Source organism: Phormidium tenue FACHB-1050 (assembly GCF_014696925.1).
GTDB lineage: Bacteria > Cyanobacteriota > Cyanobacteriia > Pseudanabaenales > Pseudanabaenaceae > Pseudanabaena.
This window is the reverse complement of sequence record NZ_JACJQY010000037.1, coordinates 1-57,671: the sequence shown is the minus strand read 5'-3', so window position 1 is coordinate 57,671 and position 57,671 is coordinate 1. Positions and strand designations below refer to the sequence as shown.

Here is a 57,671-nt window from a genome sequence, read left to right as displayed (position 1 = left end):
TGATTAAGAATTTCGGCAGCTCGCAAAAATACATAATCAGTAGTTAGACTCAGCACTCGTTCTGTCCCCACTAAGGTTAAACGATTGGAGTTCAAAATATGGGCTAGGCGATCGGATAATGAACCTTGGGCGGTGTCTTGATGTTGGCTCATACTTTGCCAAGCTTGCTTTTCCTGTTGATGCTTGAACGCGCTATCAATAGCGATCGCGGCGATCGTGCAGAGCATCCGTAAAAATTCTAGAAATTCGGGCGGCATGGCATGATGACTAAAAGCCGCTAAAACCCCCACCACCCTGCCTTTGATTTCCAATGGATAGCCAGCAAAGCCACGAATATTATTAGTAATTGCCCAGTCGCGATCGCCAACCCAAGGTTCATCCGCCAAATGATTGCTTAAAAATGAAACACGATTTTGGGCAATCTTGCCCACTTTATAAGCCCCCATTGGCACTTTTGCAAACCTGCCATCAATGCGCGTATACATTCCCGAAGAGGCAACTAGTTTCAAATAATTTCGATCTGGTTCTAGCAACCATACCCGCGCAAAAGCACAATCAAACTGCTCCACGATGCCATCAGTCACTCGATGCGCGATCGCCTCTGGCTCTAGACATCCAGAAAAAGTTTCAGCAATTTCTGTTCCTCGATGCAAATCAAATAAAAGCTTGGTCGGATCGAGTACCTCAGTCATCAAACCTAACCCACAAAGATCACAAAAAGCTTTAGCCCGACAAGCTAGAACTTCCTATATCAATTGAGCCGCAGATCTATGTTTAGCTATGTATATGACGCTACGAAAACCATATAAAAAAAGAGATGTGCTTTGCACATCTCTTTTTTTAATTCGGGCTAGCACTAGAAGTAGGACTAGGTGAACTCTCAGGACTTGGTGAACTCTCAGGACTTGATGTAGTCTCAGGACTTGGCGAAGAACTTTCAGGACTTGGCGAACTAGTTGGACTAACTGTTGGCGGAGTTGACTCCTTGGGCAATGGTTTAGTTTGCACTGGAACAGTTTGAGCTGGCTTTGGTTGAGGTTTGGGAATGGGGATAAAATACAAAACCGTTGCCGCGATCGCTAAACTGACCACACCAGCGATCGCTGAAACTGCTTGACTATTTAACTGAGCCTGCGATCGGTAGTCAGAAATTTGCGTCACAAGCTTTAAATCTGGCAAAGTTGTCGGATCGCAACATAGACGATCTAGACTCTCCATCAGGTCAAAAAGCTGAATCGTATTCAGTTTGATTTGTAACTGCTTGGGATTGTGAGCATCAGCTTCATTTAGTAATACCGAAAGCAAATGCAGATGCTTTCCTTCAGGCTCGAGACGCACCTGCTTTTCAGGAATTGCCACCAAAGTATTACTTTTTAAAGCCTGAGCATAGGCTCCTACCACTTTCACTAAAGCATTGAGTAGTTCTAGACCACCCACAATTGGCTCAGAGTGATGGCTAAAGCGGCAACTAAAACTGGTCAAAATTGACATCACATCACTACCTGTGATGATCCCATCAACCAGCAAAGTACAACTTGGCAAACTATAGCTGCGTTGAATCATTAGGCGATCGCTCCATCAAACAGACTGTTCCACAGGCGAAACTCGCCAGCAACACCACTACACAACAATAACCGCGTCAGCAATTGCAACGCCAACTCACGAATTTCTTCTTTATTCAGTGGTGAAGGCGATCGCATCCGACCGATATATAAAGATGTGAAGCGATCAATATAATTTTCTAAAAAACCTTGGTTTTGTTGCAAACCTAATGCTTCGATCTTGCCCTCAATCATCTGTTGATGGGTACTTAGCAGTAAGCGCAAACCAGTATCTAACTGCTTAGCGATCGTACAGACTATTTTTACCAAAGCCTTTAACTCATCCCAACTTAAACTAGCCCGCTGATAGTTGCGGCGAAGCGGATTAGTATTACGCAGTCGCCAAAAAGCGACACGACTAGGAATCGTCTTTTGTAAGCCTAACTGCTCAATTAAGACCAGCATTACCTCAACTGCTTCTAAATCCAGCGCCTCGATCGCTAGAAGCAGATGATCAATATCCATACGGACACTGCGGGGACAACCCCGAACAAAGTCCTTAGGAACGTGTAAATCGAGGTTTACAGGAGCAGAAATATTTAACTGCATAATTCGCAGTGAAGTTGAACCTAATAGAGTTTACCCAATTGGCAGTTTACCCAGTTGAAAGGCGTTCAGCTACAAGCAATTTATCTAAGATCAACAAAGCCCGTAGCTGAGTGCTTCAACCTTAAGCTTGGCGTGAGTAGTACTCAATAACCAGCAGTTCGTTCACTTGCAATGCTACCCATTCGCGTTCGACAACGCCATTGACCTTACCAGTCATCTTCGCCTTATCAAATTCTAAATGGCTAGGAATGTTGGAAAGCCCTGGGAATTCGAGGTTACGCTCGACGATCTTTTTCGATTTTTCGTTATCTTTAACGCTAATAACTTCGCCTGGGCGCACACCATAACTAGGAATAGTTACGCTCTTACCGTTGATGGTGATATGTCCATGATTTACCAGTTGACGCGCAGCAGGAATCGTCGGGGCAAATCCCATACGGAAAACGGTATTGTCTAGACGCATTTCTAGCAATTGTAGTAATACTAAGCCTGTAGAACCCTTAACTCGTCTGGCTCGACGCACATAGCGCAGCATTTGAGTCTCGGTTAGACCGTAGTTAAAGCGTAGTTTTTGCTTTTCTTCGAGACGCACGGCATATTCAGAGCGCTTTTTGCGGTCTTGACCATGCATTCCAGGTGGATAAGCGTGCTTAGGTTGTTTGCGACTTAGACCGGGAAGCTCTCCGAGTCTTCTGACGATTCTGAGGCGCGGACCTCTATAACGGGACATAGCTCCTTCCTTATTACTGTTGAAAACTTGACAGCCTATCTAGTATATGGCAATTTTGCCAAAAAAACTGACAAAGTTATAAGGTGTTAAATTAAAATTTTTCCCGTTTTGTGGCTAATGTAGCAATCCTAAAGAGTGCGACCCTGCGGGTCGCACTCTTTAGGATTGCAAATAAAATAGGATTGCTACACTCAGGGCTGCTAGTTTGACTATTAATTACCCTAACTATTAATTACCCTGAGTATTAAATTTCATAAATTAAAAATGATCGCTCTTAAATCTCATCAAATAGCGATCGCTTCAACTAAATTCCAACGGCGATCGTATCCATATCCAAACAAGAGCTGATTGCAAACAATGAACTTTTGTGAGCCTCAATATTTATCCTTCTCTTAACCAAAATTGTATGATTCTCTTAACCCAAGCTTATAGAGCTTTCCTGTAGGCTAATTAAGGAAAAGATTAGAGTTCAAGAAAATACATATGTTTTAAGTGTCAGTAAATAGTTAGGTTCTAGGTGCTTACAAAATCTTAATTTTATCTCTGGTGAGATACTCCCCATTACCGCTTGATATTGGCATTGGGCAAGTATTTCATTGGCGATCATTAGAACATTTCTATTTCTGGGCTTGATCCTCAAAAAGCCATTAGCTACGAGAATTTAAGCATCTTCTCGGAAGTACTAAAACTAGTTAAAAAGAATTACTTGATAATTGCACCTGCAATTCTAAACGCTGGTGTCAAGTGATTCACATCTTGTCGTGCTTTGCATTTTTCTTTAATGCATTTTCTCTATAAGTATTTGTTTAATCATCATTCCCTCTTATTCCACAAGATCTATCAAGGCAACTAAAAATGGCAGCGATTAGCTTAACAACAGGAACAACTTACACTCAAAACTTTGATACTTTGGCAAGTGCTGGTACGAGTTCTACTTTGCCTGACGGCTGGGTATTTTCTGAAGCTGGAACCAATGCGAATGCAACCTACACAGCTGGAACGGGATCGGGAACGGCAGGTGATACTTACAGCTTTGGTGCTGATAGTGATCGCGCTCTTGGGGCACAAGCGTCTGGTTCATTAGTATCTACGTTTGGAGCTCAATTTGTAAATAATACTGGTGAAACGATTACCAGATTATCAATTAGCTTCACGGGTGAGCAATGGCGAAGCAGCACTAGCGCACAAAATGCACTTAACTTTTCTTATCAAATTGGTGCGACTAGCCTAACAACAGGAAATTGGACAGATGTTGATACCCTCGATTATGTAGGTGGTTTACCTGTAGCTACTAACGGTTCCTTGGATGGCAATTCCAATGCAATTGCCATCAATGGGGAGATAAGTGGACTCAATTTACCCGCAGGAGCAGAAATCTGGATTCGCTGGGTAGATTCTAATGACGCAGGTAATGATGCAGGTTTAGCGATTGACAATTTCTCAATCACACCAACTACAGGAGTAATCGTCACACCCGCTGGTGTAACAATTACTCAGTCGGGAGGTAACACCAGTGTGGTGGAAGGTGGAGCTAGCGATAGCTACACGATCGTTCTCAATAGTCAACCAACAGCAGATGTCACGATCGCGATCGGAAATACTGCCCAAACTACAACTAGCCCTACAACAATCACCTTTACACCTGCTAACTGGAATATTGCTCAAAATGTAACGGTTGCAGCCATTAATGATGCCGTTCCAGAGGGAGCGCATACAGGGAATATTACCCATACAGTTACTAGCAGTGACGCGAACTACAATGGGCTGGCGATTAGTGGCATCACCGCAAATATTACCGAACCTAATGCACCTAACTTTTTAACCAAAATTGGTGGTTATAGCAGCACTAACGGCGCTGAAATTCCTGCCTTCGATCCAGCTAGCGATCGCCTATTCGTTGTTGCAGGTTCTGTAGTAGAAATTCTCAGCTTGGCAAATCCTGCAAGTCCTACCAAAATCGGTGACTTGGCTTTGAATACTAGTGGCGATCCAGATGGTGCTACGGTAGGAGGCTTTGCACTACTTCCTAATAGTGTTGCCGTTGGTAAGGCGGGAACGGTGAGCGCGGGAATTGTCGCTGTGGCGATCGCGATTACCAATGCAACTACTGCGAACGAGAACCTTGGTGAAGTGCAATTTTTTAATGCTGCCGATGGCGCTTATCTAGGAAAAGTAAATGTGGGTTACTTACCAGATATGCTTACCTTCACACCCGATGGCACAAAGATTTTGGTTGCCAATGAAGGTCAACCCAACAATGCTTACACTTTTGATCCCGTAGGCTCTGTTAGTATCATCAATCTCGCTAATGGGGTAGCTTCCGCCACTGTACAGGAAGCTTCTTTTGTTCCCTTCAACGACCAAAAGGCTACTTTGCAAGCAGCAGGCGTTCGCATCTTTGGACCAGACCTCAGCACCGCCAATCTGACAGATACAGTGAGTGTGGCTCAGGATTTGGAACCAGAGTATATCGCTTTCTCAGGTGATGGAACCAAGGCTTGGGTGACTTTACAGGAAAACAATGCGATCGCTGTAGTTGACATTGCCACTGCGACAGTGGAATCAATTCGACCTTTGGGCGTTAAGGATCACAGTCTTAGCGGCAATGGATTTGATGCTAGCGATCGCGATTTAGGGGTTGGTAATGCAGGTAAAATCAATATCCAAAACTGGCCAGTGGTTGGACTCTATCAACCTGATGCTATTGCTTCCTATAGCTTTAACGGTCAAACTTACTACGTCACAGCCAATGAAGGTGATTCTCGCGGATATACTGGCTTCTCCGAAGAGGTAAGAGTTGGGGCTCCTGGTTATGTTCTTGACCCAACCGTTTTCCCTGATGCTGCCACACTTAAAAACAATGCCAATCTAGGACGGTTGCAAGTTACCAATGCAACGGGCGATCTAGATGGGGATGGCGATATTGATCAAATCCAAGCTTATGGCGCTCGTTCCTTCTCAATCTGGGATAGCAACGGTAATCGGGTTTATGACAGTGGCGACGATCTAGAGCAGATTACGGCTGCGGCTTTCCCAACTAGATTTAATGCCAGCAACGACAATAACAACTTCGACGATCGCAGCGACAACAAAGGTCCAGAACCAGAAGGCGTGACCGTCGGCGTGATCAATGGTCGCACCTATGCCTTTATTGGCTTAGAGCGCATTGGCGGAGTTATGGTCTATGAAGTGACCAATCCCACTCAGCCCGCTTTTGTGCAGTATCTCAATACTCGCGACTTCAGTGCGGCAGTAGCTGGTGACTCTGGACCCGAAGGGCTTACCTTTATCTCTGCAAGCGACAGTCCCAACAATCAACCTCTGCTAGTAGTTGCTAATGAAATCAGCAATACCGTGGCAGTGTATAGCGTTAACGCAGGAACTCGGATTAGTGACATTCAGGGCAGTGGACACAGATCACCTTTAGTTGGTCAGTCTGTTACGGCTGTACCAGGAATTGTCACCGCGATCGCTTCTAATGGCTTCTACTTGCAAGATCCCAATCCTGATGCCAATGATGCAACTTCTGAAGGCATTTTTGTATTTACATCTTCTGCGCCAACGGTACAAGTGGGAGATTCAATATTAGTTAACGGAACCGTAAGTGAGTTCCGTCCAGGCGGATCGGCGAATAACCTGACCATCACTCAGATTATTAGTCCAGTGATTACCAAGCTTTCTAGTGGTAATGCTTTGCCTGCTGCAACGATTCTCGGTAACGGTGGACGGGCAATTCCCAACCAGATCATCAGTAATGATGCAGCTAGTGGCAATGTGGAGAATGCTGGTACTACTTTTGATCCTGCTCAAGATGGGATTGACTTCTACGAAAGTTTAGAAGGAATGCGGGTGCAAGTGAACAATCCTGTAGCAACTTCACCCACCGCCAACTTTGGCACATCAGAAGAAATTTGGGTGTTGGCAGATAATGGCGCTAATGCAACCAGTCGCACTAGCCGAGGCGGTAGCTTGATTACCGCTAATGACTTCAATCCAGAACGGATTCAAATCGATGATCTCAACAATTCCTCGGTATTACTTCCCAATGTGAATGTCGGCGCTCAACTTAGCTCGATTACAGGTGTGGTCAGCTACGACTTCAACAACTACGAAGTGTTGGTTTCAAATGCGCCAACAGTGGTGCAGCCTTCCACTTTACAAAAAGAAGTCACCAATCTAGCAGGAAGTGCCACACAATTGACGGTAGCAACTTTCAATGTGGAAAACCTTGATCCTAGCGACACGACATTTAATGCGATCGCCAGTGCAATTGTCACCAACATGAAGTCCCCCGACATCATTAATCTGGAAGAGATTCAGGATAATAATGGAGCGACTAACAATGGCACGGTCGATGCAGATATCACTTTGCAAACTCTGATTAATGCGATCGCTGCCGCAGGTGGACCTACTTACGAATATCGCCAAATTAACCCCGTCAACAATCAGGATGGTGGGCAACTTGGAGGCAACATCCGCGTAGCTTTTCTGTTTAATCCTAATCGCGTGAATTTTGTTGAAGGCTCATTGCAACGCTTGACCGATAGCAACCTTGCTGATGGTGATGCTTTTGCTAGCAGCCGCAAACCGCTCGTAGGCAAATTTGTCTTCAATGGACAGGAAGTAACCGTCATCGGTAACCACTTCAATTCCAAAGGTGGCGATCAACCTCTATTTGGACCTAACCAACCACCGACATTAAGCAGTGAAGTACAACGCAACCAGCAAGCCACCATCGTCAAAGACTTCGTACAAGGACTGTTGGCAACAAACCCCAATGCTAATGTCGTGGTAGCAGGTGACTTGAATGATTTCGAGTTCTCTAGTCCCCTCAGCATTTTGGAAAGTGGTGGGTTGAATACTTTAGTCGAAACTCTGCCAGCTAATGAGCGCTATACCTACAACTTCCAAGGCAACGCACAAACACTGGATCACATTCTAGCTAGCAACAATCTCAGCAGCAAACTAGATGGTTTTGATGTGGTTCATATTAACTCGGAGTTTGCCGATCAAATTAGCGACCACGATCCTATTGTGGCAAGGTTTAATCTGCCAACAATCCCTGATCCTAACGCGCCTTTCAGAATGCAAATCCTCCATGCTTCCGATTTTGAAGGTGGAATTCCAGCGATCGATGATGCGGTGAGATTTTCTGCGGTTCTGAATCGCTTAAGAACTGATCCTAACTTGCCAAGTAGTATCATTCCCAATACCCTGACATTGTCCTCTGGTGACAATTACATCCCTGGTGCTTTTTTCAATGCTTCCAGTGATCTTAGTCTCAACGGAGTCGGTGGCTTAGGAACAAGTACTGCTCCAGTAATTGGTCGTGGTGACATTGGCATTCTCAATGCTTTTGGAATTCAAGCATCCGCCTTGGGTAATCACGAGTTTGATTTGGGAGTAAGGCAAGTTCGCGACGTTATCCGCACGGGCAGCGGTAATCCTGGCACAGCGTTCCCCTATCTCAGCACCAACCTGAACTTCAGTCCCGAAATTACTGCGGGCAACCTAGGTACATCAGACCTAGCTACCAATCAAACCACTGCCGAAGCCAGTACCATCAAAGGTAAATTGGCGAAGAGTACCGTAATTACCTTAGCGGGTAATGATGGAATTACAGGAAATGCTGATGATCAAAGGATCGGTATTGTCGGTGCAACAACTCCCACCTTGGCGAATATTTCCTCTAGTGGCAGTATTGGCATCTCGCCATCTAATCCGACTGATTATGATGCTCTGGCCGCCGAGATTCAATCTACTGTAAATATTCTCAAGGCTCAAGGTATTAATAAAATCATTTTGCTGTCCCATATGCAGCAGTTCAACATTGAACGCGACGAGCTTGCTCCTCGCTTACGCGATGTGGATATTATCATTGCAGGTGGATCAAACACATTGCTGTCAGATAGTAATGATGTTTTGCGATCGGGTGATACTAGCGATGGTGTTTACCCAGTTGTGAGAACGGATGCCGATGGCAATCCTGTGCTAGTCGCGAATACCGATGGAAACTACAAGTATGTGGGGCGCTTAGTCACTGAGTTTGACAGTAATGGCATTCTCAATGTCAACGCACTCAATAGCAGTATCAATGGAGCCTATGCTACGGATGAAGCGGGTGTCGATCGCGTTTATGGTACTGATGTAAATCCAAGAGATGTGGCGAATCCTAATGTTGTGGCAATCACCGATGGTATCCGCAATGTCATTGCTACTAAGGACAATTTGATTGTGGGCAAATCAAGCGTATTCCTGAATGGAACTCGCGATGATGTGCGTACTCAAGAAACCAATTTTGGGAATCTCACTGCTGATGCCAATCTCTGGCTAGCTAAGCAAATTGATCCTACCGTTGTCATTTCCCTAAAAAATGGTGGTGGCATCCGCGACAACATTGGCGTAGTTTCGGCATCTTCTGGTGCAGTCAATAGTGATGATATTCAGAAACTACCAACGCAGCCCAATCCCCTTGCGCCAAACAAACAAACTGGTGATGTCTCTCAGTTGGATGTTGAGAATTCCCTACGGTTTAATAATGGTTTGAGCTTGATCACGGTTACAGCGCAACAACTTCAGTGGGTAATCGAACATTCTGTAGCTGGGACTCGTCCTGGAAATACTCCTGGGCAGTTCCCACAGGTAGGCGGATTGAAATTTAGCTTTGACCCCACCAAAACAGCGATCGCCTTTAATAGTAGTACTGGTGAAGTCACCACCCAAGGCAGCCGAGTTCAAAATCTGGTCGTACTCAATGACGATGGATCGATTAAGGATGTAATTGTTCGCGATGGCGTATTGGTTGGCGACGCTAGCCGCACCTTCCGCATGGTGACCTTGAACTTCCTCGCAGGAACAAGCAGCACAGGTGGACTTGGTGGTGATAACTATCCATTCCCTAAGTTTGTGAGAGACAATGCCGCGATCGCTAATCGCGTAGATTTACGTGGTGAATCGATTGACCTCAATGGCAATGGCATTATCGATCCAGCTCTCGCACTAGCCGCAGGTCAATTCACTTTTGCCGCAGCAGGATCTGAGCAGGACGCATTTGCCGAATACCTCGGCGATCAGTTTAGTACTAATCCTTTCAATGCTGCGGATGTTGCCGCTAACCTTGATACACGCATCCAAAATCTCAGCGTTCGTCAAGATCAAGTATTTACATCAGTAACGAATAGCCCACCAGTACTGACAGGAACTCCTGCCATCCTTGCTGCTGGTCAAGAAGATACAACCTATGCGATCGCAGAAGCTGATCTACTCGCGGGCTATACCGACGTGAACAACAATGTTCTAGCAGTAGCTCAACTCACAGCCACGAACGGTACTCTCACCAATAATGGAAACGGTACTTACAGCTTCACTCCCGATGCAAACTTCAATGGCACGGTTAACTTGAGCTACAACGTGATTGATGGTAAGGGAGGCTCAGTAGCTGCAACCCAAACCATTGCGATCGCGGCTGTTAACGATGCTCCAGTCGGCGCAGTATCGATTTCAGATACCACTCCAACGGAAGCGCAACAGCTTGTTGCTAGCAACTTGTTTACTGATGCTGATGGTTTAGTTAATGCTGTCTATACCTATCAATGGCAACAATCAGATGTTGGCGGCGGCACAACATTCACCAACATCGTAGGCGCAACCAACAGCACCTTTACCCCCACTCAAGCTCAAGTCAATCGTCAATTGCGAGTAGTATTAAGCTACACCGATGACCAAGGCACAGTCGAAACACTTACCTCTGTTCCAACCATTGTCACAGGTGACTTCTATGTTGGTACTTCAAGTGCCAATACTTTCACAGGTACTAATGGTCAGGACATTATTTCTGGACTTGGCAACAACGATATTCTGAACGGGCTTGCTGGTGATGACACCTTCCTCTATACCGTTGGTGATGGTAGAGATATCGTTGATGGTGGTGCTGGCAACGACACCCTGAACATTCTTGGTAAAACCAATTCTGAGACCTTGAGTGTAGTCTTCAATGGAACGCCAGTTTCAATAATTGCAGGTGGTACAGTAACCGATGTTGAATCCATCACCGTCGATCTACTTGGTGGTATCGACACCCTTGATTACGGCTCAACTACAGCCAATTTGATGGTTAATCTATCCACTGGGTTAGCATCTGGCTTTACTGCGATCGCCAACATTGAGAACGTCACAGGCGGCTTTGGAAACGACATCATCACAGGCAACGATGGGGAGAACACTCTCCGTGGTGAATTTGGCGATGACATCTTAGATGGTGGTTTAGGAGGCGATCGCCTAATTGGTGGAGCAGGTAACGACACTTACGTTGTTGATAACATCAATGACAATATCTCTGATTCCTCTGGAACTGATACTGTTCTGTCTAGCATTAACTGGACTTTAGGTAACAACCTCGAAAATCTTACCCTCACTGGTAACGCTAATATTAATGGCACTGGTAACAACCTTAATAACATCCTGATTGGCAACATCGGTAACAATATCCTTGATGGGAAGAATGGCGCTGATACAATGTTCGGCGGCTTAGGTCAAGACACCTACATTGTTGATAATGTCAATGACACAGTTAATGAGTTGGCGAACGAAGGTATAGACACTATTCTTTCAAGCATCACCCGCACTTTGGAAGCCAATGTCGAAAACCTGACGCTCACAGGCAACAATACGATTAATGGAACTGGTAATGAGTTGAATAACATCATTACTGGCAACAATCGGAACAACATCCTTGATGGTGGAGTTGGTGCAGATGCGCTCATTGGTGGTCATGGCAATGACACTTACATTGTCGATAACTTGGGTGACTCGATTACGGAAGCTTTAAATCAAGGTACAGACTTGGTGAAATCCAATGTGTCTTGGACTCTAAGCGAAAACCTTGAGAACTTGACTCTAACTGGTAGCGCAAACATCAATGGTACTGGCAATAGCGTCAATAACGTTATTACAGGAAACGATGGCAACAATACTCTCAGTGGTGGATTTGGAAATGATTCCCTAGTCGGCGGATTGGGAGCAGATGTACTTGTTGGTGGGTTTGGCAATGACACCCTGTTCCTTGGGCTTAATGATGGAGCTACTGATGCCGTCGTCTACAGCCTCGGTGATGATAGCGACGTGGTGAATCAATTCCTGCGTGGAGTTGGAGGCGATTTACTTCAGTTCAATAACATTGCTGCTGTTGATGTGCGGACTGTCGGTGGTAACACTCAGTTCCGCTTAGGTGATGGTGTTACTGGTAACGGTGGATTTGCGAATGGTTCGCTCTTGCTAACCTTAAATGGAGTCACTGGATTTGCTTCTAGCAATATCAATGACAACATCTTAGCTGGTTCCATTCCTACAACCTTTAACTTCAGCTAGTCTCTTTTAGATGATCGCTAGAAACTCCTACGCTTTATAAGTTTTAAAACACCCTGTCCACAAATGGACAGGGTGTTTTATTTTTTTTGCGATCGCCACCCATCAAACTGCGATTGCAACTCACCTCAAATCAAACAGCGATCGCTGTAATCAGTGGGAGATTACTCAGCCGAATAAGCAGGGCATCATTAGGGTGTTGGAGCAGGTTGAATATGCTTTCCAGCATAGAAAACAACTACTTTCAATTGAGTTTCATCAGGAACGTAAAATACTCTATCTCCGCCAGACACTTCATATTCCCATACGCCTCTATATTTTTTGCCTTTTAACGGAAATACTCGTCCAGGCTGTCTCGTTATTGGTGCTGTCTGTAGGTCTTTGTAGCAACGTCTAATTTTCAGAATTTCGCTGAATCAGGGCTTCCCAATCTCGATTTACGCGACGATTTTTAGCTACTACTCTAGCCAAATAGTTTCTATCTTAGGTGTATTAGAAGTCTCAGGTGAATCAGGAGTTGTCAGCTTTACTTCTGGTGGTTCGATATTTTCGTTGATTTCTTCGGTGATGTTTTCTGTCATATCAAGATTGCTTGATTTGAGTAAAGGCTGCTTCTAATTCTGGATTGGCGATCGCTAAGGCGTTCTCATACCATTCATGGATAATTGCTTCTAATTCATTCCATGCCTTGTCGAAATTTTTTGTTTCTTGTAAGGCAACTGAGCGATAGGCTAAGATCACTTCGTTAATAAATTCATTCAATTCGTCTGCATCAAATGCTCCAAGCCAACCATAGGGATGCTCTGCGCCAATTTTTTGGTTTAGCAATAAACGGAAGGCGGTATTGAGAAGTTCGACAATTTCGCGGCTATGTTGGGCAGTTTTTACAAATAGAGCTACGTCTTCTCGCCGCAGTAGGGCAAAGGATTGGTCGTTGCGGGTAATGGTGATGGGATGTTCTAGGGCTTTGTCTAAGATTCTGCCTGGTTGACGGTTTAGCTCGGTGGCTGTGACTAGTTCATCAGAGTAAATGGAGTTCATAGTTTTTGGTCAACAGTTGGTTTTGAGCGTGTGGGAAAATTGTAATGATTGTTTTTGGAGAATAGCTATAGATGTACGTACTATTCTACGTTGATTTAGTTTAAAATAAAAGCTAGTTGATGGGTCAAAGATGATGGCTGAAACGTTTAATCATGGCTATGCTTTGTTGATTGGTGTTGGCGAGTCAAAATACCATCCATTATCTTTGCCTGTAACGGTTAAGGATACACAAGCAATTTATGGGGCGCTAACCGATCGAGATCTTTGTGGTTATCCTCAAGAGCAGATTCGGGTACTGAATAATGCTGAAGCTACTCGTGATGGGATTTTACAGGGTTTGAGTTGGCTGAAGGGAAAGGTGGAATCTGACGGTGAGGCTACGGCGATCGTTTATTATTCGGGGCATGGATGGGTTGATAAGTCTGATAATCGCTACTACTTGCTACAGCATGATGTGAAGCCTACTAAGTTGACTGCGTCGGCTTTATCGGCTGAAGTATTTACAACTGCGATACGCGAGATTGATGCGGAAAGGTTGTTGGTTGTGATTGATAGCTGTCATGCGGCGGGAATGGCGACTTCTAAAGATGCTGATGCTGAGTTAATGGATGAGTTTGATGGGTTTGAGCGTGTGGCATTTTCTAAGGGGTTAATTGATGATCTAAAACGGGGTAAGGGTCGGGTTGTGTTTACGTCTTCGGAAGGACATCAGGAGTCATGGATTCTCAAGGATCAATCGCTGAGTATCTATACGTTTCACTTTTTGGAGGCGTTGCAGGGGGCGGGTAATCAGGCTGGTGATCGCGTGGTACGGGTTTCCAATTTGATGAATTATTTGGGTAAGTCTGTACCTGAGACGACGAGAGAGGTTTATAATCGCGACCAAACGCCGCATTTTGATTTTGATACGGGTGATTTTGCGATCGCGTTGTTGCGGGGTGGTAAGGGTTTACCTGAGAAGGGTTGGGATGAGGTGAGGTCTAAGGTGGGGCAGAAAGTTAATAAGATTGCTGATAAGATTGTGCAGAAGGGAAAATTTATCACGAATATTAATGAGGCGCAGGGGTTACATATTGGCGATATTTATAACAAGTGATGTTTAGATAATTGCATTAATGCATAAATTGCAAGGTTGAAACTATGGACTTAGAACAATTAAATAGCATCATTGCGCGAATTCTAGAAGGCAGTCATACAGAAAAAGATATGGCTGTTTTGTCGCGGTTACTTGAGAATAATGATCATGAAATTAAAACGCAGTTCGCTAAATTCAACGTCAATATTACCGATGGGAAAGATATATATATCGGTGATCATATCTACTTATCTTGGAATAAAGATGCAGTTAATGCTTTGATTGAGGCTATCCAAAAGAATCTTGCTCAACCCATAGGAGTTCCTGAGAATCTTCCTCGAAGTGGAGTCGTTGAGTTTGTCGGTAGAAACAAAGTAATGACTCAACTTCACAAAATGTTGCAACACGATAATCGTGTTGCGATTTCAGCAATAACTGGGATGGGTGGTATTGGTAAGACAGAATTAGCACTACAATATGCCCTGAAGTACCATGAAACATACCAATCTGGCATTTGTTGGATTACTGCAAGAGGTGTAGACGTAGGGACTCAAATTGTACAATTTACGAAATTATTTTTGAATCTTCTACCACCTGAAAATTTTGAATTAATGGAACAAGTAAAATTTTGCTGGCGACAATGGAAATCAGGTGAAGTTTTGCTTATATTTGATGATGTCACAAACTACTCTGATATTCAACCTTACTTACCCCCTTCAACAGCAAATCGCTTTAAAGTAATAATTACTACTCGTCTACGTATGGGAGTTTCTGTCAATCAATTGGAACTAGATGTCTTAACTCAAGAAGCAGCAATAGAACTATTAGAGTCTTTAGTAGGAAGTGATCGAATTCAAGCATCACTAGAAGCAGCTAAACAACTTTGCGCTCATTTAGGTTGCTTACCATTAGGACTAGAGCTTGTGGGGAGATATCTGAACCGCAAATCTGATCTTTCATTAAAATTAATGCAGAAACGACTAAAAGATAAAAGATTATCAGTGAAAGCCTTATGTCAGCCAGATGCCGATATGACGGCTCCATTAAGTGTTGCGACTGCATTTGAGTTAAGTTGGGATACATTATCAGAAAGTGCTAAATCCATAGGATATCTGCTGAGTTTATTTGCTGAAACCCAAGTTTCTTGGTCACTAATAGAGTTATGTTGGATTGATAAAGATCTAGAAGAGATAGAAGAAACTCGTGACAGCGAATTATTAAATTTACATTTGCTACAAAGAACTAATTTTGAATCTTACCGATTACATCCACTAATTCGTAGCTTTATTCAGACAAAGTTAGAGCAATCTCTTCATGTTCATACGCTAAAAGAACACTTTTGTAAAACAATGGTGGAAATAGCTCAAAAAAACACTAATACTCCAACCGACAAACCTTATCTCGTACCCATAGATCTTGTCATTCCTCACTTAGAAGAAGTAGTTAATAATCTATTTACTTATCTAAATGACAAAGAGCGAATTATAGCTTACTCTAGCTTAGGCTGGTTTTACAAATTTAAAGGATTGTATATTCAGTCAGAAAAATGGTATTCCCAATGTTTACTAACCAGTCAAATTTACTTTGGAATGGATAGTCTTGATGTAGCAACAAATCTTAATAGACTAGCGTCAATTTACTCTTTGCAAGGTCGCTACAAAGATGCAGAAGAACTTCATAAGCGCTCACTTAAACTTCGTCAGTATTGGTGGGGAGATGAACACCAGACAGTAGCTGAAAGTCTTAGCGATTTAGCAGAACTTTATCGGGATCAGGGACGGTATGATGAATCAGAACCTCTACAAAAAACTGCATTGACCATTTTTGAGAAGCAGTTAGGTTCTGACCATTCTGACGTAGCTAAAAGTCTTAATAATCTTGGACTACTTTATAAAAAACAAGGTCGGTATATCGAAGCTGAAGCGCTTTATCAAAGTTCGCTGACTATTTTGGAGAAACATTTAGGAAGTGAGCATCCTGATTTAGCAATATATCTTGACAATTTAGCTGTACTTTATGTCGCACAAGAACTCTATAGCAAAGCAGAACCTATTTATCAAAGAGCTTTAACTATTTTTGAAAAACAATTAGGTTCTGAACACCCAGACTTAGCAATATGCCTTGATAATTTTGCTCATTGTTGTCGTCTTCAGAAAAGATATGATGAAGCAGAGATATTACATAAAAGGGCTTTAACTGTTTTTGAAAAGCAATTAGGTTCTGATCATCCTGAATTTGCATCCTGCCTTAAAAATATCGCAAACCTCTACCGAGATCAAAAGCGCTACAGTGAAGCAGAGCTAAATTTTCATAAAGCCTTAGATATATTTAAAAAGACATTAGGGGAAGAACATCCGAGGGTAGGTCAATGCTTAGATAATTTAGCAATAATGTACGAGATGAAAGGTTATAATCAAATTGCTCAAAAATTTTATGCAGAAGCCTTGAATATTCTAGAAAAAGGATTAGGAAGTAAACATTCTTGGACAATAAAATGTAAAGAGAGATTGGAAAAATTGCATATTATTCCTTAACTTCAATTTAGTATATTCATAATAAAGAGCAATGAAATATTATTGTTATTTCAAAAGTGAGGAAATTGCTATTAATCAAATTGCTAAAATAAATATCAAAAATGGTCATTAGTTTAGTGTGAAATAGATTTTGAATATCCATTTCGTGATGATAAAAAAGATACAAATACATCGATCACAATCTACCTAACCATTGGCTAAACATAATTCATTAGTCTTGGATCAAATGCAAGGAGGAAAATATGCTTGCCATATCTCACGAACCTAGAATGTCCATAAAAGAATATCTTGAATGGGAAACCCAGCAAGATCTCCGCCATGAATATATCAACGGTGAAGTATTCGCCATGACAGGCGGCACACTCGCCCATAACGACATCACCCTCAACCTCTACAGATCCCTATATCCCCAAGTTCGATCGCGTGGCTGTCGCATCAACGTCGCCGATGTCAAAGTGCAAGTTACAACCAATAGCCCCTATTACTATCCTGATGTTGTCGTCAGTTGCGATCCTCAAGATCTTAACGCCCGTAAATTTATCCAAAGTCCGACCATAATTGCCGAAGTTCTCTCCCCTGGAACCAGTGCCAGAGATCGCGGCGAGAAATTTACCAACTATCTCTCCATCCCCAGCTTACAAGAATATCTACTCATCAATTCCGACAAGATATCAGTAGAGCGCTACGCACGCGGCGAAGGCAGAATGTGGCTGTACTACCCCTATATTGCTGGCGATACGATTACCCTATCAAGTCTTGAATTTGAGTTTGCGATCGAGCTTCTCTATGAAGGGATTGCATTTTAACTAGAATAACTGAGAGCTTGCACCATTCCTAAAGGCTTAAAGTAGGAATAGGTTTGAGAACATCTGCAAGAACAATCACTGCCGTCAGCAGTCAGGGTCTTTGAAAAATAAAACTTCTCAAGTACTTTTATCTGACAAATTTAAGTTTTTCGGTATTTGTGACAAAGAAATCTGTGAATAAGCTCATGACTGTGCGATCGCGGATTTTGATATTTGCAGTTAGAGACATTCCCGACTGCAAATTGATTCTGCGTCCATTCGTCTCTAGGTATTGCTTCTCAAGCTGCACCTTTGCAGGAAATCGATAGGTTGGATTATTTTGGTCAGGTGGCAAAGCATCGGAACCAATCGAGATTAACTTTCCTTTCACATCACCAAACTCGGTGAAAGGGAAAGAGTCAATTCTGACATCTACAGCCATTCCTTCTTTAACAAAACCAATGTCTTGATTGCCAATAAACACCTTCACCACGAGCATCTCATCTGGCACAATTTTTAAGACAACTTCACCAGCATTCGGGTTTGCTACATATCCCAGCCCTGCTTTTAGGTCAAATACTGTGCCAGATGCTGGTGCGCGGAGTTCTTGGTTTTTGAGGATCACTTCTGCTTGCTGGATTTGACCTTCTATTTCTGCTAGTCTCTTAGTATTGTCCACTAGAGCTTTGGTAAATTGACTATCGATTTCAGCAATACGTTTTGTATTATCGGCAATTTGGCTAGTCAATTCCTTGCGGGTAATGTCAAAGGTATTATTCAGTCGCGCTTGTCCCTCAGCGATCGCTGACTGAATTCGCTGCTCTTCCAGTGACAACTGCTGAATTTCCGACTCCAAAGCGATTACCTGTTGTTGTTGTTTAAGGTATTGGACACGGGAAATCGCTCCTTCTTTAACAGCAGTTTCTAGATCGACAAGAATTTTGGTATCGATCGCCAAGGCATTTGCTTTACTAGCGCGGTTAATCCGAGTTTGATTTAATTGTTCGAGCGATTGAGCAATATTTGCTTCAGCAGCTTGCGATCGCGAGTCTAGTTCTGCTCTTGAAGCGATGAGACGATCCTGCTGATCACCTGTTAAATTTGCACCACTCCCATTAACCTGCATCCGATACAGTTGCATTTCTGTCATTAAGGCTTCGCGATTTCGAGCTAGGGCAAAAAATTCTACAGGGACAGCACTCACTGTTGCTCCATCAATTTCCGAAGTTTTCCCATTAAGGACTTCTCGATAAAACTGATTTTCTTGCTGGAGATTTTTGCGTAATTTTTGCAATGATTCAAGCTGAGACTTCGCTACAGTTTCATCAATCCGCAATAGTACCTCGCCTTCTTTGACCTTCTGTCCATCTTTAATCAATACTTCCTTAAGTACACCATTAGCAGGAATACGTACTTCCTTAACTGCTCCCTGTGGTTCGAGTTTGCCCTGAGCAGGGATTGATTCTTCAATTTTTGCCACGGAAGCCCAAATAATTGCCACCGTCACTGAGCCAACTAATGTCCATAAAATTGCTGGAATCCATTTCGGTGACTGACTCAAGGCTAAGGGTTGATCGAAATTACTTTTTTTGACGATCGCGCTACTAGGTTTCTCCAGACCATCATTAGAGACTATATCTTCGGGAGATATCTTGGTTAATTTTGGAGTTGGTTGATTACCGTTATTATTTGTCATGATCTTTTTACCTTTATTTTATCGTTAGTCTCAATGCGCTAAAACCTATAATGGCGGCGCTTTGCGTCGCCATTCACTTCTGGGTTTTAAGAATCACCTGCTGCTTCTTGTTGGCGATATAAACAGAAATAGCGATCTTGCAAAGCCATTAACTCTAAATGAGTTCCCTGTTCAGCAACCCTTCCTTTATCCATCAACAAAATCAAGTCAGCACTATGGATCGTAGCAAGGCGATGGGTAATAAAGAAAACCGTGCGTCCGCGAAACTCCTCTGCAAGATTTAGACAGACTTGACGCTCAGTATTGTAATCAAGAGCGCTAGTCGCTTCATCAAGAATCAGTAATTGCGGCTTTTGCAGAATAGTACGGGCGATCGCAATCCTTTGTCTTTGTCCACCAGAAAGAGAAGCTCCCCGCTCACCGACTCGTGACTCATAACCTTGCGGCAGTTGCATAATGAAATCATGGGCGCAAGCAGTTTGTGCGGCAGCCACAATCTCATCGGGCGTAGCATCAGGATTGGTCAACGCAATGTTTTGCTGCACCGTGCCATCAAATAGCAAGGTATCTTGCAAAACGACACCTATCTGTCGCCGCAATGAATAAAGCTCTACTTTGCCAATATCGTACTCATCGATAAAAATTCGGCCAGCCTCAGGTTCATAGAGCCGCGACATTAACTTAGTCAGAGTGCTTTTACCCGCTCCACTAGTACCAACAACGCCAACAAATTGACCATTAGGAACATCTAAATTGACGTTATTTAGCTGCAAAGGTCCATTGGGATTAAAACGGAAATTGACATTCTCATAGCGCACTGCTCCTTTAATTGCAGGCATTGGAATATTGCGCCGACCTGCTTCTTCCTGCTCTTGAGGATGATTAATAATATCGCTGAGGCGTTCCAATGAAAGGGCGGTTTCTTGGAAGTTTTGCCAAAGTTGAATCAAACGCAAAAGGGGCGATGTCGTATAACCCGCAATAATCCGAAACGCGATTAGCTGTCCTAGAGATAGTTTGCCATCCAGTACCAAAAAAGCGCCAACCCATAGCAGCAATAGATTAGAGAACTGATTTAAAAACTGACTCATGGAACCCGCAGTTGTGGAAGTTACTACGGTCTTAAATCCATCGGAAACATAGCGAGCATAACGACGTTGCCATTCCCACCGTGACTGCAACTCGATACTTTGCGCCTTAACAGTCTGAATACCTGAAACAACTTCCACTAAATAGGACTGAGTTGCAGCATTACGTTCAGCTTTACTGCGAAGCTGTGTCCTGACGATGGGGGCAACGATAAAGGTTAGCAGTGCAAACAATGGTACGGTTCCCAAAGCTACAAGAGTTAGCAACCAGCTATAGCAAATCATCACCACGATATAGACGAAGGAAAATACCGCATCAAGGACAACGGTAAGGGCTGTTCCTGTCAAAAATTGACGAATATTTTCCAGTTCGCCGATACGGCTGGATAGTTCCCCCACCGATCGCTTCTCAAAATAGCGCAAAGGTAATCTGACCAGATGATCAATGGTTTCGGAACCGAGGGTTAAGTCAATGCGATTAGTTGTATTTACAAATAAGTAGGTTCGCAGTGCGGTAATTAAGGCTTCAAAGAAAGCGATCGTTAAGAGCAGGATGCCTAGAATATTTAAGGATGGCAGGGAGTTTTGCAGAATTACTTTATCAATAATTACTTGGGTGATCAGAGGATTTGCCAATCCCAATAACTGCACAAAGAAGGAGGCAACCAAAACGGTAATTAAAGGATTGCGATAACGCTTGAGGGAAGGCAAAAACCAAGATAGACCAAATTTTTGCTGGGGAGTATCCTTAGTCGGTTGAATTAGCAGAATCTGTCCCGATTCGCCCCAAAGATCGGCAAATTGAGCAGTTTTCTTAATGACTATTCCCTGTTCAGGAATGCCTAGTACCTGTTCGCGATCGCTAGTTTTGTAAAGTACCGCAAAGGTATCTTGCCAAGGTAATAAAGCTGGTGTGGGAACCTGACTAATCGCACTCGCAGGAATCGTTACCAACTGTCCATTGAGTCCCATTAGCTCAGCGATCATGCCGCATAACTGCAAAGAGATGCTTTGAGAACGATCATATTGATTGACGATCGCCCGTTTGATCACATGACGATTAAAGGGCATACTCCAATATTTAGCTAACATCTCAAAACAAGCTACTGAAGCATCAATAGGGCCACGCCCGTAGATATATGGATAGTCTTGAGGCTTATGATCGCCGCGATCGCTAACAGTCGGCAAATCAGGAGCATAGGGAATATCGAAGGCGGTAGGATGGGCTGGTAATTCGGTTACTATTTCCGTAGCAACGGCAAAATCATCGCGCAAGCCAATTAAACGCAAATAGCTAGACTCTGGAATCTCAAAAACAGTGCGATTTGGTTCAACTCTTGTTCCCAAAGGAATTGTGATATTTTGTCCACCGCTAACGAGCCATACAAAATCAGGATCAAGCGGCGGAATTGAATTTTTCCCCTCAGGTAAAGTCAGAACTCGCGCATCTTGCCATGCATTACGAGCCTGCTCTATAAAATCTTTAGGGGACTGAGCACGGCGATCCATCTCGATCGCAAATAGATCAAATACTTCTGCTGGTGAAACTTGGGAGATAAAAGCCTTCTTAAGAGGAGGAAAGCGATCGCAAAGTTGTAAAAAATCTGTTGCTTCTAAGGATAAAAAAGTACTTTCAACAGAAGCGATCGCTGTTTCGCAAGGCAAATCACGGATCAAACTCGCCCATCCGATTACCGCGCCAGTTTTGAGGGTTTCTAAGGTCCTAGGTGATGTCGCCTTTGGTATTTGAGCCAATAGCCTTGCTTGCCCTTCCCATAGAAATAATACTTGCGCTGGCATAGTCTCTCGACGCAGTATCAACTGTCCCATCCGATAGCGCAATGGCTGAAGGCGATCGCTTATTTCTTTGACAATCAAGAGATCAAGATTTTGGAATAAGGGGATACGCTCAATGAGATCTTGGATAGCATTACTGTTGGCAAACATAGTCGTTAACTTATAAGGAGCTTAGAGAGCAAAAGCAAGGTTGTAAAAACAATGATTTTCACAGAGAACCATAAGGATGTTTAATCATCATCAGGATTTTTTCGGCGAATTTTCCTCTTGTAAAAGCTCTTCAAACAGTTGATTGAGAAGCAACTGAGTTGTCTGATCATCAAACTGAGCAGGCACAAATTTTTCTAGTCGTAAAATCACAAACCATTCTTCTAACGCAAAAGGTGGATGGACTTGCAGGGGAAGGCTATGGCGCAATTTTTCCGCAATTACAGGAGGCAGTTTATTAAGCAATAATGGTCCAATCATGCCACCTGTTTGCGCTTCTACACCCTGAGAATATTGAGATGCAACCTCTGCAAAAGTCTGTTCACCATCTTGAATCCGAAAGAATAGTTCTTGCAAAAGCTCAGGGTTTTTATGGCGAATTAGCGAATAGATCACCCGATCTAAGCTGGTTCTACGATTTAGGAAAGTTGATTCGAGACGATTTGCCCAAGTCTGATGCTTAAATTTTTCGACCTTAAACTCGCGTAGAGCGATCGCCTTTAGTTGCTCGTCAGTAAGACTATAAGCCTGACAATAATTTTGAATGGCTTCTTGCGAAACTAATTTATAGCGTTGCTGAAATTGTTGCAAAGCCAGATTAATTTCTTCGGGTTCAAGGGTAATAGCAGCGATCGCACGGTCGATCGCAAGTTCTCGCTTAAAATTTGGTAACAAGCGATAGATCGCTAAAAGCTCGCCAAAATTCCCTTCCTCAATTTTGAGATTATCAATTGTCAAGCAACTCACCATGATTGTCAGGGAAAATTATCATTTAAAAAATTGCTATATGATCCAAGAGTGAAAATAACATTAAACTATGAATCTATATCTCACGACAAGTGGATCTTGCCTTAACGCAACAATTCAGATTTTGAAACCGAATTTAGCGGGCTTTTAGTTTGCAAACATACTTTTTTACATAGCCTTTCTCACTTCCAAGATTTCTCTATTTCGTCAATTGTGCAACAGCGTCTATATTCTTTGCAAACTGGAATCGAGGGATTCTGAAGATTGACGATAGAAGAATCAAAACAGAGAATCTCTGCGAAATCGGCAAGATCTTGCTCGTTTAACCTTGGTATGCGCCCATACACGTCCTCACGGCTAGGATAGACACCAGCAAAGCCACCTTCAGCAATAGACTCATTTTCAGTAGTGGATCTTAATACCTCAGGAAATATTATTGTGGGCTGAGACTCAAATGAACCAATATCGACTCGATCACCAAAAATACGGGGTAAGCCGCGTTGATCGGTAGCAGCTACACCTGCGTTGCTGCCTGCATTTATAGCTGGGCTACCAGAAACGAGAGCAAAGGTCTGGGTGGGACCGCCATTGTTGGCAAGCGTAGTACTAATCACCGTACTAGCCGCGCCAATCGGCGTAATCGGCGTAACGCCACCAACCGTACCGCTAATTCCACTTACACCATTTACGCCGACAATGTTTGGTCCAGTAAAAGTGAGAGTGCCACCACCGACACCCGTGTTGATTTCTTGTCCGTTAGCAGAATTATTTCCAATGATGATGCTGTTGGCGATCGACATCGTGCCGATAGAGTTGTAAATCGCACCACCGAATCCAGCCGAATTACCAAAAAAGGTACTGTTATTGACCGTATAAGTACCGCCTAGATTGTTCAGTGCACCACCGTTTAATCCAGCCGAATTGCCAAAAAAGGTGCTGTTCGAGATATTGATCGTATTCCCTAATTCGTTGCGAAGAGCGCCACCAAGTCCTGCCGTATTGTTGCCCGTGAAGGTACTGTTGGACAGATTTAGCGTCGATCCTCCCGTGACTAGAATGCCACCTCCAAGTACTGGATCGTTTCCATTAATAACGGTCAAGTTATTCATATTGACAGTGCTGCCACCCGCAATTGTGAAGACTCGGACGGCATTGTTACCGCTAACGGTCGAGCTAGGCAAACTTGCGCCATTTAGTGTCAGGTTTTTTTCAATCGTAACCGTGTTTGCCAAAGTGTAGGTTGCCGCTGCGAGATTTACGGTCGCACCAGCCACCGCGACATCGACTCCATTTTGCACCCTACCACCTGCTCCCACATTCACCGTAGTCGCAGTACCTGTGAGCGGAATTCCCGCTCTTAATGTAATTGGAGCGTTCAGGTTGGCTGTGGGTGCGCTTAGGATCAAGGCTCCTGTGAAATTTGGGGTTGCGGTATCGATCGCCGCATCGACTGTAATCGCATTCGAGGCGACCAAGTTGACATTTGCCCCATTGAGGGCTGCCACGATCGTCGCGCTGTTGATCGTACTAGCCCCAGGGTTTGCATTGGCAGCAGCAACGGTTGCATCGATTCCACCGCTTGCTACAACTGTAATCGTCGTCGGATCGAGTAACCAAGTGCCCGTTTCGCCTTGGAACGCCGAAGTATTTACCCTTGCGGTATTGCCAACCACAAGATCATTTTTTCCAGAGGTTTCAATCAGTCCGCCATTACCGATCTGAGTCCCCCCTTTTGCTGTAATTGTGCCATCAAAGATCGTCCTACCATCCGACCACACGATCGCCAAGCCACCGTTTCCATTCATCAAAGCATCAACGTTAATGACACTATTTGCATCTACGGTCGTAGTTTGTGCTTTGGGAGTTGTGCCAGTTCCTTTATAGTTGCCACCAATCAATACCGTGCCGCCTCCATTGAGTCCAGAGGCGTTGAGATTTGCACTAGCCAAGTTGATGCGATCGCCTAAAACCTGAATGTTACCGCCCTGATCGCCAGACACATTCAAAGTTCCCGATGCGATCGCATCACCAGCTTTTGTTGGTGTTATAATTCCCGAACCTGTTAGCAGTTTGGGCAAATCCACAGCCGTGAGAGGCGGATTCGCACCCAATTCTTGTTGTGCTGCGATCGGCAGCTCTAAACTCAAAATGCCACCTTCAGGTGTGATTCTCACATATTTTCCATCAGGCACGGCGACGATATTAATCTTGCCGTTAGGTGTGGTAATTGTGCCCGTGTTGACAACAATTCCACCTACAAGCGTAATGCTTTGTCCCTGTGGAACCGACAGATTTCCTTGATTCAGAATTACACCAGTTCTTTCCGTCCCAGTTTCCGTCCCAGAAAGTGAATCGATGGAATTCGTAAAAGCAAAAGCACTGGGTGAACCTGTGAGATTTTTTAGGTCGTTGGCACTGGTATTAATGCCAAACCAGCCGTTCCCAACTTGGATTCCTGGTGCTGTCGTAGCGGTAAAAGCTGCTGGGACGTTTAAACTGGCGTTGGCTCCAAAGATTATGCCTGCGGGATTCATGATGTAGAGATTGGAATTTCCTCCCGTGAGTTGAATTAGCCCGTTAATTACGGAAGGGTTGCCACCAACTACGCGGCTGAGAATGTTTTGAATATTTGGTTGGCTGAGGAAATTGGCGATTTGTCCCTGATTCAGTCCAAACTGTTGGAAGCTGTGGAAAAGATTTTCGCCTGCTTGAGTTCCACCTGTAATGTCGAAGCGTTGTCCATTTTGCAGTACGACGGTATTCGTTCCATCTGTGGCTGTTGTAATTGGTTGAGCGGAGAGAGAATCTGCGAAGAATGGTATGGATAGAAGCGCGATTCCTTGCAGGATGCATCTCGCCGCAACAGTTTTTTTATAACATTCAAAGACTAATTTCATCGTAAAACCCACTCTGAATCACCTATTCTGATTTTAGTTTAAGTTCAGTAATTTTGCAAATCTAAATTTTTTATTGAATAATTCAAAATCCCTAAAGTCACTCTGGCAAAAGCAGAAGACTATCCCGAACGTCTTTTCGCTTTTCTCAAAAACAAAAATTCTTCTCAATCCACGCTGATATAGCTATCAGCAGTCAGCTTTTCAAGAACCCTTTCTCCGAAAAGTATTCACCCATATGTAGATGCCCTAATCTGCTTGGCGATTACTATACTTCACTTCTCTAGAAAAGCATATTCCGCACGATCGCACCGATATCGATTTGAGCAAATTACTCTCTTCGTCGTATAGAGGAAAAGCGATCGCTCTTTCCGACAAAGAAAAAAGCGATCGCCTTTAATATTCAACATCGACTAGGGAAACAGATGAAGCTAGTTAATGTAGATTCACCTGTTTTGCGATAGAAGTGGATATCTAAGCAAAGACACTATTTGGTGTGATTGTGCCTAGTCCGGGGAGTGCGCCTTGGTATCCAGTGATATTAATAAACAGATCGTTATTAGTATTGAATCCAGCAGTACCATCGTTAATAATGAGGTAAGTTCCAACTCCAAGCGCACTTGCTGCTGTGGTGCTTACAATGGCAGCACTGTTGGCTGCCAATGCTTGGTTCCCTGCAAGCAAACCGTTAGCATCGTTAAAGACTGACTGAGCAAGAAGCTGCAAGGTCGATGCAGTGCTATTGTCAGCCGCACGACTAAAGCTAAGGGGAGCAGAAGTGGCATTTCCTCCACCTGTGAGCAAATCAATTCTATCAGTACCAAAAGTAAAGTCGGTAATTCTATCGAATCCGAGGTTCACCTGAGACTGACCAAACTGAAAGACGAAAGTATCAACACCCAAACCGCCTGTAAGTCTGTCAGCACCCAGACCGCCGTTTATCGTGTCGTTTCCGCCCGCGCCGTCGATTGTGTCGTCGGCACCACCACTATTCAACACGTTGGCATTGAGATCGCCAAACAGGCTGTCGATGCCACCATTACTGGTCACGTTCTCAATGTTGGCGATCGCAGGCAACCCAGATGCGCTTGAGATGAACCCAGATGCAGTTCCAGTAGATAGATTGACTGTGACACCGCCTGGCGCATTGTAGGTCAGGGTATCACCAGCACCAGCACCCAGATCAGCAGTTATAAACTCGACGTTGGTAACTGTTCCGCCTTCAAAGTTGGTGATTGAGGTTCCGTTGAATGTTACGGTGAGGTTTTGGTTGCCGCCGTTGGAAGTGAGCACCAGCGTATCGCTGTCGGCATCACCATTTACCGTGTCGGTTCCGTCCGCATCGACCGTATAGCGAATTGTGTCGTTGCCTGTGCCACCGATGACAGAGTCATTGCCAGTACCACCGATGAGGGTGTCAGCGCCATTGCCACCCGTCAAGGTATCGTTGCCACCAGCACCGTTGAGGGTGACAGCACCGCTGAAACCAGATGCGTTAATGGTGTTGTTGCCACCACCGCCTGTCAAAGTAGCCAGTTCGATGGAAGTTAGCGTGTCAGTACCGTTGCCCGTTAGGGTAGTGTCGGACAAGACAAAGTTAACATTCCCTGAATCTATTAATGTGTCAGTGCCATCACCTCCATTAATCGTGACTGTACCGCCGAAACCAGATACGTTAAAGGTATTGTTGCCAGAACCACCAGTCAAGATAGCCTGTTCGATACTGATTAGGGTATCAGTACCGTTGCCTGTCAGTTGGTTATTAGTCAGGACAAAGTTGAAATCGCCAGATTCTACGACTGTGTCAGTGCCAATACCGCCATTAATCGTGTCATTACCAGCACCACCGCTGATGATGTCGTTGTTGCCACCACCGCTCAGGACGTTGTTGTTAGCATCGCCCGTAATGTTGTCGGCTCCGCCGTTACCCGTCACGTTCTCGATGTTAGCGACCGAGGTGAATCCCGACGCAGTTCCATTAGCGAGATCAACCGTAACTCCTACTGGCACTCCAGAGATAGTGACGTAGGTCAAAGTATCGATGCCATCGCCCAGATCTACGGTTACAGACTCAACGTTGGACACAGAGCCACCTTCAACCGCATTGAGGGCAGTTCCGTCGAATGTCACGGCAAGGTTTTCGTTGAGAGTGCCAGCGCGTCCAGTGAGTACCAGCGTATCGTTGTCGGCACCACCATCGATCGTGTCGGTACGATCAGCATCGACCGTATAGCGGATTGTGTCGTTGCCAGCACCACCGTTTACAATGTCGTTGCCAGCGCCACCAACCAATATGTCGTTGCCAGCGCCACCGTTCAGGTTGTCAACACCAGCACCACCGTTCAAGGTGTCATTGCCATCGCCGCCGTTGAGCGTGTCGTTGCCATCCTGACCGAACAGGGTGTCGTTGCGAGTGCCACCGTTGAGCGTGTCGTTGCCAGCATTGCCATACATGATGTTGTCAAAGTTGGTCGCTGGATTTACGGTGAGTGCATCAGCGCCTCCGCCATTACCACCAGTTCTGATCTCAAAGGTTTCAATGCGGAAAGCGCCTGTTGTTGTATTTGTAGATCTGATGTTAAGTGTGTAGATCTGATTTCCAACCATATTGGCTGTGGCAGTAACAACACCTGTCTGACTTACCGCAAAGCCAGCGCTGCTACCCGCAACCAACAACGAGTAGTCAAATCCCGTGGTCGTATTGGCATCCGTCGTACTCAGGGTTGCGATCGTCGTACCTGCAAGCGGAAATGCATTTCCTGCTGCTGGAGTGACACCATTAAACTGAATGTCGGTTGGCGCTACAACATCAAGACGGATGGTCACATCGGCGAACTGGAGCTGCTCGATGTTCTTGATCAGATCGGTGTCGTCAGAGACTATCCTAGCAACGCCCGTTAGCGGATCAACAACAGGAGGACGGGTGACACCATTGTCGAGATCGCGGACATAGATGAAACCATCACCATTGACATCAGTTGCCCGACCGAGCGTATTAAAGCCCTCAATTTCATATTCTGCGAAGTTGCCTTGGAAGACGGCGGTGTCGATGTTTTTGTTAAGACCCGTGAGGTCGGTATTGTCGGTCAAGATCTCACGGACGATGGTCATCTGACCAGGATTGATGGTTCGGTTTAGCAGCAACGATGTGAGCGATGCACCGCCAAAGGCTGGACTGCTGTAATTTGGGCTGCCGTCTGAGTTGGTGTTAAAGACCTTGCCAGCATATTGCCCCATAACGGTAGTATCATTGCTCATCGAATCAGCCGAGTAGATCGTGCCGTTGATGTCGATTTTAATCCGCACGTTCAACCAAGCATCGCCATCAATGATGTCGAAACCACCACGTCCCTTGATGATATCGTTGCCGTCGCCACCCATAAGGATATTGCCATCGCGGAAGAATGTGTCGCCAGCGCCAGTACCAGCCACGGTGTTGAGCGTAACTGCTGCGCCGCCAAACCAAGTTCTGAAGCCAGTGATCCGATCAACACCCTCATTGGTTAGCAAGTTGTTGAACAATACATCGATCGCCCCAGCAGGAGCATTAGCCAACGGCAAAGTGCTGAAGAACAGTTGGTCTGCGGTGACGGGATCGAAAGCGATGGGAGATGCACCTGCAACATGACCGCGATCGTCGCCAAACAGTTCGTCATTATTCCTCCAACCTGATAATGCTTCCACGTTATCAAAGCGATCGCGTAAGACATCGTTCGGAGTGCCGAGAGCAGCGAGATTGAAATTCAGGTCGAACTTAATGGGCGAGTTGTCGTACTTAGCAATGCCCCAGTCAAAGCCGAACATCCCTTCATAGCGGTAGACACTCGCGCCAGAACCCATGATATCGTCGCCTGATTCTGCGTCGTAGTCGGTTTCGTCGCCCTGACCGAATAACACATCATGACCGAGGATCGGGCTGTTGAAGAACAGTTCCGAGTTGTCACCCGCCAGTGTGTCGAAGCCAGCTCCGCCTTCGATCCAGTCGCTGCCCTCATTGCCTAGCAGAAAGTCGCCGCCAGTACCACCAAGGACGAAGTCGTCGTCAGCACCTGCGAAGACTTCGCTACCATCCTGACCTAGTACGATATAGTCGGTACCTTGGTCACCAAATATCAGATCCAAGCCACGGGAACTGGTGATGACATCGTTGCCCTGTTCACCACGCAACATATCATCCCCAAATGGATCTTCGATAATGTCGTCGCCTTCGCCGCCGAAGACGTTGTCAGCACCAGCGCCACCATTGATGTAGTCATTGCCACCATCGCCCCATAGGGTATCGTCACCCTTGTCGCTGTATAGTTTGTCGTTACCTTCAGTACCGCCGATCACAACATGTTCGCCACCAGTAAACCTTAGAGTACCGCCGAAATCGTGGTTTCCATCGACGATGCTGCTGCCTGTGTAGTCGCGCTGAACTTTGGGATTAAAGAGAGTGCCTCCAAGCGGATCCTTGCCAGCGGCAGTCCCGTTATAGTCTTCCTGTGCAATGCCCCGATCTAGCTCGAGGATATAGTCTGGTGTGACGAACAGAAATCCATTTAAATGGGTCGCATACTTGTCGCCGAGCGCGGTGTTGCGCATCACCATGTCGGCGAAGGTATTTGGCTCTAGCTGGTTGAGCAAGTTCATGCCCTGAGTACGGCTCAGATAGTAGAAACGATCGCCGTTTTGCAGGTTCTCCATCTGGGATTCAAACACAAAGTTGAAGGTACTACCCAACATGCCGCCGAATTCGGGATTCGCTTCGGCAAGCCCGCCGATCCAGAAATCGACCAGATTGAGTCCACCCAAATCGCCACCAGCATAAGCGCCTGTGGCGTTCAGGAAGTCGAGGCGATCAGTTATGTCCGAAGGTGTAATACCGTCAGCCTCTGTACCGAAGACGAGTTCCTCTGCTGCCGCCCGTTTGCCAGCAACGGTTGATTGTGAGGTGATGCTCGTATGTGTACCGTAAGCCGCGATGAAGTTGATAACCGAGAGCTGGTTTTTGATGTTCAAGGAAAAATCAACCCAGCTGGTGTAGGGCTTGAGGTCAGCTAAGCCAGTGCCTTCGTAGAGTTGCCTGCGGGTTTCATTGAGCGAGGGAACGCCAGTTTCACGACCACGGGCAATGTTGAGCGCACCAAGGTCGAGCGGCAGTCCCAAGAGATTGCTGCGCAAGTCGTCCACGATGAACTCGTCGATCCCGCTGCCTACGTCACGGGTCAAGCCTCGGACTAGGTTGGCGTTGATGGTTGCTATATCCGCTCCGCTGGCGATGTAGGCCTGTGGGTTAAGAAACGCTGCCAGCAATGTCTTCTGATCAGGTTCTCCGTTGACGGTCGTCAGGTCGTTCTCTAAGCGATCAACTGTGCCAGTTAGCATCGAATGTCCGAAGCGATACACCGTGTGGGCAAACTCCGCCACGATTGATGGGTCGATGTCGGGGCTGTTGTTGAAGACGAAAGGATCGATCATCGGCTGAATGCGGCGTGCGAATTCTTCAAACACTAAATGCTGGTATTGCATTTCATTGGTGAATCGAGCTGCCTGAAACAGGCGTTCGCCATCCCATTCCAAAGCCGCAATATCACTGGGTGCGGTCGGAACTGCCGTAACGTCAATTCGCAACCACTCATTTAGGAAATCCAGATCGTTCGACGCAAGAATGGTTGCTTTATTTGCTTCGACAAGACGATTGTGCTCGGAGTGGAAGATGGAGTGAACTGCGGTCAGCGCAATGTTCTCGTTGCCGCGTCCGTCACCCGTGATGAAATGTGAGTTCAACATTTCATCGTCGTAGGTCGTAGCATCGTTATCGTCGCCGACACCAGGATCTGTGTCCGCAGTTTGTGGGACTAGATCTCCTGAACTGTTTCTATAGAATCCAGGTACTGCATGGTGGGCAATGTCATCGAGGAATGCGTGGTTAGTGCGAACTGTGTTGGCAGGCAGAACCAAGCCTGCTGCTGTTCCCTCAACAAAGCCAGTGGTAGTGGCTACTTGAGCATAGCCATTGGCTCCTGGAATGAATTTACCGTATTGATCAGTCAGTAGCAGTGGCACGTTGTGGACATCGAAATCACTGAGGATGATGCCCAAATAGGTCTTAGCATTCGCCTTGACTTCACCCCAGTTAGAGACCGAACCTGCAAGCGAACCATCAAGTACTTTACCAGTTGCGATCGTTACGGGTGCGTTGGTTATCTGATCAGGGACTCTCTTGTATTCGCGCAGGAACACTTGATGCGAGGCATGAGAGGTGTAGGTTTGGTTCTGGTCGATCCATGAGGTTGTCTTGTTCTCGTGCTGCGGAACACCATCCACAATCGTTGTTGTCGCGCGGGTCAGCGCCATGAATCGGAGCTGCGGCGGGAGATCGTCGGCGGTGTTAAAGAGCCCATCTTTGCCTGCAACCAGGGGATCGTCCTCCTGTAGTGGAATATATACTGTGCCGTTGCCGCCTTTGGTAACGAGATCGAGCCCGTGGTCGAAGAATTGACCGAAGATGGTCATCCAAGAGTTGAAACCAGACGATAACCCGATGTCGGGGGACTGGTTGGGGATTGTTTGGAGGTCGGCATTGGTAATAGCAAGGTAATTACCAGTTCCTGCCCGAAGATCGCCTGGCTTGACTGGAATCATGCCGGGATGATCTGCTTCAAACTGAGCGAGGGACAACGGGTTATTAAAGTAAGCATCGATCGCGGCTGGGTTGTTGACAGACATGTCCGAGATCAAATTGGAAATAATGCGCGGATCGGCATCAGCAACACTAGCTGGATTGACTTCAGGTGGGTTTGTACTACTAAGGCGGGGATCGTAGTTATTATTTGTGATGACTGGCGCATTTGGAACTCCAAACGACATCTGGTCGCCATCAGCATCATTAACGAACACTGGATCGGTCAAGCGAGGAAATAGCGTGTCTGCCGCACCGATCGTGCTCCGCCCTGGGATGAGGCTGTTGAAGGTGCCATCGACGGTGCGTAGACCAGCAGGCAACTGCGCTGCATTGGCGGCGGAAATACCATACGCATCCATGATCGACTGAAGAATTGTCTTAGTTTCCGACACTGACTGGTAGCCGATGGAGCTATCCTCAGCGATCTTGATTTGAAACAGGATTTTTTCGAGGTCTGCTTTGTTGACGATAAAACTAGATGCCATAACGTTAAACCCTTAACTGCAATAAATTTGCTGAAGATTGATGGAGATAGAGGTCGAGCAAAGTACTGTCTATTCTCAATAAGTAAAACCCTATAAAATTCATCGTAATTCCAAAGAAATCAGCAATAAAAGTTAAAGAAAATGGAATTACGGAGAGTATTTTTAACAGTAATCCTGAAGAGAATGGAAGTATCACAATAGATTTTCCAAGAGCAAGGCAATAGCAACTAGGCACAATTAATTTCAAATATAAATCCGTAAACCATGTTCATATGAGGGGGCAAATTTACAGATTTGAGTGATTTATTTTGCAAAATTAATTACACACTAGGTTTAGCGAATGAACGTATTAATGCTGAATTTGCTGAGAAATTCAACCGTTAAAAGTTACCAATAAGTTAGTAAAAAGTTATCAGAAAATTACTTGAAAGTTAGTAAAAAGTTACAAATAAGTTACTTGAAAGTTAGTAAAAAGTTACTTGAAAGTTACTTGAAAGTTATCAGCAAATTATTAATAGATGTTGTTTTACTGAGCTTCTAAACAGACAAAAGCAAGTCGTACATCGCTTTGTATATGCTTATCCTGCAAGTTATCTCTTTTTTTTAACATCTAATATTTTCTTGAATAGCTATAGAGTTAAGTATATGTAATATCAATGAAAAACAACCTTTCAAAAGGGCTATTTTTTATATAGATAAATCGTGATGATAATTATTAGTGATTACTTATGCAAGTTTATTTTTTATGTTTATATATTTGTAAATTTTTTCTTTACTAAGTGACTATTTAAAATTAAATATAAAATTTTCAAAATTTATATTACACATACAATAAATTTTATAAACTTTCATTTTGTTTTGTAATTATGTGGAGTTAATTATTACTAGGTATTACTTACTAGTTAAGTGTAAATGCTATCTTTCTACTACGAAATCTAAATGATGTGTAGATTTAAGGATGAAATAAAGTTTCATCTGAATTTATAGAATGCGATCGCATTTATTAAAGAGATCTCAATTGATTTCTTCCCATCAAAAAAGGGCATACCCACTGGGTATGCCCTTAGTATTGCGGAAAAGTCTGGAAAGGGTTTTAAGGATAAACGACATCTCCAAGGATTTGCGGAGTCCGTAGCGCAGTCGTACTATAGCAATGTAAGAGATAGCTCGGACAAAAATCAAAACCCAAAAGATGAGTGGCGGCGCGAAGCGCCGCCACTCATCTTTTGGGTTTAATGTCCTAAGCAAAACTTACATTGCTATACCTACCATACGTCGCATCTTGAAACTCTCCAGAGTTTTTGCACCACGCCTTTTTTGATGGAAATAAATCTAGTTGCCGTACAACTGATTATCAAAATTGTTCATCGCTTGATAGTTGTAAATGTTGGGTGGAGATGGATAAGACAAAGCCCCCTTATAATTGGCATATGATTGCGGTCCGCGAGCAATTTGGGGATAAACGCCAAACGTGGGAGATTGGGATGCTGAAGTTAAGTTAGTGGGATTGCTCTGCTTGCATAAATGCATGAGATCGACCACTTTACCTTTGGAAGTCACCATATAGCACAACGAGTCCGAAGCCTCAGAATGACTAACATTTGATGGTCTAGACTCAGCACCATCGGTTGTTTTCAAAGCAACCATCAGCACCAATAGCGTAAAAATCGAGATAGCAATTAGCTTCCCGAAATTACTAATCCTTTTTAGTGAGTCAATTATATTTGTTCTCATTTTTTTATTTCCACATCAGAGTTGACACATTTATTCATAGTTCTCATTAACTACGTGGAACCCTCACCACCATCACCCTATCCCTTGATGGGAGAGAGGGAGCAAGACTAATTTCTTATTCCCATCTACACTTTAGGGAGAAGGACTAGGAATGAGGGAATTGGAAGCTTCCACGTAACATCAGTCATTAAGAAAATTGATTTTGATCTACGATAAAATTTGGTTGCTCATCACAATTACTGAGCAATTTTGTCTTAATATCTTCAGCAGTCTGAATTGTATTTTGATACTCAACTTGAAGCTTTTGATAGTTTGCAAAGTCTTCTTGATTGAGAAATTCTTCGGGCTGAGACTCTAACAACAGTGATGCAGTTTGATAGTCTTCGATCGCACCTTTGACATCACCTAAAATCTGCCGAATTTTACTGCGATCAATAAAGGCATCTACATAGGTGTGATTGCTAGTACGGATTGCATTCTGTAAATCATTAAGCGCCAAGACATAGCTTTTGATATTGCGATAGGCAACACTGCGGTTGTAGTGTCCTCTTGGTTCACCTGGATAGACAGAAATCGCTCGCGTGAAATCGCGGATCGCAAGATCATATTCCTTCAGCGCTAAGTGAGCCTCACCTCGACTGTTGTACAAATGCGAGAAGCCTGGACGATAGCGTAATGCAGAGGAATAAGCAGCGATCGCATCTGTAAAATTGCCAGCCTCAACGTAAACATCGCCCAGATAGCGAAACGCATCTTCATCAGTAGGATCGATTTTGGTCGCCTCAATTAAATCGGCGATCGCACCCTGAAGATCGAGCTGATAAGCCTTGCTCAATCCTTGATTAAGAAGTTGTTCCGCATCGATCCGCCGTTGGGAGATCGGATAGGGATATTCAAAATTAGGCACACGCTTATGTCCTTCTCCATGACCATGACCACTAGCGATCGCGGATGATGGCATCACCACAAACATCGTAAAGAGCAAAGTCAGCACGATGGTTCCAGCCTTGGCAATTTGGACTAATCTTTGGGAAAACATCATATGGCAAACTTCCAAACGGAAAATCATTTCTGGTGGCTTTAGTTTTACGGTTACAGCCGCATTTAGAGTGGTGGAACGCTAGAGTTATATGGCTTTGCAGGAGCAGTTGTTACGGGATCTGGACCACCCTGACCAACTTCAAAAGCCCGCATCATATCGTGATCTTCATGAACCAAGTTGTGACAGTGCATCATATACTTGCCATTATGGGGACCAAACTGAGCGACAACCTCGATATCCGCTCCTTCATCCAAGTAAAATACGTCCTTCCAACCCATTTCATAGGGTTGCACTTTACGTCGCTTGTTGCGACTTAAGATCAGCATATCGACGAGGTGGACATGAATTGGGTGATGCCATCCACCACCGCCATTCACAAATTTCCATATCTCCACGTCACCTACTCTAGGGTTTGCCTCAAGCCCTCCATTCGCCCAAGTGCGACCATTAACCGTCCATTGGTCCTGAAGGTTATCCTTTCCGAACACAAACTCGCGACGACGAACAACACGAGATAATAATTCCTGACGTTTGCGATTAAAATCGAAACCATCATTACGCAGTAAGATTGGTAAAGGTGGGTTATGAGACACGGCTCCACCACTTACATCAAACCGCATGATTTTCCGCGTACTGGCAAAGGGGCTATCGTTCTCCACTGCGTTGCTGAGAAGCTCAATTTGAGTACCTGCTGGGTAACTGGCAAAATCAATCACCAGCTCATAGCGTTCGCCAACACCAATCATGAGAGTAGGCGTTTGCACTGGAGATGGCAACAGCCCAGCATCAGAAGCAATTACAGTCAAAGGTTGACCGTTGCTCAGTCTCAATGTATAGGATCTAGAAATCCCCGTATTTAAAAAACGAAACCGATACTTAGTACGTTTGACTGCCATGCGCGGCCAAGGCACACCATTGACTAAAACGATATCTCCAAAAACATCTTTTTCGCCGCTATCCGCGTAAACAATCCTGCCATTGCGAGCCAAAAGTTTATCTGACAAGACAATTGGAACATCAAATTCACCTTTGGGAATATTGGGATTTTCGTTGGGATCGGCGACAATATAATTGCCTGCTAGTCCCATGTAAGCATTTACTGCTGTCCGATGTACGCCATGATCGTGATACCACAATGTCGCAGCGCGGTTGTTTGGAAAGATATAATCCTTGTATTGTCCAGGATTAGTAATATCATCAGCCCATCCATCGTATTGAGGGAGAGAGGCACTGCCATGCAAATGAACTGATGTATGAATTTTCCGATTTTGGCTATCTGTACCAAGATTATTAATGAAGCGAACGACAGACTGGCGACCTAGTTGCTGATAGATCAATGGACCTGGCACCATGCCACTGTAGCCCCAAATTTCGGTTTGAATATTTGGTAAAATCTCAGCGGAGCCTTTCTGCATCCTGATTTCGTAGTAGTCCGTGTTGCTATCACTACGAACTGGTAGAAGCGGAGACTGGTAGCGAAAGTCACGAGCATAAAACGGTGGTAGACTACGTGACCTATACGAACTATCATCAGAAAAAACTTGGGCATAACCAAGATTGCTGAACGCTGCTGAGGCGATCGCTGTACCACCAGCACCGAGTCCGAGACGCATTGCTGTACGTCTGCTAATTTTAGACATAGTAATCCAATCCTTTAAGAACTAAAAATTTCTTCTGACTTGCCAGAAATATCGAAAAATATTCCAAAAACTACTCCAATGAATTAAATCAGGGTGTTTTTTAGCAAGTCTTTGGGGGGCAACTCGACACGAACTGAATATTGTCAGAAAAATCTAGAAGTAAAGACTTAGGGGATCTGGTGTCTTGGCTTTAATAGCTCTTTATGACGCAACACTTAACTTTTTCTGGAATGGCAAGTAAATCAAGAAACTAGGGAACTTGTTCTAACCTCTACCTTTCGTCTTGCCATAGCCAATAAAACTCACATAGTTCCTTAAAAATAATTTGGGAAATAATTTGGGAACATTTACTGTCTAGTGAATGTCTAAGTGAGTAACTAATAATGCAGGACTAAACCTGCATTACTTTTTATTGGCATTAAAAAATATTATTAATATGTGAAATATCGTAATATGAATCATTTTTGGCTACACCAGCTAAAAGTTATGCAAAAGTTATGCAAAAGTTATGCAAAAGTTATGCAAAAGTTACTCTTATATTTTGGAGATACTATCCCACCCGCTCAGCATTCATGTGTTTATGATTCAGCCGCTTAAGGGGCTTACAAAAAATAATCGATCCCAAAAAATATCGGAAGACAGAGCCTTCCGATATTTTCGTGATGTTATAGCTGTCGCCAGTCTTGTTAGGATACAAACCCAAGAAGCGCCACCACTCGCTTCTTGAGTTTTGATTTGTCCTAATACAACGTGAGTTTGGTTTGCTTCTCTAGGGTTAAGTGATATTGTGTAAGTATTCGTTCAGTAAGTAGTAACCGAGAGGGATTTGTTTGACTCAGTCAATTAATCTACCCAAGCTAGACGACTTTTTGCAAGAGCTGGCAACCATACAGCAGCAAGGCTCAAAGCGAATAGCATTTTTAGGCTCCCGCCATGTGCCATTAACTCACCAACTGCTGATCGAACTGCTCAGCTATGCCTTGGCTTTATCTGGCAACAGTATTATTACCTCTGGTGCAACAGGTACAAATTTTGCTGCGATTCGGGGAGCTTTACGTGCTGACCCCAATTTGTTGACCGTAATTTTGCCGCAAAGTCTCGATAGACAGCCTTATGAATCTCGCGAACAGCTAGAAAATGTGATTCATTTAATTGAGCATGGTGAGAATGACACCCTATCCTTGGCTGAAGCAAGTATCCGATGCAACCAAGAAATTATTTCTAAGTGTCAGCAACTTATTTGCTTTGCGTTTCATGGCAGCGAGACTTTATTACAAACTTGTCAGGATGCTGAAGAGCAACGCAAGGTTGTCACATTGTTTTATTTTGATTAAATAACAGAAAGAGCGCTTCGCGCTCTTTCTGTTTATAAGTAGTTTATAACCGAAAATTATGAGTAAGACTATCAAGGGTAAAGTGTTTGTATTAGATGACAATATCGATACTGACCAAATTATTCCTGCGGAATATCTCACACTTGTACCATCTAAGCCCGATGAGTATGAGAAGTTAGGAAGCTATGCGATGATCGGGCTACCCGATCGCTATGATCGCTTTATTGCTGAAGGTGAGAGCAAAACAGTTTATTCGATCATTGTGGCTGGTGAAAATTTTGGCTGCGGATCTTCAAGGGAACATGCTCCGATCGCTCTTGGTGCAGCAGGGCTAGATGCTGTAGTAGCTCAGTCCTATGCCAGAATTTTCTTCCGTAACTGTACGGCGACAGGTGAGCTATATCCTTGGGAGTCAGTTGAGCGCTTAGTCGATCTCTTTAAGACTGGTGAAGAAGCGACGATTGACTTTGATAATGATGTCATTATTAATGAGACCACTGGTCAAACCTATGTGTTGAAATCCCTCGGTGATGTACGCCCTGTAATTGATGCTGGTGGTTTATTTGATTATGCTCGCCAGACGGGCATGATTCCTACTCGCGTGTAAAAACTATGTCCTATCACATTCGCATTCACGATCGCCAAAACGATAAGCTCTATGAAGCTGATATCGAAGGCGATCGCTATATTCTTGAATCCTTGGAATTGCAAGGGATAGATTTACCTTTTTCTTGTTTGAATGGTGCTTGTACAGCTTGCGCGATGCGGGTCAAGTCAGGGAAAATCGACCAACATGAAGTGATTGGTTTATCCAAGACATTGCAGGATGAAGGGTATGCACTAATTTGTTCGGGTTACGCACAGTCAGACTTAGACCTAGAAACCCAAGATGAAGATGAGGTCTATCGGCTCCAGTTTGGTAACTTTTTTGCCAAGCGCAAGCGCCACTGGTTTCAGTTTGGTATTCCGATTGATCATGACTAAACAGTATAAAGGGCGCTTCGCGCCCTTTATGTTTTGAATTATGCCGCACAGCCTATGAATTCTAAAGCAGGAAAAAAAGACGCAATCGCTAAATCTCCGTCGCGATCGCTGATTTTGGTTGTGTTATTAGTTGCCTTTTTGACGATCTCTAATATAGCGATCGCCTTTATGCAACCCAAGGAACAGATCAATGGCGAAACCTGGATTATCAATCGAGTGGTTAGTGGTCAGACAGTCGAGGCTACAGTTGTGAGCAATCCAAATATGACTGTGCAGCGAGTGCGATTACTTGGAATGAGTGCACCACTAAAAGAGCAATCTCCTTGGGGCGATCGCGCTCGTCAGCGGCTATCGGATCTCATTAAAGAGCAGAAGGTAATTTTAGAGTTTGATGTCAAGCAAAAAGATAACTCCGATCGCCTGCTTGCCTATATTTGGAAAGATAATTTATTAGTTAATCAATATTTAGTGGCTGAAGGATTGGCGATCGCTGAATCCTATTCGCCCAATGTCAAGTATGACGCAAGGATCAGCCGCGCTCAAACTAAAGCAAGATTGCAAGAGCTAGGAATTTGGGACACCCAAAATCCTTTACGCCTTAGTCCTAGAGACTTTCGCCGCCAATTAAGTAATTAAAAGGCGGTGCTTCGCACCGCCTTTTGTCTTTAACCAATTCTTTTGTAGCGCGGCTTCGCCGCGCTACAAAAGAATTAATATTATTCATCGCTGGTAGCTAGACTGTAATTTGTGCCAGTAAAGTCAGCTCCATTCACGTTGGCATTTTTGAAGATGGTATTGTTAATATCTGCCCTGCGTAAGTTCGCATGGACTAACACAGCGTTAGTAAAGTTAGCACCCTTTAAATTGGTGTCATTGAGAATGGCATCGGTCAGAAAAGCTTGGGTGAGATTGGCTGTTTCCAGTTTTGCACCCGTAAGATCAGCACCTTCCAAGTTAGCATTGGTGAGATTAGCCCCGCTTAAGTTTGCTCCCACGAGAGATGCGCCGATTAAGTGCGATTGGCTCAAATCAGTACCCGCTAGATTTGCGTTAGTTAAATCGCAACCTGCACATTGTTTGGTTTGGAGTAGTTGTTGAACTTGAACAGGGTCATAGGCTTCTAAAGGCATCGCCCAACCAATTCCAATCACAGCCAAAATTGCAACTAATTTAGTTTTCATTGTGCCCTCCTCATATACGAGGAATGCTATACATCTATTATCGCTGCAATTTATTTCGTATTCGTTCTGCTATGTATGTTGTCACTATTCTTAACCGATGATGGAATCGATAAAACAACCTGTGGGTTTAATTGTAATTTTAGGAGCAACTGCTACGGGGAAAACTAGTCTGGCGATCGCACTTGCCAAGCACCTAAATGCACCAATTCTGAGTGCCGATTCGCGCCAAGTTTATCGTCATTTGAACATTGGTACAGCGAAACCAACTATAGAAGAACGACAAGGTGTTCCCCATTACTTGATTGATATTATCGAACCCGATCAAACTTTGACGTTGGCGGATTATCAAGATCAGGCGCAAACTTTAATCGCGAGGTTCCATGCTCAGGGAATTACGCCGATTTTAGTCGGTGGCTCAGGTTTGTATATTAAGGCAATTACCGCAGGACTAAAAATTCCTAGAGTCGCGCCTCAGCCTGAACTGCGATCGCAATTTGAGGAACTAGGACAAACCTATTGCTATCAGATTTTGCAACAGGTTGATCCTGTGGGAGCTACCAAAATTCATGCTAACGATCAAATTAGAACTTTACGATCGCTAGAGGTTTTCTATGTAACAGGAAAGCCGCTCTCAGAACAACAATACGAGCAACCACCGAGCTATCCGATTGTACAGATTGGCTTGGAATGTGAAGATCTGGATGCTTATCGCAAGTTAGTTAGCGATCGCACTGAACAGATGCTCCTAAATGGTTGGCTAGATGAAATTCGTGATTTGCAAAAGTGTTATGGAAAGGATTTACCGCTTTTAAAAACTTTAGGCTATGGTGAGATGTCTGACTATTTAGATAATAAAACCGATCTAGAAACTGCAAAACTACTCACAGTTACCCATACCTGCCAATTTGCCAAACGACAGCGTACATGGTTTCGCGGTTCGGGTAATGGGAATTTACCAATTCATTGGTTGCGATCAGGAAGTAGTTGGGAAGAGGCGATCGCACTGTTATAAAAAAAGCCCTGCAATGCAGGGCTTTTTTTATTATTTGATTTTGTCCATAATCGAGAAAATCGGTAAGTACATCCCGACAATAATCGAACCGACCATGCCACCTAAGACAACGATCATCAGAGGTTCCATCAAACTTGTGAGAGCCTTTACCGCTTCTTCAACTTCATTCTCATAAAAGTCAGCGACCTTCATAAGCATCTTGTCAATTTCACCAGTTTCTTCACCGATACTGACCATTTGCAAAGCCATTACAGGAAATACTTCTGTCTTTTCCATTGCAGGTGCAATTTGACCACCTTCTCTCACAGCATTTCGCGCTGAGTCGATCGCATTAGAAATCACCAAATTACCTGCGGTTTCCGCCGTAATTTCCAGTGAAGCCAAAATTGGTACACCTGCACGGGAGAGTGAACCAAAAGTCCGAGCAAATCGAGCAACGGCAGTTTTCACGACAAGATCGCCAAACAAAGGCAACTTCAAGAAAACGCCATCAAGGTAGAGTTTGCCAGCAGGAGTTGCATAAACACGGTTGTAAACAAAACCAAGAGCAAAAATAGTAATGGGAATAATCGCTACCGATGGACTCTTTAAAAAGTTACTGATATTTACCAATATTTGTGTAAATGCGGGTAATTCACCACCTAAGCTCTTGAATACGCCATCAAATACGGGAATGATGAAAATACACATCGCTAAGAAGATTAAAACCGCGATCGATGTAACCACAATTGGATAGGTCATCGCTGATTTGATTTGGTTATTTAAGCGTGCCGAATCTTCGAGTAATGTGGCTAGACGGGCTAAAACATCATCTAACACACCACCAGTTTCACCCGCTTGCACCATTGCACAGTACAACTTATCGAATACCTTTGGGTGCTTACGCAGTGCGTCCGAGAAATTAGTACCTTGCTGCACATCGTCCAGAACTTCGGTGAGGGCAATTTTGAGTCTAGGGTTAGCACATTGATCGCACATTACCCCTAAACCACGCACCATTGATACACCAGCGTTAACCAAGGTTGCTAATTGTCGCGAGAACAAAGCTAAGTCCTTGACGGTCACTTTTTTCATCGTGAAGCCAGCAAAATCAAAGCCGCCTTTCACTTCTTTGATATCTTGAACAACAAAGCCTTTTTGCTTCCAAGTTTCACGAGCTTCTTTGACTGTTACAGCAACCATTGTCTGCTGTACCGACCTGCCTTGGGAGTCTTTGAGCGTTCCCTTAAACTTTGCCATTATTGCACCTCATTTGATAGGAATCATGGATTGAAAACTATGGGTTAACCACTGATTGATCGCGATTTGATCATATCTGGCGATCGCAAATCTCCAGCAGCTTTTCGCTTCATTACAGGAGCAGGGTTTGGTCCAACTACACGTAATAATTCTTCAGGACGCGAAGTCTTAGACATTGCTGCTTCAAACGTAATGTCGCCATCCATATATAACTTTGCCAATACCGACTCAAGAGTTTGCATTGATTCTTTACCACCTGTTTGGATAAAGCCATACATTTGTGCAGTTTTACCTTCACGGATAAGGTTAGAAATCGCAGGCGTTACCACCATAATTTCCTGAGCCATCACTCGCCCAAACTGCCCTGGTTGTGGATTATGACGTGAGACAAGAGTTTGACTCAACACGGCTACGAGTGAGTTAGAAAGCTGTACTCGAATTTGTCCTTGTTGCTCTGGTGGAAATACATCCACCATGCGATCTACGGTTTGGGATGCAGAACTAGTATGCAATGTGCCAAATACAAGATGCCCTGTTTCGGCAGCAGATACAGCTAACTGAATCGTTTCTAAGTCACGCATTTCTCCTACGAGAATTACATCTGGATCTTCCCGTAAAGCCGCTTTTAACGCATTTGCAAAGGTTTTAGTATCTTCCCCAACTTGACGCTGGTGGATCACACTTTTTACGGATTCATAGACAAATTCAATCGGATCTTCAACCGTGAGAATATGTTCGGCACGAGTTTTGTTGATCGTTTGGATCATCGCAGCTAAGGTCGTGGTTTTACCCGAACCCGTAGGTCCTGTAACTAGCACTAGTCCACGCGGCTTTTCACTCAGTTCACGCACAATCGGCGGCAAGTTGAGATCATCCATATCAGGAATTTTGGAAGAAAGCGCCCGTAGACAAGCAGCATAGGTTCCCCGATCTTTGTAAACATTCACCCGAAATCTGGCAAGTCCCTTAACCCCATAGGAGCAGTCTAACTCCCAGTTTTGTTCGAGAGCTTTACGCTGATTGTTATTCAGCATCGCAAAAATCAAACGCTGAGTTTCTTCTGGGGTAAGTGGATCGCGATCGGTACGGGTGAGGTGACCATTAATGCGAATGTAAGGCGGAAGTCCTGCGGAAATGTGGAGGTCAGAACCTTTGCGTTCTACCACCTCTTCCATCAAGTCTTCAATGATGTAGTCCATTACCATAGCGGGCTATTCTCCTGTATCTAATCTTAATTAAGTGCATGATTCCCTATATAGCCAATAAAAACTGCGCTTCGCGCAGTTTTTATTTTAGAAAGTTCGTGGCGTTGTGCAGTATGGGCATTCAACTGTTTCGGGTGTGAGCATAGCATCACAGTTGTCACATTCCAGCCCTTTACCACGTCGGGCGCGTTCTTCTGCTTCACGTCCTTTGTCTGTATATACAACTCGCAGCACTTCGTCTAGAGTCGTTGCTCCTTGTCTTACCAAGTCAAAGGCGTATGCCATCAGAGTTTTCATGCCCTCTTGTACAGCAATTTCTTTGATGACTTCGGTAGTCGCACCTTTGTTGATGGCACTTTGCAAGCGTTCAGTCATTTTCATGATCTCATAGACACCTGCTCGTCCTTTGTACCCAGAACCACTACATTTTGGACATACTCTTTGTCCAGGTAGCATGGCTTCACGGTTGACGATGTTGGCTCGATAGAAGGTTTTTTCAAGATCGCTGCTTGGTAAACCGAAGCGATCGAGTTCTTCTTGACTAGGGTTATAGGGGATGCGGCAGTTGTCACAAACTCGACGCAGTAGGCGTTGGGCAAGAACACCAATAATCGCTGTACTTGCCATAAATGGTTCCACGCCCATTTCCTCTAAACGGGCAATACTACTAGGCGCATCGTTGGTGTGTAGTGTCGTGAGAACTAAGTGTCCCGTTAGCGCAGCCTCGATCGCCGTTTTCGCTGTTTCCGCATCTCGTGTTTCACCAACTAGGATGACATCAGGGTCTTGACGGAGAAATGCTCGTAGAATGCTGGCAAAGGTCATTCCTTTTTCGCGGAGAACTTGACATTGGGTCAAACCAGGCAAGTTATATTCAACAGGATCTTCAGCAGTACTGATATTGACCCCAGGATCGTTACATTCGGCTAGGGTCGAATATAGGGTAGTGGTTTTGCCAGAACCTGTAGGACCAGTTACGAGAATTAATCCATAGGGTCGTCTCGCGAAACTTTGCATCAGTTCCAAGCTTTCAGGATCGCTGATCAGTTTGTTGAGTCCGAGTTGGGTATTAGAGTTGTCAAGAATTCGGAGACATACTTTTTCACCATTTTGAGTAGGGCAAGTATTCACACGGAAGTCTACCCGCCGACCTTGGAAGTTGCGTTTGAGTTTGCCATCCTGAGGAACGCGCTTTTCAGCAATGTTCAAGTTAGAGATAATCTTGAAGCGCGAAATTACGGCATTGACAATATTTTTGGGTAAGCGTTTATTCTCACTGAGAAAGAAATATTCACGCAGTACGCCATCCTTACGCAGACGAATGCAAAGATCTTTTTCTTGAGGTTCAATGTGAATGTCGGAACATCCTTCTTTGAGAGCTTTAACAAGGATTTTATCGACGAGGCTGATAATTGGGGCGGAGTTTTCGCCGCCAACCATGAGTTCATCGCCTTGATCACTGTCAGAGATATCTTCGCCAAAAACGTCATCCTTAACTTGGAGATCTTCATCGCTGATTGCGCCTTCAGCCTTGGCACTTTTGTTGACTTGAAATTGGACAATATTGTCAAAGGTGCGATGAAAATCTTCACGGGAGATCACACGCCGAACGATTGTGATGTTTTTAAGTAGGCGAGCAATTTCATTTTGGACTTTGTAGCTATCGGGAGAGACTACAGCGATCGTAATGCTATTTTCAGTCTTAACTAGCGGTAAAACTTCGCAGTCCCGACAAGTGGAAATTGGGATAATGTTGGAGTCAAGTAAGGTGCTAAGGGTAGGAATATCAAACTTGTCAATTTCGACATCGGGATCGATTGGTTCAATCCCGTAAAGAACCCGCAGTTCAAAAAGTTGTTGGCGCTTGTAATAGCGGGTAATGTCTGGAGCCAGTTGCTGCCCCAGAATTTGCTCTAGGACGCTGAGGAATGGAATATTTTGTTCTTGGCTATCTTTGACAGCGCGATCGAACTGGTCGGAGGTGGCGTGTCCTGCCTGAATCAGTTTGCTCTCGAAGGGAGTTCGACCTCCCCGTTTTGCCAGAGCTTTAGTTTTATTTCTGCTTGCGGCGGTGGTTGGCGCTTGATCTGATGTATTCATAGCCCAAGATTTCCTAAGAGTTCATTACCCAAGTGAGATTAGATCTTTACGATCGCCAATATGCGGCGCGATCGCAAAGCAATATAAGGCGATCATAGCTGTTTGCATAACTATATTGGGCAAAAATAGCACAAGTGTTTCATAGTTTTACAAAATAAGCTAAAAATTTGGGCGATCGCCCATAGCCATGTAATACCAAAACACAAAATGGCATAGCCATTTTGTGTTTTTAAAACTCTTACTGGGTTTGGTTTTCAATTCACAAAAGTGTTGCCACACTTTCGTGAATTGGTATAAGTTTTGCTTGGGGTCAAAAAGATGAGTGGCGGCGTGAAGCGCCGCCACTCATCTTTTTGGTTTTATAGCGCTTTGCGCTATTTCCCGTTCTTAGTGAGGACTTGCCATCGGACTTTGGGATTTTGAGCAAGCAGTTGAGAGATAGCGATCGCCCCTTTTTTGTTTAAGTGGCTGGGGTCTGAAAAAAGGTCGGATTGATTGATAATCGCTTGGGAAAGATCAAGATAGGTAAAGCCTTCACGTAAGGCGAGTTCTTGCATTCGACCATTGAAAATAGCTTCATATTGAGTACGAATTTGATCGAGATAGGTGGCATGTAAGGGCATATTCACGACCAAAAGCTCAATATTATTGCGGCGACAAAAATCAACTACATTGGCAAAAGCCTCGAATTGGGAGCCATTGGTCTCAAAGTTGCGATAGTCCAGATCGTAATCCCCAGGAACTTGGGGGAATTTTTGAAAATAGGTGTTGGGATCGAAGGTGACATCAAATGCAACAAAGCCTTTGGGGTCAAGGGCTGTAACGGTGCTGGGCATGGTCGCCGCAATCAGGGCTTCGCTATTGCTGAGCATATGCGTATTTCGATCAAATTTCTGGACTAACGAAGTCCGAATTTCTTGCCGTTTGGAAAAGGTCGTAAAAAGAAGATCAAAGGATGTAGCGATCGGATTTGGTGCTGTGGTAGCAGCGATCGCACTTTGATTAGCTATAGGATCAAGATTCCGCTCTTTATCTTTGAGAGTTTCCTGCAATTGCTTATAGCCAACCGAAGCCGTAATTTCCTCATAGGTAAGATCATTGCGACTACTATTAAAAGCTCTCAATCCATCAGCCCAAATAATTAAACGCGGTCTTTGAGATTGTGAGAGTATTTGCGTAATTTGCAAGTTCACCACCTTAGCGGTTGCGCCATCAATACCGAGATTAAAGACGCTGACATTTTTGTAGCCTTTGTTGCTCAGCGTTTTTTCTAAGGTTTTTGGTTCGATGCCCCGCAAAGCTCTCGAACTACCCACAATTAAAACTTCGGGCGATCGCTTATTAGTAGTCTGCCAATCAAGGAGGGCTAATTTCTCATTGAATAAAGCAATATTAAAATTAGGAGCAGGTTTATTGGTAAACCCTTTTTCGGAAGAAGTTTCGGGTTGGTTTACTGACTCATCAATTTTGGAATCAGCAATGATCAGTTTGGCTGACTGATCGGACTGAGCATAATTACTCAGCGTCCGATCAGCCACAATTGTTGTACCAATACCGATCGCCAAACTTGCCATACAAGCAGATAAAGAGAGCATTTTCGGTTCAGTTTGCCCTAGCCATTTCAATCCAAAAATGGCTTGTCCGACCGCAAGTATTTTCGTCCCTGCATAGCCGCTTAGTTTCTGCCAAGCATTAGCTTCCTCTACATCTTCACTAATAAACTCAATACTTTGCTCTTGTTCATTCTCTATCGCTGATAGTTCGTCATCATTAGAGTTCTGCAAACCGATCGCTAGCAAGTCAATTTCAAACGACCAACTCGGTTTTTTCTCACCGATAACGCGGCTGGACACTGTTACTGATTGAAAATATTCTGATGCACTCACGGCTCGCAAAGTATTTAACATAGGCAGCGCGATCTCTGCTTGCAAAATCGCAGTGCGCGTCTCACACAGTAAATTGAGACAGTTATTTTGGAGCAGCAACTTCAGCTTAGTTTGAGCAAGTTTTGGTGCTAGTTGCTGATCTTGACGGAAGTTGGTCAATAATGCGGCGATAATTTCAGCAGCAATGAGTGCCGATGGGGCGATCGGTAAATCTAGTCCTAACGCCCATGCATTGCCATGCAATTTCAGGCGATGGATTCCTTCAGCATATAAAACTGAACTGTCTAAATCCTGTGTGCTTGGGGCGATCGCTTCAATTATCTTGGTTGCACAGTTGACTTCTCGATCTTGACTATAGAGATATAAGCAATCCCCTTTTTGTTTGGTATGGGAAAGTTTGATTCCTGCTAATTCCTCAGTCAAAATACTTGGTGAAGATTCCAGCACCAAAGTAGGCTTGCTAGTAGGCGCACTCAAGCGATGATTAGGCAAACGAGAGGTTTGATTCGCATCCGTACCTGCATCTGTACTCGAATCTTGGCTTGGTGTTAATAGTGGATTTGCATCTAAGGATGATGTTATTTCCATTGGCTATTTGAAGAGGTCAGCAGGATAAAAAATTTGCTACAAGGTTAGCACGGCGAATTCACAACCAGACAAAAAGTTGTTTTACAAGGCAATATACGGCGCAAAGCGGATTATGTTGCCTATTCATCTAAATGTTCAGAAACGGAGCGATAAAGATCTAAAACATGGTGGTCGAGGAGTTGGTAATAGACTTTGCGCTTACTTTTGCGATAGCTAACTAAACGCATGGTGCGTAAAACTCGCAACTGATGAGATACAGCCGACTCACTCATGCCCACTACTGCCGCGAGATCGTGAACACATAATTCCTGCTTGGATAAAACTGAGAGAATCCGCAAACGATTAGGATCGCTCAACATTCCAAAAAATTCCGCCATACTTTGCGCTTTCTCAACTGGCAAAATCGCATTAACTAAATCCTGTAATGCTTCAGGAGCGATCGCATGGAGATCGCAAGTCGGCAAGTGATCAAAAGAAAGTGCAGAAGAATTTAGCATTGTTACATTTTACAAAAAAGCGATCGCTTTTGTAATTCGCCTTGATATATGAACGTATATTCATATATAATAAATTCAATCGAATAGGATTAAACATATGACAACTCTCACAGAAACTAAATGCGCTTGCCCTAAATGTAGTTGCATGGTCTCCCTAGACACAGCGATCATGGCAAATGGCAAACCCTATTGCAGCAAAGCATGTGCCGATGGACATCCTGAAGGATCGGCAGGTTGTAAAAAATCTGGTTGCGGCTGCGGTTAGATTTTATCGACATAGAAAACTGGGTGCAAAGCACCCAGTTTTCTAGATAATGGCGGCGCAAAGCGCCGCACCACTAATTCTTGCTTAGACAAAGAGTATATAAAAAGGAGCAAGTGGGCTTTACCTACTTGCTTCTTTTTGGCTTTTGGTTACAGAATAGAAGCAATCATTCGCTTCACCAAAATTCAAGATGCTGAATTTAAACGAAATTATGTCGCTGGCTCGCCCGATCGCTTGGGGGGCAGGGGATATTCTGATGAAGTACTATCAGGAGCCTCAAGACTTAGAAATTATGTTTAAGGGGGGCGAAGAGGGCAATGTGACTTCCGCAGATTTGGCGGCTAATGATTTCATCTTGAGTCAGTTAAAGCAATCATTTGGTACTGACAACTTTGCCTATCTCAGCGAAGAAACTGAAGATAATATTGATCGCCTTGAGCATGAATGGGTGTGGATCATTGATCCGATGGATGGCACGAGTGACTTTATTCGGCGGACTAATGAGTTTGCGGTGCATATTGGCTTGACCTATCGCCAACGTCCTGTCCTAGGACTCGTGGCTACTCCTGCTCAGGATCGTCTTTTTCAAGGCATGTTAGGCAATGGGGCATATATCGAGACTAGAGATGGTTTACAGCAACGTATCCAAGTTTCTAATAAAGTCGATCTCAATCAAATGGTGGTAGTGGCAAGTCGTAGCCATCGCAATTATCAACTAGAAAGTATTCTCCAACAATTACCTAAGGCTGCCGAAATTGCGGTTGGTAGCATTGGCGGTAAATTTGCGGCGATCGCCTCAGGTAATGCGGATGTCTATATCTCTGTTTCAGGGAAGTCTGCGCCTAAGGATTGGGACTATTGCGCTCCTGAAATTATTCTGACTGAGGCTGGTGGACAACTTACCCATTCTGATTTGTCATTGCTGTCTTACAACAATCTCGAATTGCGCCAGTGGGGAACGATCGTGGCGAGTAACGGGCATTGTCATCATGAAATTTGTCAGATTAGCCAAGATGCGATCGCGCCGATCAAAAAGTAGGATTAACATTGTATAGCAAAAAAAGAGTTAGCTAGTACAAACCAAAACCCAAGAATCGAGTGGCGGCGCGAAGCGCCGCCACTCGATTCTTGGGTTTTATGTCCTTGGCAAAACTTACTTTGCTATACACGCTACTTTTTGTCGCAATTATTCAGTAAAGTTAACACACTTAGAAATTTAAGGAACAATGGGCTTAAGCCCATTGTCTGAGTTGATTATGAAATTACAAGTAATTTTGATTGGTGCTGCTGTAGTCGTTGGCGTAATGGCTGTTAGCAATCCTAGTAAAGAGCGTTACATCGATTATGCAACCGAGCAATTTTCGGAAACAGGTAAAACCTCAATTTGTGCTGGAGATAATATTCCGATCGCGGCTCAGCAGTCCTGCAAATTTGTGATCTCTCAAGGTAAAGGGGTAATCAAGTCATTGGTTGAGAACTCGACTAAGCAGCAAAATTTTGTAGTACTCAGTCTTTACGAAACTGATATGCCTAACAAAAAAGTAACCACAGTTGGAGCCTTTGGCAATTTCTTCATGTTCAAATAAAAAAAGCGGTGCAATGCACCGCTTTTTTTATGGATTTTGCTGATCGAATTTCTCTAAGGTTTTCCAGACTGATTTCAAAAGTTGATCTAGCCCCTTTTTGGAAGCCGCCGAAATGGCGAGAATCGGTAGATCGAACTGTGAGGCGATCGCCTCCACATCTTCAGGCAACATAGCATCAATTTTATTCAGAGCCAGAATTTGTGGTTTATCAGCTAAGCCATGACCATAGGCATCTAGCTCTTCTTGAATGGTGTGATAAGCCGCTAGGGGATCATCTTGAGTGACATCAATCAAATGAATTAATAGTTTTGTGCGTTCCACATGGCGCAAAAAGTCATGCCCCAAGCCAATACCCTCAGATGCACCTTCGATTAATCCTGGAATATCCGCAAATACAATCCCATCACCTGACGGCTTAGAAACGACACCCAAATTGGGGACAAGCGTGGTGAAGGGATAATCAGCAATTTTGGGACGAGCTGCCGATACAACAGAGATCAATGTCGATTTACCCGCATTTGGTAAGCCAATGATCCCGACTTCGGCAATTAATTTTAGTTCTAAATAAAGATTAAGTTCTTCCCCAGGTAATCCAGGTAAAGCATAGTCAGGGGCGCGATTTTGATTGCTCAAAAAGTATTTATTGCCCAATCCGCCTTTGCCGCCTTTTGCCACAAACAAAGTTTGATCGACCTCGGTGAGATCGCCTAAAACCTCACCTGTTTCTTCATTCATCACCACTGTACCGACAGGGACTTTGATCACGCGATCGCTACCCTTGCGACCCGTCATATTGCTAGGACCACCACGTTCACCATCTTCAGCCTTAAAAATATTCTCGAAGCGAAAGTCTAGAAGGGTTTGCAGATCGGTTGTTGCTTGTAAGATCACCGAGCCACCATTGCCACCATTACCACCCGCAGGGCCACCCGCAGGCACATATTTCTCGCGGCGAAATGCAACTAGCCCATCGCCACCATTACCAGACTTGACATGTATCGTAACTCGATCAATAAAATGCATTGCTAACTCAATTACTTGCTCTGTGTAACCAAGACAATCCACTTAACTTGCAGGATTATCTTCACTGGTTTTATCTCTATTATGCAGTGATTGCGGTAGTAATAAAACTAGATGTGGCGATCGCTAGTTCTTCAAATCTATTGGACTCTATCTCATGATTTACGAAAGTGAATTGTAATCGGATACTTTTCACGATAGAACACCAATTCAGCGATCGCCTAAATCAAATCCAAAATACAACCGCGATCGCTTGGCTACTTTAAAAATTACTGATGTGCGTAAAATCTACTTGAATTGGGTGAGATTTTGCCGTGATATAATTGGTAAAATCCGACTTTGATATTGACAAGAAGGAAGTTTATCATTGGTTGGGGAGATGACTGTTTTAAAATATATTGATATTGGATGAAAAAGTTTATATGCGATCGCTTGTCACTGAAATAATTAATGGCGAATCCTATAGCTATTATCCGCTAGGGCAGTATGTTGTTCGGGCTATGGGAGTTTGTGGCGATCGCCCAACTTTTAAGTACACTCGGATTGAGATTGCGGGTGTGATGGAGCGATTAGCTAAGGGTGAGAATGTTGAAAATATTGTGCTTGGTTTTCGGGGAAGGGTTTCCCGTGAGGCGATCGCGGAGGCGATTCAAGTTGTGACAACTCATTTTATTGAGAGTCTTCCTATTTTGAGCGCAGCATGATTGTCCTTGATGAACAGCTTTTAGGAGCGAATCTGGAACAGGCGATCGGCAAATGGTATCAGGGTAATGTTTGCTTTATTACGGATTTACGCCCTAATTCGATTATCAAAGATGAAGCGATCCCTATGTTGTTGCGAAAAGAGGCGCAGCCTACCTTTATCACTATCAATGAGCGGGATTTTTGGCGAAAGGTAGCAATAAGTGAATATTTTTGTATAGTCTGCTTTAATTTGCCAGATTCGCGAGCTTCAGAAATCTCTCTTCTACTCAGAAATCTCTTGCGTCACCCTGAGTTTAATATAAAAGCAAAGCGGATGGGAAAGATGATAAGGATTGCTGGTAGTCATGTTAGCTATTATTCTGCTAGCGATAGAGTGATACAAGAATTTACTTTACAGATTCAGTAACAATTTCACGCCTAAATCAAATCCAAAATCCACTCGCGATCTAGCCTATTTGTATTCTCCATAATGAATTTTTGCACGAATCACTTATTCTTGCCTTGCTATTTCGATTTGTTGCAGAATATTAGGAGGTTGCATAATCATCGCGGTTTCCATAAGTGATTCCCATTCTTCTTGGGCAATCAAAATATAGCTGCGATTTTCTCTAACTATTCCTACACCTTCAGATTCTTTTGTAGCCCGATCGCATAGTTCATCAAGGTTCTTTTTGGCATAATCAACAGTAACTTGATACATATATTTTATTTGCCTAAATTAGAGCCAACAATAACTAAGTGCTCAAATCAAAACCAAAATGCATTCGCGATCGCATAGCTACTTTAAAAATTACGGAGATTTTTCCTGTCAAGCTGCAATGAAGTCAGATTTTTTGATTATGCGTGGTGTTGGCAAGGGTTTGTGACGAGCCGTGTAGTCTTCGATTAGTAATTCCAAAACTTCCAAAGCATTTTCTAGGGCTTTAGCATAGGTGTCGCCGTGAGTATGGGCATAAGGACCAAATTCGGGTAGGTGAGCGACAAATTTGCTGTCTTCTTCTGACCATTGGATAGAAATGCTGTAGTTATGAGTCATGGTTGTCCTCCTTCATTTTGTTGGTCAATATCTCGCAGTGCGTTTCTTACGTCTTTTTCTTGGTAGCGATCGGCATCGTTGCCGTCTTTGCCTGATAGGGTAAGGCTATATTCTAGTTTAGGATGACTCCAGACGGTGTGGCTACCTTTACCAGAACGATAGGTGAAGCCAGCTTTTAAAAGCATTGCTTTTAGTTCTCTAATTTTTTTAGCCATCAGACATCATTTATTGAAGCATTTGCATTATTTTATCAGGATTATTTTTAATCATTTGTTCTAAAGCAGCAGCATTTAAACCTGTAATCGCTTGCAACTTCAGCATGATCAACGCACTCATTACACTCTGCATATAGGGATGATTTTCGCCAACGGTTGACATCAAAATTGCTAAAGCATCTTGATACAGAGGTTCTGCTTCTTCATATCTGCCTTGCAAATAGTACAGCAATGCGAGGTTGTTGAGACTGATCGCGACATGGGGATGGCGATCGCCAACAGTTCTTGCCTCAACTGCAAAGCTGCTAGATAGTACATTTCTGCTTCTTCATATCTGCCTTGCCATATAGTCTACGTTTACCAAATATGCGGATCAAAACGTCCAGACACCAAGTTAAGTTTTTCTAAGTCATTCCATAACCAGCCATAAACAATATGTGTAACAGGAAATTTTGGCGTAAAAAGATTTGAGCTTTTATAATGATAATGAGAGAATAAAATATTAGTATCCTCCTTAGTAATTGGACTTTTTGAGGCTAATTGATCTCTATTTTCTCTGGCATTGTTCAATAAAATACTAATCTCATTTTCAGTCATTGGAGCTTTTGCTAGATTAAATATTACACGATTTGAATTTCCTTCTTTTAAGGGTATCCAGTACCAATCAAGAGAATACCTCCCATCTGGAGAAGTTATAACAACACCTTCTATCGTGATAGGAAACATATTTAGGGTTTGAAGGTATCTGGTAAAATTGCCAAACCATCTTTCTACAATATCTTGATATGCAGATAAGGATTCTTGATAAACAGTAGTTACAAAATTCAATATCTCTTGTGGATCTTGACTATATCTACTATTCCAAGGATAAACAAACTCATCTACATCATTTAATGTTAGGCTTTCAAAGACAATTTGAAGACAAGTGCGTTCGTAGCTACTAACTGCACTACTCCATTGAGAATCTATGCTAAGGCATCTTTTGATCTCAATAACTGGTATTGCTCTAGGAAAATAATTAAGTGGATATTTACCAGAGAGAAAATATGCAGCATACCAGCCAGATTCCTTTATTAAAGCAGAGTTGTTAGTAGGTAATGAGCAATCATTCCCAATGATCTTAGACAGTTTTTCGCTTAACTTTTTATATTCTGACACTAGCGGAATATTAAAGTTCTTATTCCCAGAAGATGTAGTAAAAGAAGTGAATCCCTTTTCTTCAAATAGGATATTAAATAACTTTTGGCTGTGAAGAATGAAAATTTCTTCTGGAAGTTCAAAGTATTCGTCGTATTCCTCGCCATAATAGTCTGCATATAAAATGTTTTTGGACTCTGTAGCTTCATCTGAGTTGTATATGTATGATCCTATCTTGGGCAAAGATCCGTCAGGGCTTGTAATTCCAATCATCTGCGCTAAAACACCAAAACCCTCATACCATGACCTCCTAGATTCTCTAATTAATCTTGCATAGTCTATTGATTTTATAGAGTTATCAAAAAAGGGATTAAATTTCTCAAGTTCGGAAACAACAAGTGATTTTGCTAATACAACATCATATTTGATTATTCCAAGAACTAAGTAATAAATATTCTGTTTTGTTATCGAATCGGAAATCACAAGTTTATAACGAAAAAACTCGCGCACCAAAGGATGTAATGCAAAACGAGTTCGCTCCTGATCGATCGCCTTGATTAGATACAAATTATTAAGCTGCTTTCTCCCCTCATGCAGATCCCCCTCATCGATCAATTGCGCTGTTACCTCTTCCACCAAACCCCAAACCATATACGCAGGAGCAAACAACCCCAACAACATCGCCACCTTGACCGTACTCGCGCTCAACTCCTGCCAACTCAACTCAAACGCCGCAATCACTCCCCTCGTCGCATTAATTTCTTCTGTCTCTTGCAAATCTAACGACTCATCGGCAATAGTCAAGCGTTGTTGATAATCCCTCAGCGACAGATCCTCATCAAGTTGCAAATATCGTCCCGCCAACTCCACACCCAAGGGAAGATAACCCAAATATTCACAAATTGCTTTAGCGGCAATCTCCTCACGATCCACCCGCGATTTGCCTAACAACTTCCTCAACAATTCCAAAGCCTCAGCCTCAGAAATCACATCCAAAGGAATATCCGCAAACTGCGAACTCAACTTACGCTTGCGGGTCGTCACCAAAACCTGAAAGCGTTCTGCCAACGGTCTAGCTTGCTTAGGAATACTCGCCAGATCGGTGACATCATCAAAAATTACCAACACCTTCCCCTCAGTCGGTATCCAGTTTTGCCAATACCATTCCGCTTGCGCCTCAACGGTTTGGGACTGCATCACTTCAGGCAAATCCAGATAGCGACTCGCCATAGTCACCACCGACTGCGCCAAACCCACACCCCGCAACAAAAACCAATACCGCGCCGCATATTCCTGTCGATAGCGTTTGGCATATTGCAAAGCCAGTTCGCTTTTGCCCAGTCCGCCCATCCCCTCCACCGCACAGACACTCACCCCTTGCCCCCCTTGCAACTTGGCATGAATTTCCTCAAGTTCTTTCACCCGTCCCACAAAGTTCGGCGAAGCGATCGGCACATTATCAGGAATCGGCGGATTTACTTTTGACGCTGCAAAATTGAACGTATTATTCTGCGTATTACTCGACCCGTCTTGACCGATGTTAATTTCGGGATTGCTCACAACTCACCTCTTGCGAATTAGCAATCAAACTCGCCACAGAAATATGAGTTAAATAAAACTCCTCACCTTCAGAATCGCGCAAAGCATCTACATAAGCATCAATCCCACGTGGTTTTGGCAACTCATCGACATCCGCAAGATGCAAAACCAAAGCCGATCGCATTAATTTTGTCGTATCTTCTAAAGTCTCTCCCGTAGCGATACAACCCGCCACATCAGGCGAATATGCTGAAAACCCAGTGTCACTTTTTTCCAAGACGATGAGATATTGGTCAATCAAATCACATACTTTTGTGGTCATAGAGTGAAATTGTTATTCTGAGTATTATTTTGACCTAACTGCTTAGGAATGAAAAACAAATAACTTGTGCAAATTAGGATAATCTCAGACAAAGAAAGAAAAGGAATAATTTTGGGTTATTACAGCGAAGAACTTGAGACAGAGA

The 57,671-nt window shown here is 43.9% G+C and carries 40 protein-coding genes and 1 pseudogene (1 of these 41 running past the window's edge); 14 read left to right on the top strand and 27 right to left on the bottom strand.

The genetic code is table 11. The features are described 5' to 3' along the window. The 4 genes from H6G05_RS18940 to rpsD form a co-directional block, all read right to left on the bottom strand. Window positions 1-692, bottom strand: partial view of a LuxR C-terminal-related transcriptional regulator gene (locus H6G05_RS18940; RefSeq protein WP_190580340.1) — the 5' portion only. The gene continues 409 nt to the left of window position 1, outside the view; only the first 692 of its 1,101 coding nucleotides appear in the window; it begins with the start codon at window positions 690-692; its stop codon lies off the left edge, out of view. A gap of 148 nt (window positions 693-840) precedes the next feature. Further along, entirely contained in the window at window positions 841-1,563 is a 723-nt protein-coding gene (locus tag H6G05_RS18935) for a DUF4335 domain-containing protein (RefSeq protein ID WP_190580338.1), read from the bottom strand. Further along, window positions 1,563-2,150, bottom strand: a complete 588-nt coding sequence (locus H6G05_RS18930) for a DUF3038 domain-containing protein (RefSeq protein WP_094528872.1) — start codon at window positions 2,148-2,150, stop codon at window positions 1,563-1,565. The genes H6G05_RS18935 and H6G05_RS18930 overlap by 1 nt, the downstream gene beginning before the upstream one ends. Window positions 2,151-2,271: 121 nt before the next feature. After that, a complete protein-coding gene (gene rpsD, locus H6G05_RS18925) occupies window positions 2,272-2,880 on the bottom strand; it encodes a 30S ribosomal protein S4 (RefSeq protein WP_094528875.1) in 609 nt (202 codons plus the stop codon). A gap of 855 nt (window positions 2,881-3,735) precedes the next feature. Here rpsD and H6G05_RS25435 point away from each other — a divergent pair. Next, complete coding sequence (locus H6G05_RS25435; protein WP_190580336.1) at window positions 3,736-12,246, top strand: choice-of-anchor I family protein; 8,511 nt, start codon at window positions 3,736-3,738, stop codon at window positions 12,244-12,246. A gap of 455 nt (window positions 12,247-12,701) precedes the next feature. Here the strand turns inward: H6G05_RS25435 and H6G05_RS25655 are convergent, their stop codons facing one another. Beyond that, on the bottom strand, window positions 12,702-12,824 hold the full coding sequence (locus H6G05_RS25655) for a hypothetical protein (protein WP_277874771.1): 123 nt from the start codon (window positions 12,822-12,824) through the stop codon (window positions 12,702-12,704). A gap of 1 nt (window position 12,825) precedes the next feature. Next, window positions 12,826-13,284, bottom strand: a complete 459-nt coding sequence (locus tag H6G05_RS18910; protein ID WP_190580334.1) for a hypothetical protein — start codon at window positions 13,282-13,284, stop codon at window positions 12,826-12,828. A 130-nt stretch (window positions 13,285-13,414) separates the two neighbouring features. Here H6G05_RS18910 and H6G05_RS18905 point away from each other — a divergent pair, with 130 nt between their 5' ends. From H6G05_RS18905 to H6G05_RS18895, 3 genes are all read left to right on the top strand, one after another. After that, on the top strand, window positions 13,415-14,380 hold the full coding sequence (locus H6G05_RS18905) for a caspase family protein (protein ID WP_242025640.1): 966 nt from the start codon (window positions 13,415-13,417) through the stop codon (window positions 14,378-14,380). Window positions 14,381-14,424: 44 nt separating this feature from the next. Beyond that, window positions 14,425-16,893: a tetratricopeptide repeat protein gene (locus tag H6G05_RS18900; protein ID WP_190580332.1), complete on the top strand. Its 2,469-nt coding sequence runs from the start codon at window positions 14,425-14,427 to the stop codon at window positions 16,891-16,893. Between the two features lie 242 nt (window positions 16,894-17,135). Beyond that, a complete protein-coding gene (locus tag H6G05_RS18895; RefSeq protein WP_190580330.1) occupies window positions 17,136-17,699 on the top strand; it encodes a Uma2 family endonuclease in 564 nt (187 codons plus the stop codon). Between the two features lie 127 nt (window positions 17,700-17,826). Here H6G05_RS18895 and H6G05_RS18890 read toward each other — a convergent pair whose 3' ends face one another. The 8 genes from H6G05_RS18890 to H6G05_RS18855 all read right to left on the bottom strand — a co-directional run bounded on the left by H6G05_RS18890 (window position 17,827) and on the right by H6G05_RS18855 (window position 37,675). Next, on the bottom strand, window positions 17,827-19,374 hold the full coding sequence (locus H6G05_RS18890) for an HlyD family efflux transporter periplasmic adaptor subunit (protein WP_190580328.1): 1,548 nt from the start codon (window positions 19,372-19,374) through the stop codon (window positions 17,827-17,829). 86 nt (window positions 19,375-19,460) lie between these two features. Further along, window positions 19,461-22,409 (bottom strand): peptidase domain-containing ABC transporter, encoded by a 2,949-nt coding sequence (locus H6G05_RS18885; protein ID WP_190580326.1) that lies wholly within the window; start codon window positions 22,407-22,409, stop codon window positions 19,461-19,463. A gap of 90 nt (window positions 22,410-22,499) precedes the next feature. Then, complete coding sequence (locus H6G05_RS18880; protein ID WP_242025638.1) at window positions 22,500-23,204, bottom strand: peptidylprolyl isomerase; 705 nt, start codon at window positions 23,202-23,204, stop codon at window positions 22,500-22,502. Between the two features lie 191 nt (window positions 23,205-23,395). Then, window positions 23,396-26,110, bottom strand: a complete 2,715-nt coding sequence (locus H6G05_RS18875) for a two-partner secretion domain-containing protein (protein ID WP_190580322.1) — start codon at window positions 26,108-26,110, stop codon at window positions 23,396-23,398. Between the two features lie 471 nt (window positions 26,111-26,581). Next, window positions 26,582-33,259 carry a peroxidase family protein gene (locus H6G05_RS18870; RefSeq protein ID WP_190580320.1) on the bottom strand — a complete coding sequence of 2,226 codons (6,678 nt, stop codon included), beginning with the start codon at window positions 33,257-33,259 and terminating at the stop codon, window positions 26,582-26,584. 1,332 nt (window positions 33,260-34,591) lie between these two features. Then, window positions 34,592-34,993, bottom strand: coding sequence for a hypothetical protein (locus H6G05_RS18865; protein WP_190580318.1), 402 nt, complete (start codon window positions 34,991-34,993; stop codon window positions 34,592-34,594). Window positions 34,994-35,180: 187 nt separating this feature from the next. Next, window positions 35,181-36,035, bottom strand: a complete 855-nt coding sequence (locus H6G05_RS18860; RefSeq protein WP_190580316.1) for a tetratricopeptide repeat protein — start codon at window positions 36,033-36,035, stop codon at window positions 35,181-35,183. 62 nt (window positions 36,036-36,097) lie between these two features. Next, a complete protein-coding gene (locus tag H6G05_RS18855; protein ID WP_190580314.1) occupies window positions 36,098-37,675 on the bottom strand; it encodes a multicopper oxidase family protein in 1,578 nt (525 codons plus the stop codon). A gap of 830 nt (window positions 37,676-38,505) precedes the next feature. Between H6G05_RS18855 and H6G05_RS18850 the strand changes: the two genes are divergently transcribed. From H6G05_RS18850 to H6G05_RS18835, 4 genes are read left to right on the top strand one after another with little or no spacing between them, the layout of a single operon-like run. Further along, entirely contained in the window at window positions 38,506-39,009 is a 504-nt protein-coding gene (locus tag H6G05_RS18850) for a DNA recombination-mediator protein A (protein ID WP_094528665.1), read from the top strand. 58 nt (window positions 39,010-39,067) lie between these two features. Then, on the top strand, window positions 39,068-39,616 hold the full coding sequence (locus tag H6G05_RS18845) for a LeuD/DmdB family oxidoreductase small subunit (protein ID WP_190580312.1): 549 nt from the start codon (window positions 39,068-39,070) through the stop codon (window positions 39,614-39,616). Window positions 39,617-39,621: 5 nt separating this feature from the next. Further along, window positions 39,622-39,993, top strand: a complete 372-nt coding sequence (locus H6G05_RS18840; RefSeq protein ID WP_190580310.1) for a 2Fe-2S iron-sulfur cluster-binding protein — start codon at window positions 39,622-39,624, stop codon at window positions 39,991-39,993. Between the two features lie 54 nt (window positions 39,994-40,047). After that, window positions 40,048-40,629, top strand: coding sequence for a thermonuclease family protein (locus H6G05_RS18835; protein WP_190580308.1), 582 nt, complete (start codon window positions 40,048-40,050; stop codon window positions 40,627-40,629). 80 nt (window positions 40,630-40,709) lie between these two features. Here H6G05_RS18835 and H6G05_RS18830 read toward each other — a convergent pair whose 3' ends face one another. After that, on the bottom strand, window positions 40,710-41,174 hold the full coding sequence (locus H6G05_RS18830) for a pentapeptide repeat-containing protein (RefSeq protein ID WP_190580306.1): 465 nt from the start codon (window positions 41,172-41,174) through the stop codon (window positions 40,710-40,712). A gap of 97 nt (window positions 41,175-41,271) precedes the next feature. On the opposite strand from H6G05_RS18830, the gene miaA reads away from it, so the two are divergent. Continuing rightward, the gene (gene miaA, locus H6G05_RS18825) at window positions 41,272-42,186 is read left to right on the top strand and encodes a tRNA (adenosine(37)-N6)-dimethylallyltransferase MiaA (protein WP_242025636.1); all 915 of its coding nucleotides are present in this window, start codon (window positions 41,272-41,274) and stop codon (window positions 42,184-42,186) included. 30 nt (window positions 42,187-42,216) lie between these two features. On the opposite strand, the gene H6G05_RS18820 is transcribed toward miaA, so the two are convergent. From H6G05_RS18820 to H6G05_RS18800, 5 genes are all read right to left on the bottom strand, one after another. Then, window positions 42,217-43,425 (bottom strand): type II secretion system F family protein, encoded by a 1,209-nt coding sequence (locus H6G05_RS18820; RefSeq protein WP_190580305.1) that lies wholly within the window; start codon window positions 43,423-43,425, stop codon window positions 42,217-42,219. A 44-nt stretch (window positions 43,426-43,469) separates the two neighbouring features. Further along, window positions 43,470-44,624: a type IV pilus twitching motility protein PilT gene (locus H6G05_RS18815; protein WP_190580346.1), complete on the bottom strand. Its 1,155-nt coding sequence runs from the start codon at window positions 44,622-44,624 to the stop codon at window positions 43,470-43,472. 93 nt (window positions 44,625-44,717) lie between these two features. Further along, a complete protein-coding gene (locus tag H6G05_RS18810; protein WP_190580303.1) occupies window positions 44,718-46,730 on the bottom strand; it encodes a GspE/PulE family protein in 2,013 nt (670 codons plus the stop codon). A 374-nt stretch (window positions 46,731-47,104) separates the two neighbouring features. Next, window positions 47,105-49,204, bottom strand: coding sequence for a D-alanyl-lipoteichoic acid biosynthesis protein DltD (locus tag H6G05_RS18805; protein ID WP_190580301.1), 2,100 nt, complete (start codon window positions 49,202-49,204; stop codon window positions 47,105-47,107). 119 nt (window positions 49,205-49,323) lie between these two features. Then, a complete protein-coding gene (locus H6G05_RS18800; protein ID WP_190580299.1) occupies window positions 49,324-49,701 on the bottom strand; it encodes an ArsR/SmtB family transcription factor in 378 nt (125 codons plus the stop codon). Window positions 49,702-49,798: 97 nt separating this feature from the next. On the opposite strand from H6G05_RS18800, the gene H6G05_RS18795 reads away from it, so the two are divergent. From H6G05_RS18795 to H6G05_RS18785, 3 genes are all read left to right on the top strand, one after another. Then, window positions 49,799-49,966: a metallothionein gene (locus H6G05_RS18795; protein WP_190580297.1), complete on the top strand. Its 168-nt coding sequence runs from the start codon at window positions 49,799-49,801 to the stop codon at window positions 49,964-49,966. Window positions 49,967-50,156: 190 nt separating this feature from the next. After that, window positions 50,157-51,005: a 3'(2'),5'-bisphosphate nucleotidase CysQ family protein gene (locus H6G05_RS18790; protein ID WP_190580295.1), complete on the top strand. Its 849-nt coding sequence runs from the start codon at window positions 50,157-50,159 to the stop codon at window positions 51,003-51,005. Between the two features lie 217 nt (window positions 51,006-51,222). Next, entirely contained in the window at window positions 51,223-51,552 is a 330-nt protein-coding gene (locus H6G05_RS18785) for a DUF4359 domain-containing protein (protein WP_190580293.1), read from the top strand. A 27-nt stretch (window positions 51,553-51,579) separates the two neighbouring features. Here the strand turns inward: H6G05_RS18785 and obgE are convergent, their stop codons facing one another. Next, window positions 51,580-52,575: a GTPase ObgE gene (gene obgE / locus H6G05_RS18780; protein WP_190580291.1), complete on the bottom strand. Its 996-nt coding sequence runs from the start codon at window positions 52,573-52,575 to the stop codon at window positions 51,580-51,582. Window positions 52,576-52,976: 401 nt separating this feature from the next. Between obgE and H6G05_RS18775 the strand changes: the two genes are divergently transcribed. Next, on the top strand, window positions 52,977-53,276 hold the full coding sequence (locus H6G05_RS18775) for a DUF433 domain-containing protein (protein WP_199310645.1): 300 nt from the start codon (window positions 52,977-52,979) through the stop codon (window positions 53,274-53,276). After that, entirely contained in the window at window positions 53,273-53,683 is a 411-nt protein-coding gene (locus H6G05_RS18770; RefSeq protein WP_190580289.1) for a hypothetical protein, read from the top strand. The genes H6G05_RS18775 and H6G05_RS18770 overlap by 4 nt, the downstream gene beginning before the upstream one ends. Window positions 53,684-53,767: 84 nt before the next feature. On the opposite strand, the gene H6G05_RS18765 is transcribed toward H6G05_RS18770, so the two are convergent. From H6G05_RS18765 to H6G05_RS18740, 6 genes and pseudogenes are all read right to left on the bottom strand, one after another. Further along, on the bottom strand, window positions 53,768-53,977 hold the full coding sequence (locus H6G05_RS18765) for a type II toxin-antitoxin system Phd/YefM family antitoxin (RefSeq protein WP_190580287.1): 210 nt from the start codon (window positions 53,975-53,977) through the stop codon (window positions 53,768-53,770). 108 nt (window positions 53,978-54,085) lie between these two features. After that, window positions 54,086-54,313 (bottom strand): type II toxin-antitoxin system HicB family antitoxin, encoded by a 228-nt coding sequence (locus H6G05_RS18760; protein WP_190580285.1) that lies wholly within the window; start codon window positions 54,311-54,313, stop codon window positions 54,086-54,088. After that, complete coding sequence (locus H6G05_RS18755; RefSeq protein WP_190580283.1) at window positions 54,310-54,528, bottom strand: type II toxin-antitoxin system HicA family toxin; 219 nt, start codon at window positions 54,526-54,528, stop codon at window positions 54,310-54,312. The genes H6G05_RS18760 and H6G05_RS18755 overlap by 4 nt, the downstream gene beginning before the upstream one ends. Window positions 54,529-54,538: 10 nt before the next feature. Then, a pseudogene (locus H6G05_RS18750) lies at window positions 54,539-54,829 on the bottom strand (tetratricopeptide repeat protein); the annotation flags it as partial. Window positions 54,830-54,885: 56 nt separating this feature from the next. Next, on the bottom strand, window positions 54,886-57,225 hold the full coding sequence (locus tag H6G05_RS18745; protein WP_190580281.1) for an NB-ARC domain-containing protein: 2,340 nt from the start codon (window positions 57,223-57,225) through the stop codon (window positions 54,886-54,888). After that, window positions 57,206-57,526, bottom strand: coding sequence for a type II toxin-antitoxin system HicB family antitoxin (locus H6G05_RS18740; protein ID WP_199310643.1), 321 nt, complete (start codon window positions 57,524-57,526; stop codon window positions 57,206-57,208). Before H6G05_RS18740 ends, H6G05_RS18745 begins: the two co-directional genes overlap by 20 nt. Window positions 57,527-57,671 lie beyond the last annotated feature (145 nt).

What these genes read in the sequence shown, in the direction of transcription:
- H6G05_RS18895 (WP_190580330.1), top strand. Translation starts at nt 17,136, where the DNA reads ATGCTTGCCATATCTCACGAACCTAGAATGTCCATAAAAGAATATCTT.
- H6G05_RS18770 (WP_190580289.1), top strand. Translation starts at nt 53,273, where the DNA reads ATGATTGTCCTTGATGAACAGCTTTTAGGAGCGAATCTGGAACAGGCG.
- H6G05_RS18890 (WP_190580328.1), bottom strand. Translation starts at nt 19,374, where the DNA reads ATGACAAATAATAACGGTAATCAACCAACTCCAAAATTAACCAAGATA.
- H6G05_RS18935 (WP_190580338.1), bottom strand. Translation starts at nt 1,563, where the DNA reads ATGATTCAACGCAGCTATAGTTTGCCAAGTTGTACTTTGCTGGTTGAT.
- H6G05_RS18785 (WP_190580293.1), top strand. Translation starts at nt 51,223, where the DNA reads ATGAAATTACAAGTAATTTTGATTGGTGCTGCTGTAGTCGTTGGCGTA.
- H6G05_RS18800 (WP_190580299.1), bottom strand. Translation starts at nt 49,701, where the DNA reads ATGCTAAATTCTTCTGCACTTTCTTTTGATCACTTGCCGACTTGCGAT.
- H6G05_RS18760 (WP_190580285.1), bottom strand. Translation starts at nt 54,313, where the DNA reads ATGACTCATAACTACAGCATTTCTATCCAATGGTCAGAAGAAGACAGC.
- H6G05_RS25655 (WP_277874771.1), bottom strand. Translation starts at nt 12,824, where the DNA reads ATGACAGAAAACATCACCGAAGAAATCAACGAAAATATCGAACCACCA.
- H6G05_RS18840 (WP_190580310.1), top strand. Translation starts at nt 39,622, where the DNA reads ATGTCCTATCACATTCGCATTCACGATCGCCAAAACGATAAGCTCTAT.
- H6G05_RS18790 (WP_190580295.1), top strand. Translation starts at nt 50,157, where the DNA reads ATGCTGAATTTAAACGAAATTATGTCGCTGGCTCGCCCGATCGCTTGG.
- H6G05_RS18930 (WP_094528872.1), bottom strand. Translation starts at nt 2,150, where the DNA reads ATGCAGTTAAATATTTCTGCTCCTGTAAACCTCGATTTACACGTTCCT.
- H6G05_RS18740 (WP_199310643.1), bottom strand. Translation starts at nt 57,526, where the DNA reads ATGACCACAAAAGTATGTGATTTGATTGACCAATATCTCATCGTCTTG.
- H6G05_RS18820 (WP_190580305.1), bottom strand. Translation starts at nt 43,425, where the DNA reads ATGGCAAAGTTTAAGGGAACGCTCAAAGACTCCCAAGGCAGGTCGGTA.
- H6G05_RS18875 (WP_190580322.1), bottom strand. Translation starts at nt 26,110, where the DNA reads ATGAAATTAGTCTTTGAATGTTATAAAAAAACTGTTGCGGCGAGATGC.
- H6G05_RS18900 (WP_190580332.1), top strand. Translation starts at nt 14,425, where the DNA reads ATGGACTTAGAACAATTAAATAGCATCATTGCGCGAATTCTAGAAGGC.
- H6G05_RS18835 (WP_190580308.1), top strand. Translation starts at nt 40,048, where the DNA reads ATGAATTCTAAAGCAGGAAAAAAAGACGCAATCGCTAAATCTCCGTCG.
- H6G05_RS18855 (WP_190580314.1), bottom strand. Translation starts at nt 37,675, where the DNA reads ATGTCTAAAATTAGCAGACGTACAGCAATGCGTCTCGGACTCGGTGCT.
- H6G05_RS25435 (WP_190580336.1), top strand. Translation starts at nt 3,736, where the DNA reads ATGGCAGCGATTAGCTTAACAACAGGAACAACTTACACTCAAAACTTT.
- H6G05_RS18870 (WP_190580320.1), bottom strand. Translation starts at nt 33,259, where the DNA reads ATGGCATCTAGTTTTATCGTCAACAAAGCAGACCTCGAAAAAATCCTG.
- H6G05_RS18905 (WP_242025640.1), top strand. Translation starts at nt 13,415, where the DNA reads ATGATGGCTGAAACGTTTAATCATGGCTATGCTTTGTTGATTGGTGTT.
- H6G05_RS18765 (WP_190580287.1), bottom strand. Translation starts at nt 53,977, where the DNA reads ATGTATCAAGTTACTGTTGATTATGCCAAAAAGAACCTTGATGAACTA.
- miaA (WP_242025636.1), top strand. Translation starts at nt 41,272, where the DNA reads ATGATGGAATCGATAAAACAACCTGTGGGTTTAATTGTAATTTTAGGA.
- H6G05_RS18795 (WP_190580297.1), top strand. Translation starts at nt 49,799, where the DNA reads ATGACAACTCTCACAGAAACTAAATGCGCTTGCCCTAAATGTAGTTGC.
- rpsD (WP_094528875.1), bottom strand. Translation starts at nt 2,880, where the DNA reads ATGTCCCGTTATAGAGGTCCGCGCCTCAGAATCGTCAGAAGACTCGGA.
- H6G05_RS18755 (WP_190580283.1), bottom strand. Translation starts at nt 54,528, where the DNA reads ATGGCTAAAAAAATTAGAGAACTAAAAGCAATGCTTTTAAAAGCTGGC.
- H6G05_RS18810 (WP_190580303.1), bottom strand. Translation starts at nt 46,730, where the DNA reads ATGAATACATCAGATCAAGCGCCAACCACCGCCGCAAGCAGAAATAAA.
- H6G05_RS18805 (WP_190580301.1), bottom strand. Translation starts at nt 49,204, where the DNA reads ATGGAAATAACATCATCCTTAGATGCAAATCCACTATTAACACCAAGC.
- H6G05_RS18885 (WP_190580326.1), bottom strand. Translation starts at nt 22,409, where the DNA reads ATGTTTGCCAACAGTAATGCTATCCAAGATCTCATTGAGCGTATCCCC.
- H6G05_RS18830 (WP_190580306.1), bottom strand. Translation starts at nt 41,174, where the DNA reads ATGAAAACTAAATTAGTTGCAATTTTGGCTGTGATTGGAATTGGTTGG.
- obgE (WP_190580291.1), bottom strand. Translation starts at nt 52,575, where the DNA reads ATGCATTTTATTGATCGAGTTACGATACATGTCAAGTCTGGTAATGGT.
- H6G05_RS18860 (WP_190580316.1), bottom strand. Translation starts at nt 36,035, where the DNA reads ATGATGTTTTCCCAAAGATTAGTCCAAATTGCCAAGGCTGGAACCATC.
- H6G05_RS18845 (WP_190580312.1), top strand. Translation starts at nt 39,068, where the DNA reads ATGAGTAAGACTATCAAGGGTAAAGTGTTTGTATTAGATGACAATATC.
- H6G05_RS18910 (WP_190580334.1), bottom strand. Translation starts at nt 13,284, where the DNA reads ATGAACTCCATTTACTCTGATGAACTAGTCACAGCCACCGAGCTAAAC.
- H6G05_RS18865 (WP_190580318.1), bottom strand. Translation starts at nt 34,993, where the DNA reads ATGAGAACAAATATAATTGACTCACTAAAAAGGATTAGTAATTTCGGG.
- H6G05_RS18815 (WP_190580346.1), bottom strand. Translation starts at nt 44,624, where the DNA reads ATGGACTACATCATTGAAGACTTGATGGAAGAGGTGGTAGAACGCAAA.